General features: G+C 32.5%; 47 protein-coding genes and 2 pseudogenes. 19 read left to right on the top strand and 30 right to left on the bottom strand.

Going from position 1 to position 53,278, the window contains the following annotated elements:
* Nucleotides 1-177: 177 nt before the first annotated feature.
* Together FUA24_RS09335 and FUA24_RS09330 are read right to left on the bottom strand one after the other, a co-directional pair.
* Complete coding sequence (locus tag FUA24_RS09335; RefSeq protein ID WP_148541652.1) at nt 178-498, bottom strand: GIY-YIG nuclease family protein; 321 nt, start codon at nt 496-498, stop codon at nt 178-180.
* Between the two features lie 188 nt (nt 499-686).
* Nucleotides 687-1,397, bottom strand: a pseudogene (locus FUA24_RS09330) (YifB family Mg chelatase-like AAA ATPase); the annotation flags it as partial.
* 99 nt (nt 1,398-1,496) lie between these two features.
* Here FUA24_RS09330 and FUA24_RS09325 point away from each other — a divergent pair.
* Nucleotides 1,497-1,775 (top strand): hypothetical protein, encoded by a 279-nt coding sequence (locus tag FUA24_RS09325; protein WP_148541650.1) that lies wholly within the window; start codon nt 1,497-1,499, stop codon nt 1,773-1,775.
* Between the two features lie 293 nt (nt 1,776-2,068).
* Here FUA24_RS09325 and FUA24_RS09320 read toward each other — a convergent pair whose 3' ends face one another.
* Nucleotides 2,069-6,019: a DEAD/DEAH box helicase family protein gene (locus FUA24_RS09320; protein WP_148541648.1), complete on the bottom strand. Its 3,951-nt coding sequence runs from the start codon at nt 6,017-6,019 to the stop codon at nt 2,069-2,071.
* A gap of 209 nt (nt 6,020-6,228) precedes the next feature.
* Nucleotides 6,229-7,278 (bottom strand): hypothetical protein, encoded by a 1,050-nt coding sequence (locus FUA24_RS09315; RefSeq protein ID WP_148541646.1) that lies wholly within the window; start codon nt 7,276-7,278, stop codon nt 6,229-6,231.
* Nucleotides 7,279-7,804: 526 nt separating this feature from the next.
* On the opposite strand from FUA24_RS09315, the gene FUA24_RS09310 reads away from it, so the two are divergent.
* The 6 genes from FUA24_RS09310 to FUA24_RS09285 all read left to right on the top strand — a co-directional run bounded on the left by FUA24_RS09310 (nt 7,805) and on the right by FUA24_RS09285 (nt 12,886).
* Nucleotides 7,805-8,353: a tyrosine-type recombinase/integrase gene (locus FUA24_RS09310; protein ID WP_187388231.1), complete on the top strand. Its 549-nt coding sequence runs from the start codon at nt 7,805-7,807 to the stop codon at nt 8,351-8,353.
* Between the two features lie 228 nt (nt 8,354-8,581).
* Nucleotides 8,582-9,403, top strand: a complete 822-nt coding sequence (locus FUA24_RS09305) for a Shedu anti-phage system protein SduA domain-containing protein (RefSeq protein ID WP_148541642.1) — start codon at nt 8,582-8,584, stop codon at nt 9,401-9,403.
* A gap of 97 nt (nt 9,404-9,500) precedes the next feature.
* Nucleotides 9,501-10,781, top strand: a complete 1,281-nt coding sequence (locus tag FUA24_RS09300; RefSeq protein ID WP_148541640.1) for an NERD domain-containing protein — start codon at nt 9,501-9,503, stop codon at nt 10,779-10,781.
* Between the two features lie 151 nt (nt 10,782-10,932).
* Nucleotides 10,933-11,976, top strand: coding sequence for a hypothetical protein (locus tag FUA24_RS09295; protein WP_148541638.1), 1,044 nt, complete (start codon nt 10,933-10,935; stop codon nt 11,974-11,976).
* Nucleotides 11,976-12,389 carry an STAS-like domain-containing protein gene (locus FUA24_RS09290; RefSeq protein ID WP_148541636.1) on the top strand — a complete coding sequence of 138 codons (414 nt, stop codon included), beginning with the start codon at nt 11,976-11,978 and terminating at the stop codon, nt 12,387-12,389. The genes FUA24_RS09295 and FUA24_RS09290 overlap by 1 nt, the downstream gene beginning before the upstream one ends.
* 2 nt (nt 12,390-12,391) lie before the next feature.
* Nucleotides 12,392-12,886: a hypothetical protein gene (locus tag FUA24_RS09285; protein ID WP_148541634.1), complete on the top strand. Its 495-nt coding sequence runs from the start codon at nt 12,392-12,394 to the stop codon at nt 12,884-12,886.
* Between the two features lie 112 nt (nt 12,887-12,998).
* Here the strand turns inward: FUA24_RS09285 and FUA24_RS09280 are convergent, their stop codons facing one another.
* Nucleotides 12,999-13,217: a helix-turn-helix domain-containing protein gene (locus FUA24_RS09280; protein WP_148541632.1), complete on the bottom strand. Its 219-nt coding sequence runs from the start codon at nt 13,215-13,217 to the stop codon at nt 12,999-13,001.
* 83 nt (nt 13,218-13,300) lie between these two features.
* Here FUA24_RS09280 and FUA24_RS09275 point away from each other — a divergent pair, with 83 nt between their 5' ends.
* Nucleotides 13,301-14,647, top strand: a complete 1,347-nt coding sequence (locus tag FUA24_RS09275) for a hypothetical protein (RefSeq protein ID WP_148541630.1) — start codon at nt 13,301-13,303, stop codon at nt 14,645-14,647.
* 120 nt (nt 14,648-14,767) lie between these two features.
* Here FUA24_RS09275 and FUA24_RS09270 read toward each other — a convergent pair whose 3' ends face one another.
* Complete coding sequence (locus FUA24_RS09270) at nt 14,768-16,459, bottom strand: recombinase family protein (RefSeq protein WP_148541628.1); 1,692 nt, start codon at nt 16,457-16,459, stop codon at nt 14,768-14,770.
* A gap of 325 nt (nt 16,460-16,784) precedes the next feature.
* On the opposite strand from FUA24_RS09270, the gene FUA24_RS09265 reads away from it, so the two are divergent.
* The 6 genes from FUA24_RS09265 (at nt 16,785) to FUA24_RS09240 (ending at nt 20,911) form a co-directional block, all read left to right on the top strand.
* Nucleotides 16,785-17,279, top strand: a complete 495-nt coding sequence (locus FUA24_RS09265) for a hypothetical protein (RefSeq protein ID WP_148541627.1) — start codon at nt 16,785-16,787, stop codon at nt 17,277-17,279.
* A 267-nt stretch (nt 17,280-17,546) separates the two neighbouring features.
* Nucleotides 17,547-17,765 (top strand): hypothetical protein, encoded by a 219-nt coding sequence (locus FUA24_RS09260; protein ID WP_148541625.1) that lies wholly within the window; start codon nt 17,547-17,549, stop codon nt 17,763-17,765.
* Between the two features lie 4 nt (nt 17,766-17,769).
* Nucleotides 17,770-18,339, top strand: a complete 570-nt coding sequence (locus FUA24_RS09255) for a hypothetical protein (RefSeq protein ID WP_148541623.1) — start codon at nt 17,770-17,772, stop codon at nt 18,337-18,339.
* A gap of 135 nt (nt 18,340-18,474) precedes the next feature.
* Complete coding sequence (locus tag FUA24_RS09250; protein WP_148541621.1) at nt 18,475-18,744, top strand: tyrosine-type recombinase/integrase; 270 nt, start codon at nt 18,475-18,477, stop codon at nt 18,742-18,744.
* Nucleotides 18,745-19,271: 527 nt separating this feature from the next.
* Nucleotides 19,272-20,117, top strand: a complete 846-nt coding sequence (locus tag FUA24_RS09245; protein ID WP_148541619.1) for a DUF4382 domain-containing protein — start codon at nt 19,272-19,274, stop codon at nt 20,115-20,117.
* Between the two features lie 188 nt (nt 20,118-20,305).
* Nucleotides 20,306-20,911 carry a hypothetical protein gene (locus tag FUA24_RS09240; RefSeq protein ID WP_148541617.1) on the top strand — a complete coding sequence of 202 codons (606 nt, stop codon included), beginning with the start codon at nt 20,306-20,308 and terminating at the stop codon, nt 20,909-20,911.
* Nucleotides 20,912-21,019: 108 nt separating this feature from the next.
* Here the strand turns inward: FUA24_RS09240 and FUA24_RS09235 are convergent.
* The 12 genes and pseudogenes from FUA24_RS09235 to FUA24_RS09180 all read right to left on the bottom strand — a co-directional run.
* A pseudogene (locus tag FUA24_RS09235) lies at nt 21,020-21,868 on the bottom strand (YifB family Mg chelatase-like AAA ATPase); the annotation flags it as partial.
* Nucleotides 21,869-21,942: 74 nt separating this feature from the next.
* Nucleotides 21,943-23,085 carry a tetratricopeptide repeat protein gene (locus tag FUA24_RS09230; RefSeq protein ID WP_148541615.1) on the bottom strand — a complete coding sequence of 381 codons (1,143 nt, stop codon included), beginning with the start codon at nt 23,083-23,085 and terminating at the stop codon, nt 21,943-21,945.
* A gap of 130 nt (nt 23,086-23,215) precedes the next feature.
* A complete protein-coding gene (locus FUA24_RS09225) occupies nt 23,216-25,363 on the bottom strand; it encodes an OmpA family protein (RefSeq protein ID WP_148541613.1) in 2,148 nt (715 codons plus the stop codon).
* An 11-nt stretch (nt 25,364-25,374) separates the two neighbouring features.
* Nucleotides 25,375-26,313: a PorP/SprF family type IX secretion system membrane protein gene (locus FUA24_RS09220; RefSeq protein ID WP_148541611.1), complete on the bottom strand. Its 939-nt coding sequence runs from the start codon at nt 26,311-26,313 to the stop codon at nt 25,375-25,377.
* 23 nt (nt 26,314-26,336) lie between these two features.
* Nucleotides 26,337-30,341, bottom strand: coding sequence for a gliding motility-associated C-terminal domain-containing protein (locus FUA24_RS09215; protein WP_148541609.1), 4,005 nt, complete (start codon nt 30,339-30,341; stop codon nt 26,337-26,339).
* 231 nt (nt 30,342-30,572) lie between these two features.
* Nucleotides 30,573-31,580, bottom strand: a complete 1,008-nt coding sequence (locus FUA24_RS09210) for a transglutaminase domain-containing protein (RefSeq protein ID WP_148541607.1) — start codon at nt 31,578-31,580, stop codon at nt 30,573-30,575.
* Between the two features lie 12 nt (nt 31,581-31,592).
* Complete coding sequence (locus FUA24_RS09205; RefSeq protein ID WP_148541605.1) at nt 31,593-32,234, bottom strand: carboxypeptidase-like regulatory domain-containing protein; 642 nt, start codon at nt 32,232-32,234, stop codon at nt 31,593-31,595.
* 185 nt (nt 32,235-32,419) lie between these two features.
* Nucleotides 32,420-33,685, bottom strand: a complete 1,266-nt coding sequence (locus FUA24_RS09200) for a hypothetical protein (RefSeq protein ID WP_148541603.1) — start codon at nt 33,683-33,685, stop codon at nt 32,420-32,422.
* 142 nt (nt 33,686-33,827) lie between these two features.
* Nucleotides 33,828-34,655: an ABC transporter ATP-binding protein gene (locus FUA24_RS09195; protein WP_148541601.1), complete on the bottom strand. Its 828-nt coding sequence runs from the start codon at nt 34,653-34,655 to the stop codon at nt 33,828-33,830.
* An 8-nt stretch (nt 34,656-34,663) separates the two neighbouring features.
* Nucleotides 34,664-35,506 carry an ABC transporter ATP-binding protein gene (locus FUA24_RS09190; protein ID WP_148541599.1) on the bottom strand — a complete coding sequence of 281 codons (843 nt, stop codon included), beginning with the start codon at nt 35,504-35,506 and terminating at the stop codon, nt 34,664-34,666.
* Between the two features lie 27 nt (nt 35,507-35,533).
* Nucleotides 35,534-36,640: an ABC transporter permease gene (locus FUA24_RS09185; RefSeq protein WP_148541597.1), complete on the bottom strand. Its 1,107-nt coding sequence runs from the start codon at nt 36,638-36,640 to the stop codon at nt 35,534-35,536.
* A 130-nt stretch (nt 36,641-36,770) separates the two neighbouring features.
* Nucleotides 36,771-38,153, bottom strand: coding sequence for a CmpA/NrtA family ABC transporter substrate-binding protein (locus FUA24_RS09180; RefSeq protein WP_148541595.1), 1,383 nt, complete (start codon nt 38,151-38,153; stop codon nt 36,771-36,773).
* A gap of 428 nt (nt 38,154-38,581) precedes the next feature.
* On the opposite strand from FUA24_RS09180, the gene FUA24_RS09175 reads away from it, so the two are divergent.
* The 3 genes from FUA24_RS09175 (at nt 38,582) to FUA24_RS09165 (ending at nt 40,264) form a co-directional block, all read left to right on the top strand.
* The gene (locus FUA24_RS09175) at nt 38,582-39,151 is read left to right on the top strand and encodes a Crp/Fnr family transcriptional regulator (protein WP_187388230.1); all 570 of its coding nucleotides are present in this window, start codon (nt 38,582-38,584) and stop codon (nt 39,149-39,151) included.
* Between the two features lie 93 nt (nt 39,152-39,244).
* Nucleotides 39,245-39,565, top strand: a complete 321-nt coding sequence (locus tag FUA24_RS09170; protein ID WP_222861342.1) for a YdhR family protein — start codon at nt 39,245-39,247, stop codon at nt 39,563-39,565.
* 27 nt (nt 39,566-39,592) lie between these two features.
* The gene (locus tag FUA24_RS09165; RefSeq protein WP_148541591.1) at nt 39,593-40,264 is read left to right on the top strand and encodes a type 1 glutamine amidotransferase domain-containing protein; all 672 of its coding nucleotides are present in this window, start codon (nt 39,593-39,595) and stop codon (nt 40,262-40,264) included.
* 305 nt (nt 40,265-40,569) lie between these two features.
* Here the strand turns inward: FUA24_RS09165 and FUA24_RS09160 are convergent, their stop codons facing one another.
* The 12 genes from FUA24_RS09160 to FUA24_RS09105 all read right to left on the bottom strand — a co-directional run bounded on the left by FUA24_RS09160 (nt 40,570) and on the right by FUA24_RS09105 (nt 51,480).
* Complete coding sequence (locus FUA24_RS09160) at nt 40,570-41,280, bottom strand: cytochrome c3 family protein (RefSeq protein ID WP_148541589.1); 711 nt, start codon at nt 41,278-41,280, stop codon at nt 40,570-40,572.
* A 16-nt stretch (nt 41,281-41,296) separates the two neighbouring features.
* Nucleotides 41,297-42,325 (bottom strand): ferredoxin--NADP reductase, encoded by a 1,029-nt coding sequence (locus FUA24_RS09155; RefSeq protein ID WP_148541587.1) that lies wholly within the window; start codon nt 42,323-42,325, stop codon nt 41,297-41,299.
* A 6-nt stretch (nt 42,326-42,331) separates the two neighbouring features.
* Nucleotides 42,332-42,814 carry a hypothetical protein gene (locus FUA24_RS09150; protein ID WP_148541585.1) on the bottom strand — a complete coding sequence of 161 codons (483 nt, stop codon included), beginning with the start codon at nt 42,812-42,814 and terminating at the stop codon, nt 42,332-42,334.
* A 116-nt stretch (nt 42,815-42,930) separates the two neighbouring features.
* The gene (locus FUA24_RS09145) at nt 42,931-43,749 is read right to left on the bottom strand and encodes a c-type heme family protein (RefSeq protein WP_148541583.1); all 819 of its coding nucleotides are present in this window, start codon (nt 43,747-43,749) and stop codon (nt 42,931-42,933) included.
* A gap of 20 nt (nt 43,750-43,769) precedes the next feature.
* Complete coding sequence (locus FUA24_RS09140; protein ID WP_148541581.1) at nt 43,770-44,183, bottom strand: globin family protein; 414 nt, start codon at nt 44,181-44,183, stop codon at nt 43,770-43,772.
* A 213-nt stretch (nt 44,184-44,396) separates the two neighbouring features.
* Nucleotides 44,397-45,209 (bottom strand): Crp/Fnr family transcriptional regulator, encoded by an 813-nt coding sequence (locus tag FUA24_RS09135; RefSeq protein ID WP_246147006.1) that lies wholly within the window; start codon nt 45,207-45,209, stop codon nt 44,397-44,399.
* 83 nt (nt 45,210-45,292) lie between these two features.
* Entirely contained in the window at nt 45,293-46,510 is a 1,218-nt protein-coding gene (gene dsrP, locus FUA24_RS09130) for a sulfate reduction electron transfer complex DsrMKJOP subunit DsrP (protein ID WP_148541579.1), read from the bottom strand.
* A 15-nt stretch (nt 46,511-46,525) separates the two neighbouring features.
* Entirely contained in the window at nt 46,526-47,599 is a 1,074-nt protein-coding gene (locus FUA24_RS09125) for a 4Fe-4S dicluster domain-containing protein (protein ID WP_148541577.1), read from the bottom strand.
* Between the two features lie 2 nt (nt 47,600-47,601).
* Nucleotides 47,602-48,225, bottom strand: coding sequence for a multiheme c-type cytochrome (locus FUA24_RS09120; RefSeq protein WP_148541575.1), 624 nt, complete (start codon nt 48,223-48,225; stop codon nt 47,602-47,604).
* Complete coding sequence (locus FUA24_RS09115) at nt 48,215-48,910, bottom strand: nitrate reductase cytochrome c-type subunit (protein WP_148541573.1); 696 nt, start codon at nt 48,908-48,910, stop codon at nt 48,215-48,217. The genes FUA24_RS09120 and FUA24_RS09115 overlap by 11 nt, the downstream gene beginning before the upstream one ends.
* Before the next feature lie 3 nt (nt 48,911-48,913).
* Nucleotides 48,914-51,238: a molybdopterin-dependent oxidoreductase gene (locus tag FUA24_RS09110; protein WP_148541571.1), complete on the bottom strand. Its 2,325-nt coding sequence runs from the start codon at nt 51,236-51,238 to the stop codon at nt 48,914-48,916.
* A 2-nt stretch (nt 51,239-51,240) separates the two neighbouring features.
* A complete protein-coding gene (locus FUA24_RS09105; RefSeq protein ID WP_148541569.1) occupies nt 51,241-51,480 on the bottom strand; it encodes a hypothetical protein in 240 nt (79 codons plus the stop codon).
* A 168-nt stretch (nt 51,481-51,648) separates the two neighbouring features.
* Between FUA24_RS09105 and FUA24_RS09100 the strand changes: the two genes are divergently transcribed.
* Together FUA24_RS09100 and FUA24_RS09095 are read left to right on the top strand one after the other, a co-directional pair.
* Nucleotides 51,649-52,827, top strand: a complete 1,179-nt coding sequence (locus tag FUA24_RS09100) for a molybdopterin molybdotransferase MoeA (RefSeq protein ID WP_148541568.1) — start codon at nt 51,649-51,651, stop codon at nt 52,825-52,827.
* A 10-nt stretch (nt 52,828-52,837) separates the two neighbouring features.
* A complete protein-coding gene (locus FUA24_RS09095; RefSeq protein ID WP_148541566.1) occupies nt 52,838-53,176 on the top strand; it encodes a winged helix-turn-helix domain-containing protein in 339 nt (112 codons plus the stop codon).
* Nucleotides 53,177-53,278: the final 102 nt, after the last annotated feature.

Genomic DNA, 53,278 nt, shown 5'->3' with positions numbered 1-53,278 from the left:
GTCATCTATACCTCCTGTTACTCCTATGTATAATACCCCTTTTGGTTTATTAGTTATAATATAGACCCAATAATTATGATAAACGTGTTTAGACATTTTAGCTTTTACTTTATTTTAGATGCTGAAACGAGTTCAGCATGACAAAGCAGGGAGAATAAACAAAAAGCATAGCCCTTGTCACCCTGAACTTGTTTCAGGGTGACAAGGTTTCCAAAGATTTTCCCAATTGGGATTAAGGCTTTCAATTAAATTAATTTTCCAATCTCTACGCCAATTTTTCAACTGTTTTTCTCTTTTAATTGCATCTTCAATAAATTGAAACTCCTCAAAATAGACCAATTTCTTCAATTTGTATTTCGCTGAAAAAACACTTCCTGTTCCTTCAACATGTCTTTCCATTCTGTCATCTATACCTCCTGTTACTCCTATGTATAATACCCCTTGTGGTTTATTAGTTATGATATAGACCCAATAATTATGATAAACGCGTTTAGACATTTTAGCTTTTATTTTATTTAGATGCTGAAACGAGTTCAGCATGACAAAGCAGGGAGAATAAACAAAAAGCATAGCCCTTGTCACCCTGAACTCGTTTCGGGGTCTATAGGTTTCTAAAGATTTTCCCAACTCTTCAAAGTTTGCAACTGATAAGAATCCCAATAAACCCCTTGTTTTTCAATAGCTTATCATCCCAACCACCCTTCTCTATCCAAACTTCTATATTGAATGGCTTCACTAATATGATTCCCATTCACATATTCCGATGCTTCCAAATCCGCTATAGTTCTAGCCACTTTTAAAATACGGTCATAAGCTCTGGCGGAGAGATTTAAACGTTCCATAGCGGTCTTTAATAACTGTTTAGAGGCTTCATCAAGCACACAATACTTCCTGATTTGCTTAGTGTTCATCTGAGCATTATAATGCACCTTTTCATTGTCCATAAAACGCTGACTTTGTATTTCTCTTGCTGCTGTAACACGTTTTCTTATGTTTACAGAAGATTCACCTTTTCTGTCATCCGAGAGCTTATCAAAAGGCACAGGTGTCACTTCAATGTGAATATCTATACGATCTAATAAAGGACCAGAAATTTTACTTAAATAGCGCTGCATTTCAGCAGGACTTGAAGTGACAGGAGAATCGGGATCATTAAAATACCCTCCTGGACTTGGGTTCATACTGGCTACCAACATAAAAGATGAGGGGTAAGTCACTGTGAACTTAGCTCTAGAAATAGTGACCTCTCTATCTTCTAAGGGTTGCCGCATTACCTCTAAAACATCACGTTTGAATTCTGGCAACTCATCTAAAAACAGTACACCATTGTGAGAAAGAGATATTTCTCCTGGTTGCGGATAGCTTCCTCCTCCAACTAATGCAACATTAGTTAAAGTACATATTGTAAACATAAACAGAAGTGTTTACATCATTTACCATAACATCCGTTAAAGTACTTAATGTTAACATTCTTTTGAGACAAATAATACCTAAAAATGAAAACATCACACCTTTTCACAATGGCTGAAAAAATAGAATTTCTAAAACTTAGAAATCTTATCAATTCGGACTACGTGCGTAAACAACCTACAGAAGAAGTAATCAACTTATCTTATGATTTTATCTCACTGGATATTCGGTTGCTTCATTTAATTGCCAAAGAAAAACAATTGTTTTTAATATATCAAAACAATCGTTCAATTAATAATTGGACGAAATTCATTGAGTGGAATTCTATGTGTAAGAAATGCTTAACCTATACTAACGATAAATAAAACCTTCAATTTGTCTTTATGCTGTATTTTGTTAGTACTATTCTTTTGAGACGGTTTAGACAATAAGCACCTATATATGTAGACTTAACTAAAGAAAACCACTGAAAACGAATTACGAAAAACAGTCAATCAGATATGAGTTTATCTTTGTCCAATTGACTGTTTGCTATCTATTTGGTTGAACACATAATATTTCCAATATTGAATTACTATGGACAACATTTCAGAATAAGTTTATCTCCTTATCAAAAGTTATTGTAATAGCGTCATACTTTGGATGTTGCCTACGCCGTTTAGGAGAGAGAGAAAGGAAACTGGGGTTCCTTCTTATCAACGTCGTTTCCAATAATTATCCTTTCAAAAATCGCATCTTTTTCCATTTTTTTTATCACCTCACTATTGTCAAATTCAAATAGTTTTCTATAACCAATTTTCACATTATCCTTTATAAACCTTTTATTAAAGACCATATCGAGGAATTTGCGATTCAAATTATATATTTCTTCCTTTCTCTTATTAGAAGAAACTTCACCCTCACCCAACTCCTCAATGGCTAAATTTATAAAACTCTCCATTTCCTTTACCATTTTAATATATTCCATATAATCAATGATTACTGTATTTTCATAAGGGCTCACATATTTATACATAATTTCGAATAAAGTTCTTGAGTGCAGTGAAATTCCGTAATCATTATTATTGGTTACCAATTTTGTTAATTCTTGATATCTTACCAATTCAGCCTGATTAATGAGACCATTTTTTCTTTTATAATGATCGATAATTTTTAAAACCGTTTCCTTACTATAAAGTTTTCTCATTTTTAAAGTAAAGTCAATGGCCCAATCCTTAACCAACTTATGCTTTTTATGATAGTAAATAATAAATTGCGCTCTATCTTCCCTATTATTATATCCCAAATAAAACTCGCTTATTTCTCCATTACTAACAATAGGTTCTTGTTGTTCTTGAAATAGCAGATTTTCTTCTCTAAGAACTCTGTAAACTTCATTATCACTATAAAATTCAACAGATTTGATAAAAGATATTGACTTATTTAAACGAAACTCTCTTTTTTTATCGGCCATTATCTCTTCAAATCCATTAATGATTTCCCCTGAATACTCGTCGACAAATTCAAAATCAATTTGATAATTATAATTTTTCTCCATAACAGTTTTTATGTAAAATAAACTTTTGGCTATTCTTTTATACTGTTGTTCAAATTGTTCTATTTCAAAAGCAGATTTAACATATTGAATATTTCCTCTGCTATCTGTAACATAGTACTTAGAAATAAGGTCACCCAAAATAGCATTGTACGACTTTCTTGATTTTATTGCATTGCCTAATTTTGCGATTATCCTTCCATCTTTTATCAAATTTTTCATTTCATCATTGTATGAATATTCAATATTATCTCTATTAACAATATTAGGTTTTACACATTCTTCATCATCAAATAAATCGAAATAAACCCTACAGTTTATATCTGTATTCCTTAATCTATTGTTAAACTGTTCAATCGCCTCTGCCGTAAAATCATTTGAGAAAATTACTGTGAAGTCATCGGTATCCTTAATATCAATACCAACAGATAAATAATCCGTACAAAATAACAAATCAATATCACTTGTAGTTGCCTTAGAATTAATGTCTTGAACAACGGTATCATCTTGATTTGCCTTTTTATAATATTTAAAATTCACCTTCCTACCCAATATACTTTCTACACAGGCAGCCGCAACTCCGACATAACTTTCACCCTTATTGGTAGGATGAATCACCTTGCCTCCATTTTTGATTGTATTGGCAATTTCAATGAAAATCCCAATATTCTTTGTTTTATTTGTCTTAGACAAGATGAATTTGACATTCTTTTCATAAGGATGATTTTTCAAAACCTTTATATAATTTAAAATCTTATAAAACCCAAAATAATGTACCTCTGCTGTCAACGTTCCCGACATTAAAATTATGTTGGTCTTTGATTCCATAATATTCTTATCGAGAAAGGACATCAAGCTATTAACCGACAAGACTGAAGCCAAGCCCTTCCTCTCCACACTTAAATCGTCTAATAAGTAAGTTCTTATATTTTCTAATATTCTGGAAACGACTTGTAATCGATAAGTCGATGTAAATAACAGATGCGATTCATCAACTACGATATAATCAAAAATTTTATACTTTGATTTTGGTAGTTGAGAAAATTTATCGAAAGTTAAAATAACAGACTTGCCCTTTTTAATGTCATTTATGGATTTAGAACCACAATAAATTTCAAATATTTCATTCATCTTTTCATCTGTTGAAATTTTAGATTCAATAGTTGAAATAAAAGGCATCACTAAACATACTGCTTTATTCTTTGCCAGATATTTAAAAAGCTCTGTTTTACCTGTATTTGGAGCAGATTCAATTATATTAATTTTATACTCCCTCAAACAACCCAAAATTTCATGCATTCTCATTCCTAAAAATTCTTTGTCCCCAAGTTGGATATTATGATTCGAAAGAGGCAAATTGAAATCATAATTCGAATTGTTTAATGTAAACTTTAACTCCGATATTACGTTTTTCACCAACTCCTTTCTCGATTCTTCGTCAAAGGATATTCTAACTCCTATTTCTTTTAACATATTAACAGTATAAAAGTCAGCCTCCTTATTATTAACTAATGCCGACCTGATGTAAGAATCAATAGTACTCTTTGTATTGGTTTTGGCTGTTTGCAAAATATGGTGGCACAAATTCCTAGCAATATCAGTATCTCCAAATGCATGCATTATCGTGTTACACACCCGCCATCTAGTATTGTACTTTTGCCCTTTATCTAAGGTATTCATATCAATTTCAGAAACATCTTTTAAATTCAACGATTCGTCAACTATTAATTTCATTTCACTGCTGGTCCTTTCGAAATTAATATTTTCTGTATCCTCTCTTGAATTTTCGTAAAACCATGATTGGTATTGCTCCAATATTTTGGGGTTTAAAATCCAATCTTCTGGCTCAGCTTCATTATCAGGTGGCAAATGATAAAATATGACAGGATACAGGTCGATAAAATTTCTTGACCATTTTGCATCACCATCATGGTTTATATAAATTCCTTGTGTCAATGTGGCCATTGCCCTATCTATAATTTTACCTTTATTATGGCCTTTTTTATTATACACGTCAACTTGTGTATATTTATCCAAGATATAAGCAATTGCCGCATGCTTTTGAATATATGACATCCTAAACCAATATTTTTGATTTCTCATATTGGCTTCTTCTTCCTTGAACAAGTGATGCATCCTAGAAACTTTAGTGTAAACATGTAGCCCTTGCTTTGAGGATGACAATGTTATCCCAATCAGCCAAGGATAATGCTTTAATTTCTTAAATAATATATCCCTGATTTGAGAGCCATCCGCATAATCGTCCAAATATGATTTACAATTTTTCAAATCAACATCAAAAACCTGAAGACCTGACCAATATAAATATGATTCTTCACCAATTATTCTATTACCCGTTGTATTGGGCAATAACAATGGACGCTTATTCTTCTCATTTAAATTTGTATTGGGATTCTGTAATATTTCAATTACCTCCCCTAAACTATAATCTCTGTTCTGATGTTCATAATAAGGCTTCCTGTCCTTCTCGGAACTAGCATCTTGTTTTCCCTCACGTTCTCTACTAGATTGTAAAATAGTAACCTTATTTGTTAGCGATAAATCATCCAAATACAATTTTAGCATTGGATTCTCCAAATCTTCTTGGTTTTGGGTATAAAGTATCTTAAAAATATTGCTACGGCATTCCATTATCTCTGATACCGCTTCAAATGTATCTCCCGCTATTCTTAAATTATCAATTTTTTGCTTTAGAGACTTTAATAATTCATCAGAACCTTTTTTATCATTAATATTCCTTTGGTCAAGGTAATCTTTGGATTCAATGGAATATTTGTTTCTTATTTCTTTATAGTGGAATAAATAACGCTCAAGAACCAATTCAAAATTTTCTTGTTCCGATAAGGACCATTCATATAAATCTTTGACATCCAACTTAAAAGGATTATCAATGTGAATAGAATTTTCCTCAATTAAAATATCCGCTCCAGTTTTTAAGGAAAAGTGCATGTCTTGTCGCTCTAAATCTTTTAATTGTATCTGATGGTTTTCCCACTTGTTATAAAGTGATAAAGCGCTTGGTTGTTTTTGGAACCTTTTTTTTGTGTCTTTCATGATTAATTTTTTTAAATTATTTCTACAAACTCTTTGCAGATTCCTCAGCATTTAACAATGACAAAGAAATTTTTAAAAAAATTTTATCCTGTAAAACAACAAAACAATTTTAACCACTGAATATCAATACCTTACATCTTAAAACTTTAATCCAAACAATCAAAAAATATTAGTATTTTGAATAATTCGACAATAATTTTTGACTACAATTAAAATTTAATATCAGGATATGCTTTAGAAAACTTCTTCTTGTTTTTTTCTATTAATGCTTCAAAAAGATCTTCTAAATTATTTAAGGCGCGAAGGACAGATTCTCCTTTAAGATTATATGGTTCAGATATCAATTTAATCTTCGTGTTTTCTATAAAAGTCTTGTAACCAATATTATCTAACCAATCCTTAAACATTCTAGGATGATACTGCTCATCTCTCGAATTCATCATTTGGACGTCATCGTCCTTTTTTAATAAATCATCAATTAAATCTACGCTCTTAATGAAGTCAATATTAGTATTAAATAATTCTTCTGATAGATACGCAAAATGGTATTCATTTAAGGTATCACTATTCCATTTTTCGGTTAGTTCTTTATCTGCACTCAAAAGTTTTTTGGTTTGAGGTTCTAAAATTTCCAATAAATACATATTAATGGAATCCTTTATAAAATCTTCAGTAATAGAATCCATTTTGTGTCTTTCTTTTTTACTTTCCAAAAGGAGTGCTTCACTTATTTTCTTTTTACATTTAGGAATATCTTTTAAGTTATTAGCAAAATAAGTTGCAGGTAGTTTTGCTATCACATTTCTAAAACACCAATCAATCCATTTAATTGATTTTCTGTACATAATAACTGTATCCTTTGTCATATTAGTAATGTGATCTTCATCAAAATAATCAGTAATTGATGCACAACTTGGTTTAATGTCTGTAGCGTCTATATTTTTCCAGTCGTCAAAGCATAATTCTTCAGCGTTTTTGACATAAAAATAATCACTAGATACCTGTACAGATTTCAAACAATATTTTGCCCATTCTCTATCATTAAACTTTATGGATTTCTCATCAATTGTGCTTGAACCTGATATTTTTTCTAAAATGCCTTTTAGCTTAAGTATTGGGTTTCTGGAAACAATACCCTTATATTTTTTACATGCCAATTTACGTGACATTCCATTTTGCAAATCATTAATTAGACTGGGGGTTTTTCTTTTATATTTTTCTAAAAATTCTAGGTCATATTTGCATATTTTTTGTTTCATATTATATGTTTTTAGGATATATAGTAAACAGCTTAAAATTTCAACTTTTTAAATTCCTAAATTTGACAATTTTTAAACTTTACAATTTAAACAAGGAGAAGAAATAATAAATATAATTCAATAAAACAGTGTTTTTGAATAGATTATTTACATTATTATTAACAGAAACAATAATTATTGATTTTTATTTATTTAATAAAGAAGAGCAAATATTATTTATATAAAATAATTAATTAGTTTAAGAATATCTGACAACATATTTCAACCACATCCTTCCCTAAATTATTTACTTACAATAATAAGGTATTATTCAAAATAAATTAAAAGCTCCAGTAATGCCATTAATTCAGATACATTATAGGATTAAATATGTTTCTTTTGATTAATGATGAAAATGTTCATTTATATATTTTAATGAACATTATTATACAGCATAATCCTTAAATAACAAATCAATAAAATAAAAGTTCATTAATGATTTTCAGACACATAAATGATTATTAAATTTATAAAACTGGAAATACTTATGAAGGCAATAGGTTCTACTTATATTGATTTTGAAAAAGCAAATTATAAAGGACAACATCTAATTAAAAGTGGTGAAAATCCAAATTTTGGTTTACTTATTATTTGCGGCTGTAATTTTGGTTTACGAATTGGGGATTTACTTAAACTAAATTGGAATGATTTGAAGGGAGATGAATTCGATATTATAGAAAAGAAAACCGGTAAAAAACGAACAATTCAAATCAATGATAACGTCAAACAAGCAATTACTTATTTTAAAGATTCATTAATCTATGAAAAAGAAGGCTTCCCCTTCGTTTCTCAAAAGGGTACTATCTATTCAATTCAACAAGTAAATAGGCTAATTAAGAAAGAATTTGGAGTAAAAAGAAAATCCTCACATAGTCTTAGAAAGTCTTTTGGAAGAAGGGTCTGGGATACCAATGGTCGTACTGACCAAGCGCTACTTTATTTATCTGAAATATTTAACCATAGTAATACTAATGTAACGAGGAGATATCTTGGGATAAGAGAAGAAGAAATTAGAGATATTTATATGCGTTTATAATAATTTCGGAATCTCAAATCCCATTTCTATCTAATTGCAAAATTCAAAACTATCCCAAAGCAAACTTTTTCATTACTTAAAAAGGTTATTATATTTGTAGGAATATTGACTATTTCGACATGATATTTTTAGAAGCATCAATTGAAATTTCAATTGATTGGTACCGTTGTATATAGATTAGTAAGAGTATGATTCTTGTAATCCCTAAAAAACAATTCTTAATACAAAATGCTATACAAAAGAAATTATTTAGAGTTAAGTCCTAAAGAAAAATCCGAGCTGGAAACTGCTGAAAATTATCTATTAAATGCTAAGTCAAAAAACGAAATTGGAATTTCTCCATTAGCACTATTCAAATATCACGAATTACTTCCAACAGCAAGTTATTTTTACAAATCTCTATTTCCAAATAATTACATACATTTTAATTATAAAATGCAGAATAATGATATTATTAAAGACTTTGGAGATTTTAAAAGTATAGTGAAAAATAAAAATTCCAATGAGAGGGATGTTTTGAACTTTATTAAAAAATCAGAAAGCTATTTTATCCTAGAAAGTTTATTTTTTAGATATGAATTTGGACATCATGATGCTTATTTATTTAGGGAATTTGCTCTCCCGCCAAATCATCTAGTAGATTTTTTATTGGTTGGAAAAAGTTCAGGAGGTTATCAGTTTATATTTATTGAATTTGAAAGCCCTAATAAAGATGTTACCCTTAAGGACGGTAGTCTTGGTATTGGCTTTAGAAAAGGAATAAAACAAATAGAAGATTGGGATTTATGGATTGATTCCAACTTCTTTAGCTTAAAACAAGTATTTAAAAAATATAAGAATCCAAATAAAGAATTGCCCTCAGAATTTTACGAATTAGACAAAACCAGAATTCATTACTTGGTAATTGCGGGACAAAGAACTGACTTCAATGAAAACACCTACCGCTTAAAAAGAAAAGGAATTAATAACATTAAAATAAAACACTATGACAATTTGATTGATGAAGTTAACTTTTACCTTGAAACAAATTTAAAGGAAAGAAGAAATTGAACAGAAAAATCATTTCTAATATTAGAAAAATAAAGAAATATAATCGCTGCTCATCCCGTATTAGCTCTAAGTAATTTTCAACAAAAATGTAAAAAAAATGGACAGTAACCCAAAAGGAAATCAAGGAGAATTATTTGTAAATACAATTGCAGAGAATATCTTTCTTGAATATTGGTGTTATCCAAATCCAAGGGATGAAAAAGGAGATAAAAAAGAAATTTGTGATTTATTAATTACCTTCAGAAATACTTTAATTATAATCTCTGTAAAGAATTATGATTTTAAAGATAACTATGAAAGATATTTTAACAATACTGTTGAAAAAGCTTTAAAACAGATTCAAGGAGCTGAAAAAAAACTATTTGGAGATAGAGATATTTACATAAAGCACCGAAAAAAAGAAATTGAACTATTTGATAAAAAATGCTATTCAAAAGTATTTAGAATAATTGTAAACCTTGGTCGTGGTCTAAAATTCTATCACCCATCTAGTTATACTAAATCAGGAAATCACGTTACTATAATGGATGGCACTGCTTGGTTTGCAATAACCAATGAAATGAACACTATCAAAGATTTAACAAAATACCTATCAGCCAGAGAAAGACTATTCAATAAGAAATCGGTTGTAATGTTATTTTGTAGTGATGACGAATACGATAAAAATACTCATCAAAAGTTTTTAGAAAGAATGACTAGTTCTCAGAAAAATACCGAAAAACACATTTACATTTCGGGAAGTGAATTAGACCTACTAGCTTCCTATATAAATAATTCGAATAGTTATCCTGAAAATTTAATAAATGACAATTATGACAATGTTTTTTTTGATATTGATGGGACTTGGAAAAATTTTGTTTCAGATTCAACATTTTTAGGGAAAAAGAAAAAGGATAAGCAAAGTTTTTTTATTGATAAATTTATAATAAACGAAATCGGATATAGAAAAGAATTAAAAGTTTTAGGTGAAAAATTAATGTCCTTGAACAGATTTGAAAGAAGAATTGTTTCAAACTACTTTTTTTCTTTTTATGAAAAGTATAAAATAGGCTTCGAAAAGCAATTTGCTCGAGCCTTTACAGATGTTTCTGATTATGGATTTGTTTTCGTTAAATACCCTAGAGAATTGAAAGGGGAAACCCTTGATAAGGTTTTGATGTTAGCTGTCGAAAGTTTTGCTGTACATACGGAATATTTAAGGCAGGATTTAATACTAATTGCGTACTACGGCGATTTCAAAGGATTAAGATATAACAACTTCGAGTTATTAAAAAAATATACTGACCAAGAGGAAAAAGAAATAATGGCAGACGCAAAATCTCTTGGTTGGTTTTCAGAGTCTTTCAATTATAGAAAAATTAACGAAAAGGAATATTAGAACATTATCTAGACTTATTAATAATTATTTACCGTTTTTGCCCAATTTCAAAGAACTTTTCTTACTTTTAAATCATGATTTCTATGTTGGATAATATTTTAGTTTAGGAAATCATTTCCAAACCATTTCGTTCTATTACTCTACCTACTAAATGAAGAAAAATTTTAAAAAGCCAAAATTTAAAAAATGGCACGATAAACGTTCTAAAAAAATTGGAAGAAAGCCCAAAAGAAATAGACATTATGACCCTAATAAATTTCCAATATATAAGAATTCGAGGATTGAGTTTATTAGAGCTGAGCCAGTAATTGCTCCAAGTAACATTTGCTTACTTTCTGAGACATATAATTCTCTTGAGTTTTACAAAGAATTAAGACGAGAAAGAAATATCTCAAAAATAGGCAGAACTTGTTTTGTGCAAATAGATATTTCTCAAGTTGAGGAGTTTGATTATAGTTCAATTTGTGTCTTAATTGCAATTATCCGAGATTTAAAATCAAAAGGGGTTTACCTGAGAGGTAATTATCCCGATAATACGGAATGTAAAAATAGAATTATAGAGTCCGGAATACTGACTTTTATGTTTGACAACAATGGAAAGCCCTTTAAAAAATCTGAAAAATCAGATTTGTTATTTATTGAAAAAGGGTCTAAAATATTAACAAGGGAAGACAATATTAGAATTAGTAAAACAGTTAGTAATGTTGTTAGGCATCTTACTGGAAATGAAAAACATTTACCTAAATTAAGAACTATACTTTTAGAAATTTGTGGTAACTCAATTGAATGGGCTGAAACATATAACAAACAATGGTTATTCGGTGTAAAATATGATGATGGTAAGGCAATATTTACTATTACAGATGTGGGCAAAGGAATACTTAAAACATTAAACAAAAAATTCAAACATAAACTTAGAGATACTTTTTTAATGAAGAAAGATGATGAAATATTACAAGGTGCTTTCATTAAAAAATATGGGTCTAGTTCAAGAAAAGTAAATAGAAATAAAGGGCTACCTTCTATTAAGAATGGTAGTGACATAGGAATAATCCAAAACCTTAAAGTTGTAACTAATAATGTGATACTACATTATGACAAAGAGTTTAAATCTGAAGTTTTAAATAAACATGAGTTTCGTGGTACTTTATACAGGTGGGAAGTTACCGCAGATACAATATTAAAAGCAAGCTAATGGAAAACTTAATATACATCAAAGAATTCTCCGAGTATCCTGGATTAAGGCATTGTTCAATAAGCGATGATTCAGGTGAAGAATATTACCATTCTATATTAAATACAACTTTCAAAGATTGTTATGAGAAAGGTCTAAAATTAGTAGTAAATCTAGATTTTACCGCTGGCTATGCGCCATCGTTTCTTGATGAAGCTTTTGGAAATCTCATTTATGATTTTGGAGTAGATACTGTTCAAAAGTTTTTGGAAATAGTATCTGAACAAGAACCAGATTTGAAAGAAATGATTCTAACAGAAACATTTGCCCAATGGGAAGAAAGGAGAAAAAATGATGATGAACCTAAAAAGACCAAAGAACATCAAAATTGGTTTAGGTTAAAAGATGGGGAATTAATAACTAAAAGCAATTAATAATGTGCTGCCCAGACTCTAATTTTATTGAATTAAGTGACATAATTGCTATTGTTGGTGTAATAGTAAATTCACTTCTTGCTATATGGATAGTAAAAACTTTACAAAACAACCTTACCAATAAAAGATATTTAAAAGATCATGTAATTGAAGAAATAAAGGATTTACGAAATGAGTATAAAAAGTTTTTGAACGAATTATATCAAGGCAGACTAAAACCAAAACAAATTCTTCCTTGGTTCAAATTAATGAATATTAAAACTCAAGATGTAATGGAAATTATTAATCAAAAATATGGGTTAGATAAAGAGTCATTAAAAAGTTATCAAATAGAATTGAGGAATATGGTGACTGAACAAGAAGAATTTAGTGAAAACTTTAAGCAGAATAAATGTTTTACTTTAAAAGAAAGTTCTTTGAGGGATTTGCTATTATTTCAACAGAATAACAATTCAAAATTTAACCAATTAATTATTGATATTAACGATAAAAAATAATTCTTTTACGATACATTCTTTTTTAGTTAGAATACGTTAATAATATTAGGTATTAACTCAAACACCTTATTTTTAAATTGTTTAACTCCAAGATAAAGAAAACTTAAAAGTTCTAAAACTCTTCAAAAAGTTGTGATAAAGAGAGGTTAAAATATTTCGATATTTTTATCAAAGTAGTATAATTTATATCTCTCTTTCCTTGTTCTATTCTAGCAAAGTGAATTCCAGTATCATTATATGAATCTTGTTGGCTTACTCCTTTAATTTTTCGTAATTCTTTAATACGTGAGGCCAATTTTGATAATGCTTCTTCTTTGGAAAGGTTTTCCATGACAGCAAGGTCATGCCTTTTTTACTTTTCAACAATGACACTTATGTCATTTTTTTATATATTTATTTTCTAAAAAAATATTCATGAATACAATAAAATCAGCACTATTAATCACTTTAGCTTTATCATTGCAACAATCTATCTCACAAACAAGTAGTTACCAATTCGCTAAAGAAACAACATTGTCCAAATTAGACCCATATTATAAACGGTTTTACTATGTATACTCCGCTAAACATATTGAAATAGAATTTCCGATTTATGATACAATTGAAAAGCCATCTGAAAAATATAAGGCTCTAAGAAATAACCTAGCAAAAGTTCAAAGAGATAGTACTAACTACGTTACACAGATTAACAAGCATAAAAAGATTAACTCTATTTGTGAATACATTAGCGTCTATTTAAACTCTAAGTCTAGCTTTAAGTTTAAAAAGTACCACTTAATCGAAGCACAAAAAATAGCTAACGAATATAATATTGATAAATTAATATATGCTGACAAAACTTTTAATGAAGAAAACAGAAAATCTTTTAACTCTATTAAAGGGAAACTAGATGATTATTTAATTGGCATTAGTTATGAAATATCAACTCAATTCCCAATCGAAGAAGATGATAAAATTTTCAAACATTTAAAAGGAATACGTTATCAATTAAAAACCACAAATAAAACAACAAAACAAATAATTGAAACAGGGACTGAAAAACGCCGTATTCTCATTACTGGAGATAGAATTAAAGATTTTGAAAATATATCAGGACTCTATGATAATATAGGAGAATTTCATGTTTTAGATGCAAACATAAACGGTTTTGTAAAAGGACAACTAATTAATAAAGATAGTATCATCAACAAATCGGAAATAAAGAGTACACGGATTTATGGACCAATATACCCCGTGCTTAAAAATCGTGAAACAAATGAATATTTCTACACGGATTACGATTTCCTGAGAGAATTTGGAGTGAACAATGTAATGAGGGAGTATGTTGAACTTCTGAAAAGAAATGGATTTCCCTCTAGATTTGATGGTGACATTCTTTACATAAAGACTTCAAAAGGAGAAGTCAGAGCAACCTACGATATCTATGAGCAAGTCAAGAAGAATAATTTTAACTATATAAATGAAATCTCTCGTTCAATCATTCGATTCAAGCAACTTGTAAAACAATCAAAACCTTTAATTGATAAATTGGCAAGTCACTACAATGCTCATAAAAACTTCACAATGACCACCAGCAGATTGACAACATGGAAAAATGATGCAAAAAAAGGACAAGAAATATTAAACCAAATAAAAAGTCTTAAGGGTAATGAAGAAGAAATAAGTGATTATTTTTTAAGAAAAATTGACAATACCACGGCCGAAATTTATATTGAATTTTTAGAAGTACTCAATGGTACTAAGGTTGTATTAGGCATGTAAAAAGAGTACCCCTCTGATTAATCAGAATATATCAGAGATATCAGAGGGGTTTTATAATATATTAATTATAATATGCTCTTCATTATACCAGACACCTTCTAAGATACCTTCTTATAAACGCTAATTATTAAGTCCATTATTTTCATAATATTCAATCCTTTCCTTATCCATATTTCTTTTCCACTCTTTACTTTTATACAATACCCTCATTGTTTCCAATGAATTTATATATGGAACTCTTTTGTAATAATTCATTACAAAGTTCTGTGGCTTTAATGGTAAGTTGAATATTATTCTAATATTGTACAACTTCAATTCATCATCACTAGTTATTTTTATTTGCTTAACGTATTGTTTAATTATTGCGGATTTATCCTCAAAACTGGTTGCAGGCTGTATGATAGGTTTCGGCAAATCATATCTTATATGTTCCAATATTTCAGGAGGGGATTTAAAGGCTTTGCTATGAATTTCTAATTGTTCTATTAATTGATTTGAATTATCAAATGTACCTCTTTGTTCTTTCAGCCGATAAATAAGAACTCCTGCTTCATCAATACTTTTTTCAACTCTTTCCTTTTCCTTTGCAACATCTTTTTCTGATAAAACCCCCTTCATAACCAATTGAATTGCTCTAGTTTTCTCTTGCTCCAAACTTTTGATTAAAGATAATTGCTTCGTTATCTTATCCTCAATCTCATTCAATAATTTAGAATCTCTATCAAAGTATTCTCTAACTAGTTTCAATAATTCTCCATCAATAAAAAACATGTTCCAAATGAAGCCTTCTAAAACATCAATATTTATAGACCTCGTTTTACAACCGCATAAATTATATCTTCTCCCACTGCAAGTATAGTAGTTATCTTTTTTATTGATTCTAGTTCTTCCGTACATATTTCTTCCTCCACTACATTCAACTAATCCCTTTAGTAAGTATTTGTGAGTAACTGATTTCCCCGAATTATTACGGTTCTTTTTTAGGTTATCATTTACTTTTTTCCAATACCACTTTTCAAAAATAGCATCAACCTTATACTCATTACCACCAAATACTCTCACACCATAATAAACCTTGTTTTTAATTATGTCATGAACTGTTTTTCCTGACCATTTAATTTCACTCTTTTTCTTCATGGTAACTTTATTTGTGTACCGATTTTTAATCTTTAGAGTACCACCATGTTTCATTTTATTATACCTAGTAGGAACTCCTTCCTCGTTTAATATCTCTGCTATTTTTATTCCACCAATACCACTTAATGACATTCGATAGATTCGTTCAACAACCTCTCTTTCTTCTTCATCAATAATCATTTTTTTATTTTCATCTCTACAATACCCATAAGGCATGATTCCATGTGCAATACCTTTTGATGCATTGCTTTTTAAAACCTTTTTAGTTTGATCTGATTGTGTTTGAGCCTCAAAAGCATGAATACTACTTAAGATTGACCCAACTAAAGATTGTTTAGGGTCCCTAAAATCAATTAGTTTATCATCGAAATAAACTTTGACATCATGCTTCAAAATTTCCGATATAAAACCATGATACGTTTTTCCATTCCTTGCTAACCTATTTTGATTTCTCATCCAGATATGGGTAATTTTACCTGCTCTAACATCTGAAACTAAATCTAATAAGACTGGCCTATCTTCTATCTTAAGTGTACCCGACACACCTTCCCCTTCATTGTATATTTTGTAATTAAACCCTTCAGATTGAGCAAAAGAAATGCCTTCTTTGATTTGATGTTTAATTGAATTTGAAGTTTCATCTTCTCTACTGAGTCTTGTATAAATTCCTAACATATTTCCTTTTTATTTAAAAGATTAATAAAATTAAATACAGATTTTTTATCTGTAAAAAGGAATACAACTATCTTCGGTAAATTTTTAAAATGATTTTTTTTACTTTCGGATTTTTCCAGTAATAGAGGGTGTTACGAATGACTTCATAAGTTGATTAGCACTTTAAACAACAAAAAAACAAACTCACCAATCATTTTAATTAAATTAGGAATTACTCAAATTCTCATATAGTCATGTACGAATTTTAGCAAATAAAAATTATCTTAGTAATGATAGACTCAGTATAATAATAAGTTAATTAAACTTGATAAAATGAAAAATTACTATGGAGGAAAGAACACCTGAACAAAAACGGGAAATTGAAAAGATTTATTCTGAACTAAACAAATACTGGTTTTTAGATTATAAAACAAAAGAAATAAGGAGAAGACTTCCTGAAAATTGGAAACAAAAACTTGGTAATTTCTTTTGGAAAAAGAGAAATACCGTGGAGGAATTGTTTTGGTGGGTTGATAGGTACTTTGCAAATAATATGGAGGCAACAATAGTTGAAGCTTTTCCCATAAAATGTGATGGAATGGAAATTAAAGGATTCCCAATGAAATACAAACTATCATCAGGCTACAAAATCCCCAAAAAAGAATTAAAGTATTTAAAAAATGGGCCGTTAGCAAACGAGGCTTTGAATGAAATATTAGTAACGCATTCAATCGGTTGGAACAAAATTGTTCTAATATTTAAACAATATGGATGGATTGTTACAACAATGGTGGCTACAGCTACAATAATTGGTCGGTTAATAGATTTAATAAAATCTTAACAACTTTTTTAGCAAAAATATATGTTAACATATGTTAAGTAATTTGGTTTAATTATTAATTAAATTGCTCTTTACCCAACGTTTTTGGTGTTTCTCTTAAAAGGTTAGGATTAATAGCTATGTCCCTAACATATTAATGTTAGACATTCTTTAAAGAGAATATATTAGGAGGCTTTTGAAGCCTCCTTTTTTAGATAGAAAGCATATAAGTGACTAAAACTATAAAATAGTGTCTTATAATTATTGATAACCAAAATTTCACCCGTTATGTTCAAAAAAAGTATCATCGTTTTAGCACTATTATTTGCACTAAGTTGTGGAGATAAAAAAGAAAAAAAAACTATTACCAATGAAATAGAGGCTAAAGAGTTAAAACAAGAGATAGACTCTATAGAGAGGATAACTGAGCAAATAAACAATACTGAAGAAAGTATTGAAGCATCAATAGTAAAGTTAGATAATTTATTAAATGAAATAGAAGACTAATATTATGAAAAATTCAATTAAAACCATATTTACAATAGCACTAATTTTCAGTTTTGTTGTTGTGGGTTTTGCTCAAAAACCAGAACATGCAGGTAAAAAGGACAAGACCGAAAAGAAAATAAAGAAAAAGAAGAAAAAGGTACAAGAAAAGACTGAGGAAGAAATTGAAGAAACAAAGCAAAAGAAACAGAAAGCTGAGAAAAAACTAAAAAAAGTGAAAGAAGAAAAGCTTGAAGAATTTGAAGAAAAAGGCAATTCCTATGGGAAGGACAAATATGGATTAGAAGGAAAAGCCTATGGTCAAGAACGTGCTAGACAAGCTAAGCTTAAAAAAGAAGAAAAGGAAAAGGAACTAGAAGATACTGTTGTAAGAGGGGAATCCAAAGCCAGTAAAGCTAGAGAACGTGTAAAGGAAGTTAAGGCAAGCCTAAAAGGCAAGAAAAAGGCTGGTGAGATAACGGAAGAAGAGTACAAAGAAAAAATGGAAAAATTAGAGGCTATAGAAAAGGAAGCAGATAATTTAGAAGAGAAAGTTAAAAAAGGTAAGAAGCTTAGAAAAGCTAAGGGTGATTAATGCAGAATGATGTTGACTAATTAAAGGTTAATCAGTTAATGGTTGACCTTTTTTCAAATAAAGTGCATTTCATCGAAAAATTAACGGCAAAACTTAAAAAGTAGCAAAGGTAAATAAATCAAGTCTTATAAGTGGATGGTATTTCCTAGAATAAGTAATCAGAAATATAACTCATATCTAAAAGAGATTGGAGCTATTGTCGGTATAGATAAAAAATTTACAACACATATGGCAAGGAGGATATTTGCTTCAACCGTTCTATTATACAATAATGTACCCATGGAAATTGTTAGTGAGTTTTTGGGGTATTCAAACATCAAAATAACTCAGGATAGCCATGGCAAAGTAGTAGCGAGGAGGATTAGTTTGGAGATTAATAGACTGAAAACAACTACATGTGATTAAAAAGAAGCCCATTTGAACAATTATTTGGGTGGTTGGTAGAATACTATGGATTATATCAATTGACTTAGCTATGTTTGGAATACCATAACATAAGTAGGTTAAGTTTATGGTAGATTTGGGGCAAAAAAGGTGAACTTCTGTTTGCCTTTTTTATTGTACTATATTTAAGTAACCTTAACAAATGTTAAGTAAAAATTAAAGAATATTCTTTAATTTAGTTATGTGACAACAATGTTAAGTTACATCTCTTAAATTCTATAAAGAGGGATTATTACCTTTATTTATAAATGATTTTAGGATTATAAAAATTCTCAAAAAGATTAATAGCTACCCTAACGACATAAGTTAGACTTATTCTTTTATACGAGAATATTAAAGGAGGCAAAAGCCTCCTTTTTCTTTCTTAAATTTTTATAAAGATGCATTTCAGCGAAAAGTAACGGCAAAATCTAAGAAAGAGTAGCTAACAATAAACCAAATACTATGTACAGAACGTATTTTAGTAAATATATCTTAAAAAGAAAGTTATGAATATTAAGTATTTAAAATCGGTATTGGGAACAGTAATGACTATTATGGTATTACTATTAATGGTTAATTGTGATGATAGTGACAGTAATAACAAAACTGAGACAGCAAGAGTTCAATTAAAACTGGTAGATGAGCCAGGGGATTATGAAGAAGTAAATATTGAAATAATAGACATTCAATATCAATCTAATGAGGATGACGAAGTAGGTTGGGAAAGCTTTACGCCAGAAGGGGGCTATCCAATAAATGTTGACATCACAGAACTTATAGCAGGTAATAGTTTATTATTAACAGATGAAGTAGTACCAGTAGGTATACTGAAACAACTAAGACTAGTTTTAAGTGATAATAACACTTTGAAGATTGAAGGAGAAGAAGAACTAATCCCATTGGATACTCCAAGTGCGCAGCAATCTGGTTTAAAACTTAATTTAGATGAAGAATTAGAAGCAGGATTTGTGTATACATTTATTTTAGATTGGAGTGTTCAGGAATCTATTGTAAAAGCTGGTAATTCTGGAAAGTACATACTAAAGCCAGTTATAAAGGTTGATGCAGAAATCAGTTCAGGTTCAATAAGCGGTAAGGTGATTGAACTTATAGAAGAAGTTGAAACACCAATTGCAAATCAAACTGTTGAAGTTTATACCACCGATGACGTATTGGTTAAAGATACCTTGACAGATGATAATGGAGATTTTATGATTCAAGGTCTTGAAGAAGGAATCTATATTGTAAAGATTACCAAAGAAGGATATGTAAATTATGTCTCAGATGAAATTACTGTTGAAGTTGGTAATGTGGAAGCAGTTGAAACAATTACGCTTGAATTGGATATTTAGAGAACAATTAATTATATTAATAAGAAAGACCCGTTCTATATTTTAGAATGGGTTTTTTAGTGGAATTTCACAACACAAAGTAATAATAAACTTTCATTTTATTGAAAATCATGTAATTCAGCGAAAATATTTTACCAATAATCTATTGTTGGCTATATTTGAGATGTTAACCTACTTAATGATATGTTATGAAAAATATAGCAAAAGCCTCTTTTTTGAGTTTGGGACTTCTTTTATTAGGATGTAACCTAGAAAGCATAGAAGAAACAGATTCCCATTTATTAACTGAGAAGAAATCCTCTAATAAGAAAGAAAGTTTTGAAGTAACAGAAAGTAATGGTTCCACTGATGATAATTCAGGAGAACATTGCCATACCGTTAATTTGATTGCAGGACAGCATCATGAAATTGGAACGGTTACTATTGATGTTGAAGGCGATATTTTGACAGTAACATACACAACCGATGGAGACTGGGTGTTAAATGCTACACATTTACACATTACCAATTGCGAGGAAGATAGCTTCCCTCTAACTGGAGCAAACAATCCTAAAATTGGACATTTCGAATATGCCAGCGAACATGAAGATGGAACAACTCAAGTTTCCTATACAATCGACATAGGTGAAATTACTGGAGAACTATGTTTTGCTGCACATGCCGAAGTAGATGGTCCTTCTGAGGAAACTGCTTGGGCAGAGGGAGAAGATTTTGGGGGTAATAGTTGGGCAATGTATTTTGAAGCCGACTTAACAGATTGTGATGGTGGGGATACTCCTCCACCCGCTTTTTAATTTTAATATGAAAAAAATATAATAGAATTATAGGTAAATAATTACAGTAAGATTATTATTCCTTAACCAAATTTATTATATTTATTAATATTAGTTCATGTTTACATCTAGTACTGTAACATTAGAAATTGTATGATGCGGACTCCTAAATGGTCTTTGTGATAATAAGCCTGCATCTTTTACTCTACCAACAACCGAATGTATCTTGGTTGTTTCCAATGCCTCATGTAAGGTCATGGGTGGTAAAATACTTGGTAAACGTTTTGCTAACATGGTTTTACCCGCTCCTGGAGGACCAATTAAAATAATATTATGACCTCCTGCAGCTGCAATTTCCATGCAACGTTTAATCCCTTCTTGTCCTTTTACATCGGCAAAATCGTGCTCAGGAAAATCCAGATTTCTTTCGAATTCTTTTCGGGTATCAATAATAGTTTGCTCTAATGCTTCTCCTTTATCAAAGTAGCTGATGACCTGTTTAATATTATCAATACCGTATACTTCTAAATCATTTACTATAGCTGCCTCTTTTGCATTCTGATTTGGTAAAATAAACCCTTTGAACCCCTCTTCTCTGGCTTTAATGGCAATTGGCAAAGCTCCTTTTATGGGTTGCAAACTTCCATCTAAAGATAGCTCGCCCATTATAAGGTATCTATCTAAGTTTTCGGCTGTTATTTGTTTGGAAGCAGCCAAAATACCGATGGCTAAGGTTAAATCGTATGCAGAACCTTCTTTACGCAAATCGGCTGGAGCCATATTAATAGTTATCTTCTTTCCTGGAATTTTATAGCCGTTATTCTGAAGTGCGGCAGCTATTCTATAATTACTTTCTTTAATGGCATTGTCTGGTAATCCAACCAAATGATAGCCAATACCTGAATCAACATTTACCTCTACGGTAATAGTGGTAGCTTCAACACCAAACACGGCGCTACCAAATATTTTTTTAAGCATATTCTTTCTTTAATGCTTAAATGTAAGAAAAGTAGTTTAATACATTCCTACTATAACTACATAAATTAAAATTCTTAAGGGGCTATAAGTCCTTTTCCTCCACAATCTCCACAGCGTACCCAGCCATCATCACATGAATAGGCACTGCATTTGTAAAGTCTAGCGCTATGTTCATAGGTGCCCACTTTTCCGTATCCATCACATTTTTTGCAATTTTCTCCCCCCTTCCCCCAACAACTATAACATTTCTTGTATCCTATTTTACTTAAAACTTTTCTTGCCTTTTCATTACTCTTACTAACACCAATTCCGTTTAAATAAAGGTCAGCTAAAACTTCACCGACTTCCAAATTAGTTGGCTGCTGATCGTAAGATTTTTTTATCCAATAAAATGCTTCATTAGATTTTCCTTTTTCCAAATTTAATTTACCAAAATGATATTGCCCTACCTTATGATCTTGTTTTGCTGCTTTACCATACCAGAAAAAGGCTTGTTCTTTCCTATCCGAAACACTAATTTCACCAAATAGATACATTTCTCCAACAAATACTTGAGCTTCCGAATCTCCTTTCTCAGCACTCTTAAGCCCCCAATATAAAGCACTTTCATAATTTTTAGCAGTACCAATTCCTTCCCTATAAAGGCAACCTAACATATATTGAGCATCTGAATAACTTTGTTTTGCACTTTTTTCGCACCAATAAAACGCTAACTCCTTACTTCTCAAATCCTTTACAGCATTAGTCATATACAAAATGCATAGTCTATATTGAGCATACTTATTACCCTGATTTGCACTTTTTAAATACCAATTATACGCCTGGGAATAGCTTTTTTCCAGATTTCCTCTTCCAAAATTATGCATATAACCAAACCAATACTGGGCCTTAGGGTTTCCTTTAATAGCGCTACTTTTAAACCATTTAATTGCTTTAATTTCATCCTCTTCAACTCCATCAGAAAAAAAATAAGCATACCCCAAATTAAATTCCCCATCTGCATTTCCTTGCGCTGCACTTTTTTTATACCAAAATACAGACGCTTTCAAATCAACTTCAGCCCCTTCATCTCCATTATAATAATAGTTACCAATGAGGTTTTGCGCTATTGGATCTCCTGCCTTTGCCTTTTGAAGTGTTTGGTTAAACAAATCTGTTTGAGAACAGATATTTAGGTTAATCAATACCGTAAGAAGTACGGTCATTTTAATTCCCATATTATAAACCTTTGAAATTCAACATCATTGTTTCTTTCAAAGATAAAAATGAAAATAAATATTTACAGAATAAATACGATTATTAACATTAAAATAATACATATTAATTAATCTCTACCATATCTCCGGTTTAGTTGTACAACCTAGTAATCACAAACTCAGAACGCCTATTGGTTTCATGTTGTTCTTCACTACAAGCATCTTCAGTTTCACATTTTTGAATTGGCTGAGATTCTCCATAACCAATAGCAATTATACGGTTGGCACTAATACCCTGCGAAACTAAATATTCCTTAGTGGAAGTCGCTCTTTTTTGAGATAACTCCTTATTGTAAGCTTTATGTCCTCTAATATCTGTATGAGAACCTATCTCAATTGTCATTTCCGGATATTTTTTCATTAAATTAATGACCGGCTTAAGAACTCTTTTAACATCTCTTCGGATGTACCAAAGTTTATAATCAAAGTTAATATCGCCAGTTTCAATTACAACTTTTTCTTTACGTTTAACAATATTAGGCTCCGATGCAATAACTTGCTCTTTTTTCTTTATTTTATCAGCTTCTTCCTTTAGCCTCTGTCTTTCTGCAGATTCTCTTTCTTTTTCCTTACGTTCTTGTTGTTTTTGTAATTCTTTTTCTTTTGCTGCTTGTGCTTTTCTTTCTATTGAAGCCAATGATACTAACTCTAGTGAAGCATCATTCTTTTCACCTCTACTACCTCCAATAATTAATTTACGTTGAGCGTCTTTGTATCCGTCTGCTTTCGCTTTTACTAAAAGTGTTATTTCACATGTAATATCATTTTTAAACTTACCATCTAGTTTTGTAGCGTGTTCGGCTATAAGTTTATTCGAATTATCATCTAATAAAGCTACCGTTACTTGTGCATTTACAATTGGTCTTTTAGTTTCTTTGTCAATAATATTTCCAACAATATATTGCTTACAATCTTCAATAATTAAAGGCTTGGTTTCTTTAAAACTATAAATGTCATCACTTCCTTTTCCACCTTTTCTATTAGAAGCCATAAATCCTGTTTTTGACGCATCCTCTAAATAAAAAGAGAAATCGTCATGACCAGAGTTAATTGGTAACCCTAAGTTATCAGGTTCTTGAAAACTGTTTCCTTTTAATTGAGACCGAAAGATATCTAAACCACCAAAACCATAATGTCCGTTCGATGAAAAATACAAATCGCCATTTTTTGAAATAAAAGGGAACTGCTCTCTGTGTTTAGTATTAATTTCAGAACCTAAATTAATAGGGATTCCGTAGGTTCCATCTTCATTTATATCCACATAAAATAGATCGAAAGATCCTAAAGTCCCGAGCATGTCAGATGCAAAATATAAGCGTTTACCATCTGGACTCATAGCAGGATGTTCAACAGAAAAATTATCACCGTTAAAAGGTAATGGTTGCACATTAGTCCATTTACCATCTACTAAATCCGCACTATAAATCTTAAGGTGTGTAACTAATGCATCATCTTTTACTTCTTTACTTTCATAATAGTTATTTCTTGTAAAATACAGTTTGTTTTGGTTTTTACTAAAAGCCACAGTACCCTCATGAAGTTTCGTATTTATTTCTGCGGAAATAGATTTGGAACCTTCTAAAAAGCTATGTAAACTGTCTTTATGAATTTTATAAATATCTAAAAAAGGCTGTGCATTCCAGCCGTATGAACGCTTTAAAATAGTATTACCTAAAACACCTTCTTTTTTAGGTGCTGCATACACCAAGAAGTCATTGAAATTCACCATACCAAATTCTGAATACTCGGTATTTACTGGTGAATTTTCTAGCTTATATCTGCTTCCAATAGCAACTATGTTTTCATGTTTTTTAATGGCCTTAGTTAGTTCATTTAGGCCTTCAGTATCATTATTAGATTCTAAATACTCTTTTAATACACTATTGGCATCATTGTATTTACCAGATGCTTTTAGGGCTTGTACATATTTAAAAATATTTTGGTAAGTCTTTTTACTTTCTCTTTTGTTTACCAAATACCCGTATAATCTTGCGGATGCTTTTAAATCACCAGTATTGTAATAGCATGTTGCCAAATTTTCAACCACTTGTATATCTCGACCTTTTCTGTGTACTTTTTCGTAAAACGGAATAGCCTCAGCATAAAGTGCCCGATTAAAATACAGATTAGCCTTTCTTAAATCTGTGTCGTATATTTTCTTAGGTGATGACGTTGTTTCTTTCTGCGCAAATCCAGAAAACACCATCATAAAAGTTAGTATAGAAAGTATTTTTTTCATCTGTAATATTTTTAAAAGAACCTTGGAGATTTTTTATACCCTCCTTTTGCATTTAATAATGACAAGTCTAACAGTAGTACAATTTCATGAGAACCATTGTTGTAACCAGAGAATTGAGATACTGTTCTATCATAAGCATAGGCTACTTTAAATGTTGGTGTTATTCTAAAACCTAGAATACCACTAATGGCATCATCATATCTATAAGAAAGTCCAGCTTCAATTCTTTCATTCAATAAAGCGTTTATAGATACATCTGCATTAATTGGCGCTCCCTTTACACCACGTAACATAAAAGAAGGCTTCAATTTTAGATTGTCATTAAGATTAAAAACGTAACCTCCAATTAGGTATAAATGAATTTCCTCTGTTCCAAGCGTGTTTGCGGTAGAAACATCATCTAATTGGGTAGATTTTAAAAGGTTCGGTGTTGATAATCCCACATAATATTGATCTGTAGAATAATATGCTCCAATACCAATAGTTGGATAAATTTGATTCACATTATTTTGAAACACCTCATCGTTAGAATCTACAAGCCTTCCTTTAAATGCAGAATCGTATAAGGTAAATCCAGCTTTTAAACCAAAGGAAATATTCTTGTTATCGCCTAAATTTAAGCGATAGGCAAAATCTGCGTTTATATTATTTTCATTAAGTTTTATGACGTCCTCACCAATTTCGTCCGAGGTAAACGTAATTCCCATTTCAATCTTGTTGCTGAAGGGCGTATGCGCAAAAAACGACATTGTAATCGGCCCTCCTGTGGCACCTGCCCATTGTTTTCTATAATCTGCACCTAAATTTAAGATACCCAAATCACCAGTGGTATAGGCGGGATTTATTACACTCATGTTATAGGTATATTGGGTGAATTGCGGATCTTGTTGCGCATTAGATATTTGCCACACAACGGTAACAAACAGAAATATTAAAGTTAATTTTCTCATTTTTATTTGTATTGTGTGAATCATTATCTTTTTAAATATACTTGACCTTGACTAGGTTCTTTACCAGATCTGTTAAACTTTAGTACATAGAAATACACGCCAGTTGGCAATACATCTCCTCCAAAAGTACCAGACTGATTACTTTTACCATTCCAGAAACCCGTTGCTGTATTTCCCTTAAATACTAAACGTCCATATCTATTAAAAATCTGAATTTCATAATCAGGAAATACAAATTCTATATTTAGTAATTCGAAGGTATCATTAACATTATCTCCATTTGGAGAGAAGGCATCGGGAATAAATAATTCATCTTCAGAACAAACAGTAAGATCAACTAAAATATCAACGGTACTACTTTCACATGAAATAGTTACTCCATCAATGGTTACTGTATTTCTAAATGACACTGAATAGGTGCTTCCATTCTGAAGTACTTCGTCTTCATCTAGTTCATCTCCATTAGAATTATACCAAACTAATTCATGATTTAAAGGAATTACAAAACGGTCATTATCATTTTCATCTTCTAATAAGTCTTCAATAGTTTTTTCTTCAATACCGCATAAGTTGGCTGTTAAAGAGCTTGGTACAGGAGTTTCAACTCCAACTACAGACATGGTTATGTCTAAAGTCTCACTAACACAATCCCCCATTTGTATTTGAGCTGTATATATACGTGCATCTTCTATAGTTTGTGTTCCGGATAACTGATTATCATTTTCATCAAACCAAAGTACTATCTCGCTTCCGGAATAAGCATCATTTAGTGTTGGTTCATTTACCTCACAAAATATAGCATTGAAATCTGAAATTGATATTGTTGGATTTTCAATTGTAAATGCTACCAAAGTTCTATCTGAGCTCTCACACCCCATAACTATTGTTTGTGAGGCATAAATACTACCAGCATAAGATGCTAACTCTAAGTTACCGTCTAAAATGGTTAAGGTAGATTCATCTTCATATAAATTAACATTTGCTGATGTTTGGTTTTCAAGTGCATTAAGTAAATCTTGTACAGTAGGGTTATTACCTAAACAAAATGTTAAAGGAGTTAGCGTTGGGCTTGGAGCCTCATTTACAACTGTAAAAGGCACTTCTATAATATCACTAAGACAAGTTCCTGATATGGTCTGTTGCACATAAATAGGACTTGTTAAACCATCTAATGTAGTATTAGAGGCTATTGAAGTTGTACCGGCTTCATCGGAATAAAAACTAAGTACACCTTGTCTAGAAATTGAAGATTCTTCAAAACTCAAATCTTCTAATGTTGGAATACCATTGAGTGTACAAAACTCATTTGTTAGAGGCATAGGGTTCCTGGCTGTACTTGTTAAAGTATAAGTTACTCTTACTCGATCACTTTCACATCCAGCAGCTATGGTTTGAGACACCCAATACTCATTAGCATCATCTAGAGGTAACGATGTACTTGTATAAGCATCACCTGCTTGACCAGTATACCATTGTATTGTTGCTGTTGGATCTACCTCTACTAGTAAATCACTAATTGTTGGAGTTGCGTCTTCACAAAACTCGTTCTCTAAAGGTATTGGCGTAACCGCTTTATTAACAAAAGTAATATTGGCTCTTGTTCTTGTTTGAGCTATACAACCACCTGAAATAGTTACCTCTGCCCAATACGCATTATTAGCATCAATAATATCGGTATTGTTATAGGCAGTTCCACTAGTTTCTGCATTAAACCATGTAATATTTTGACCCGATGTATCCAGATCTTCCACAGTATTTTGAACAACACTACAAAACTCATTGGCATTTAATACTGGTGCCGATACCTCTGTTACCACGCTAACGTTAAAATTTTCTGTTCCCAAGCTACATTGTGTGTTTTCATCTGTGAACACCGCCGTAAACGCTTCACTTTGTGTTATTTCATAAGAATCTGATAGTACTTGTCCCGAAGCATTTTCTACAGTGATATTGACGTTAGAGCCTGCAAAAATTGACAAATCTCCTAGTGTGACTGCACCGTTTACTAAACATACCTGAAAGTTAGATTGGATGAGTTGAACAGGATCTGGCGGACCAATTCTGAATACCATACGCGCATCAAATATATGTTCTGCTCCCACCTGCATAAGTCCTATAGTTATACCTTGAGTAGTATAACTATCTATTTCTGTTTGACTTAACCCTCTACATGGTGTATTATCATCTTGAACACTTCTAATAACAAACACGTAATCTCCATCTGGTAAAGCACTTACATCGTTAGAATTTATAACATCTATATCTATACCATTACTCTGCGTGTTATTTGTTAACGAAGTATTGTTATCTCTTTCTGAGAATTGGTCTGGTTCGCTTCCTAATTGATATATATCAAAAGTTACAGCACTATAATTTACAAACTGTCCAGACGGGCTATCAAATCCAAATTCTAAACTTGAAGCATCACACCTATTATCCGGTAAAATATTAAATACAGGGTTTGGTGGTGCTGGTATTAAATTTAGCGTTGTACTTCTAACAAGATCTCCACAATGAACAAAATTATTCGTGTCAAAAAACACTAATTGATTACTACCTTGTGTAAACCTATCCACTGAAACAATAGCTACAGCATTACCATTAGAAAAGGTTACATCTTCTGTGTAATTAGTTCCATTAATTGAATAGGCAACAGATTGCATCCCATTGGTAGGATTAAAACTAGCATCAATGGTGTTTGTAAAGGTTATTAAAATATCGTCTAATTCACAACCAGAGGTAGAAGACACGGTAATTGTAGGCTCTAAATATGCATTGTATGTTTGAGATGGTACATTAACAATAGAGGTACATTGCATACCATTACAAGTTGGCCCTCCAGTGATATCTGTAATTTCTAGCGTTAACGTTTCGCTATCTACTAAACTTGGTGAAATACTAAATTGAGCAACGCCATTTATAAACGTAACATCTGAAGATGACAAAGAAACTGAACCCAGACTATTTCCCGTAATTGTATAAAAAAGGTTGTAACTTCCATTATTTAAAAGTGTATTATCATAAGTAAGTGTAACTGCCCCATCACAAGTAATAGCTAAGCTCCCATCTAAATTTAGTTGCTCTTCTATACATACCGTAAACATGGTGCTCTGTGGATCACAAATTGGATGACTAGGTAATACCTCATAAGCAAAACTATAAGTTCCTGGACCAAAGTTATTATAGATGTTTTCAATATTAATTTCAAAGTCTGTTCCGCTAGAAATTTCTCCCGTAGAAGGAATATTAACATCGGTCCATTCACCATTAGGATCTTCTCCTTGCAACTGATCGAATAAATTTATTGCTGTGAGACCGGACATATCGTCTGTCTCACAAATATTAATATTTTGAGGTAATCCCGGATTTGGTGCTCTTCTTACTTCTACATCAATAACTGCAAATCTTTCAGGACAAGTATCTACAGCGGGAACCGTATAAATAAAAGTATAAACCCCAATTGGTACATTATTAAAATTGAAAAATTCATTGTTTAAAACACCAAGTTGTAAGTTCCCAGAATCTTCTGTCCAAGTACCTCCTATATCAGGTCTAATATCATTATTAGCAACATCTAAAAAGATGAACAAGTCTATAATGTTAGATGAGTCATCATCACCCACTTTTAAAACTTGACAAACATTGTTTGCTCCCGGATTTTGATTACTTTCTCCTGGGTATCCGCCTAAATTAATGGTTATGGTAGAAGTACTTGCATCACAAGCGGAGTTGCTATAGGTAAACAAATGTTCTCCAAACCTATTAATTTCCCAAAGGTTTAATTCTCCTGTAACTTCATTAAGTGCATCAGAATCAAAATTACTATTGGCAATCCATACGCCTCCAGCCGTTTCTCCTGTAAGTAAATCAAAAAGATTAATGGTTTGCAAACCAGGGTTAGTTTCCTTATCACAATAAGTGATTTCTGTGCCAGTTCCTGCACACTGTGCCTTAGCTAAAGAAAACTTTAATAAAAAGACGCTAACTACTAGCACTTTAAACAAAGTCTTCAAGTAAGTTTTATTCATCTTGAGGTTGGTGTAATAGATTTGTGCAAAGACATTAGTATTTTAATATAGTATACTATTTAGGCTACTTTAAAACTTTAGTAAAAAAATAAAAGAGGTAACTTTGTTAATAATAGCAATAACTCATAAAATACTAATTTGTAACCAAATACAAATCTTAGCACAAAACTTGTTTCAGTTACAAATGTAGGAAATTATTTTTAAAAATTTACCGTTTGTCGATTTTTTTAATCATTTCACCTGAAAAACATGTGTAGAAACCACCTCATTATTAATAACTAGGTGCACATCAAATACCCCTCGTCTTTTAAACAAATACGTGAATTTTAAAAGTTCTTTTGAAGCGTCGTAGGTATAATTAAATACTTTTTTTTCACTAGAATTAACAATATGTAACCCAATCTTATTTAAAGTAGCTTGTCTTGGTACCCTATATTCTAAAGCAATTTCTTCACCTTTTAGAATTTCCGATTCCATTCTACTTGGGCTTATAGGTAACACTCCGTATTTAAAACTACTACCATACACTAATGGTCCATTTAAAAACTCAGGGATTGTTGGTTTCTTATTTTCTAGTAGTAACCATTTTTTATCTAAAGGATAATGACTTTTGGCAAATAACTCTGGCTCAGAAAAAAAATACCCATCATTATATTGCCACACAAAATGCCCGTCATCAATATTAAAATAACCACTAGCCCAAGTAGGATCTGCGAAGTACCATTTATTATTAAGTTTAACCACATTCCAAGAATGGTTAGGTACAGTTAACTCCCCAATATTTGAGGTAACGTTCCTTCCATAACCATGTATCATTTTGCAATCTAAACCTGCTAAAATGGCCATTTCTTTAAGTAGATAAGCATACCCCGTGCAGATAGTTCTTTTTTGTCTAATTAATTTCCTTAGGGCTTTCTCTCTAAATTTTACATTCCATTCATAGAGCGCTGTACTATCATTTTCGTATTTTTTGCGCATTCTTAAATTTTGAAGCTGATTACCGTAATCGCTTTCAATATTCGTGCACACCCAAACATAAATGGCCCTAAACTTTTCTACATCTGTATGTAACTTAGACGTGAGTTTATACACCAGAATAGGCATATTTTTTAAGGATTCGCCTTTGTGACTTTTCGCTATATTATCTGCCTTTTCAAAACTAATATGCTCAAAATCGGAAATTTGTCCGAAATGTTGAAAACAAATTAGAACACAAAAGAATAGAAGATAGTGCCTCATTAAAAATGGCTACTATTTTTTACGCTTAGACTTATAAACCTTGTTACTATTTACAGCACCCATAAGTTCTACCAGTTCTGCATCTAAAGTAACATCTAAAACAGTCTGATTGGCTTTTACCTTTTTACGAATAGGCGTATACCCTAAGTAGCTAAAGATTAACACATCTCCCTCTTTTAATTTTTGAGGAAACTTGTATTTACCTTCAAAATCTGTAGTAGCCCCAATTTTAGTTCCCTTTAAAACTATACTTACTCCAGGTAAAGGCAGGTTTTCATGATCCAATACGGTACCGGCTAGTAATCCATCTTGAGCTTGCTGTTCTATTGGTGTACTTTTGGATTGTTGTGCATTAACCGACTGAAATGCGAATAAGGATAACATTGCTAACCCAAAAACTTTTAGATATTGAAACTTAGATTTTGGTTGTTTTATTGAGGATTGAGAATAGGTTTTCATTTGAGATGTTTTAAAAATTCCACACGTATTTGTTTGATTGTCTTCAAAGAACTTTATTAGCTCCGTAGCCGTCATATTTCTAAAATCTATAACCTCTTTTTTACAAATGTTACAGAAGCCACCTTTTTCAGTTTTATCAAATTTATTGAAATTTTCTGAACAAGGACTGTTAATTTTTAAATTAAGTTGTTGCATAGTATTGATTTTTAATTGTTTCTCTAAATTATGCAACACTCGCAAGACATAAAACCGTGTTTGAGTGAATGCCCTTTTTGAATGAGTGAATTAGCCAAAACATAAAAAGTCCCGCTTTACAGCAGGACTTTTTGATACGAAAATAGTCATGATAAACCTGATATAATCAGATTATATTTTCAATATTATTGCTTAGCAGCAGTGTTTAAAAATTTAGGCTTGATAATTAACATTGCCCATGCCCAGTTTTGAGTACCCTTAGCTTCTGGGTTACCTGCTGGGTTAGGAAAATCATCATTTTCAAAGAACTGAGAATAACCAGCTACTAATTTATATCCGTTAAATGCTTTAGCAATTACTAAATCTATTTCTTCTCCTAAAGCGTTTTTAGCTCTAGACTCTTCTTTAAATGTATGTCCTTTAACTGTTAAGTTATATCCACCTCCTAGTTTAAAACTAGCACCTAAGTTTATGTCTACTAAACCACTACCGATAGCATGGTTACCAACATAAAATCTATCCATTAAACCATTGAACTTATGGTTTGTACCATATAATGGGAAGAAAGCAGCAGAATCATCTTTAGTTCCTGAAATAATTTCAGCTCCAGCTAAAAGCGATGTTTTCTCTCCTACTTTTAAAGTAGCATCTAAACTAAGTAATGACGCTCCTTTTACTTCTACATCATTAACTCTTTGTCCGTCTTGGATATAAGCGTTAGCAGCTAAACCAAGTTTTCCTAAGCTAGCTTTTGCATGGATACCTGCAGTAATTAAAGTAGATTTGTTTTCTGAACCTGCTTGGAACGTTGTTCCTAAAATTAAACCACTTAAGCTAACTTTTCCAAACTTTTTGTTTGCATGAACAAAGGCTAACTCTTTATAAGTAAATAAAGTTGCTCTGTTAAAAATTGGTCCACCACTACCACTATTAGTGTTTAAAGAGTAACCAGCATCAAGAGCAAACCCATTATCTTTAAGTCTTAATAAACCAACATCATGTGTTCTAGCTTGTTGCGCCCAACCTAAACCTCCTAAGATTCTTTGATCATCATAAGATAAAGGCTGTCTACCAATTTTAAAACTCCATTTATCAGAAAGTTTTAAATCTGCCCAAGCTTCTTGAATTCTAAAGTTCCCGTTACCAGAAGCTGCAATCTGTGTTCTATCACCAAAGTTAAATACTTCTTGCACTCCTAGGTATAATGTATATCCTTCTGCAACATATTTACTATTTAACGCAACTCTTACTGAAGTATTAACGAAAGCATCTGAACCCTCTCTACCAGATAAGTTACCTGCAGGCGAAGCCGAAGCTGGTTGATATCTATAGTTAAATCCATTATTGAATAGTTCCGCACGAGGTCTAAACTCACCTTCTAAAGTAAACTGTGCTTGTGCAAATTGTACTACTAGTGCAAAAATTGCAATTAATGCGTATTGTTTTTTCATGTTTTCAAATTTTAATTTCAGCATTGAATTAGTTATTTAATTATTGTAGCTACTGTTATGAAATTGTTAGCAAATATAAAGAGACACTTATATCCCTTTTATGATAAAACTCATGTTTATAGCTGCTTTTTTTCCTTTTAAATTAATGTTCTAAGAAATCAATTAAGTGCTTTCTATACTTGTAATAATCCTCGTGTTCTAAAACGGCTTTACGCGTTCTTGGTCTTTCAAAATCTATACTAAGAACATCTCCAATTTTAGCTCTAGGACCGCTGGTCATCATTACCACTCTGTCTGCCAAAAAGATGGCTTCATCAACATCATGTGTAATCATTACAGCTGTAATTTTTTCCTTGTTCCAGATTTCAATTAATATGTCTTGTAATTCTCCTCTGGTAAGAGAATCTAACATTCCAAAAGGCTCATCTAGTAATAATACTTTTGGCTTAATAGCAAAGGCTCTTGCAATACCAACACGTTGTTGCATACCTTGCGATAAATCTGATGCTTTTTTATGAAAAGCATCTTCTAAACCTACCTTTTGCAAGTAGTATTTAGCAATGTCATTTCGTTCTTTTTTTGATGCATGTGGAAATACCTGATTTACTCCTAATAACACATTTTGAAGTGATGTCATCCAAGGCATTAAACTAGGCGCTTGAAAAATTACACCTCTATCTGGTCCAGGACCTTTAATGTGCTTTCCTAAAACCGAAATATTACCACCAGAAATTTCGTTTAATCCAGCAATCATAGATAACATGGTAGTTTTACCACATCCTGAATGCCCAATAATAGTTACGAATTCCTCTTTTCTAATTTGAAGATTTAGGTTTTCTAAAACCACATAATCTCCTTTTGGTGTTGGGTATACTTTCTTTAAATCTTTTAAATCAAGCATTACCTCATTTGATGGAAATATGCCATTGTGTCCAAAATCTGCTTTTTTATCTGCTATAACTGTACTCATAATGCTGTTTATTTAAATCGATTAACAAAATCTTTAGGGGTTAAATCTGGTAAAGCATAAGCTTCTTGTGCTTCAGATTTTCTTTCATTACCTATATCCATTAGGTATTCAATAATGGCATTACGTGTTTGTTTGTAATTTTCATTATCGTTCATTTCTGTTTTGTCCCTAGGTCTTTCAATATCTATTTTAAACTCTGGACCCAAAGTAGCTTTTGGTCCCGGGCGTAACGGAATAATTCTATCCGCCATATATATACCCTCGTCAACATCATTGGTAATCAATAAAGCAGTACGCTTATCTTTTCCCCAAATGTTTAATATTTCATCTTGTAAATTTCCTCTGGTTAAAGCATCTAAAGCTCCTAAAGGTTCATCCATAATGATCATTTCTGGTTTCATAGCTAAAGCTCTTGCCACAGCTACACGTTGTCTCATACCACCAGATAATTCTTTAGGTCTTTTGTTAATTGCAGGTGTTAGACTTACCATCTCCACATAATCTGCAACCATTTCCTTTAACTCAGACTTGCTTTTCTTAGGGAAAGCTTCTTTAACTGCCATAAGTACATTCTGCTCTACAGTTAACCATGGTAATAATGAGTAATTCTGAAAAATAACTCCTCTTTCATGGCTTGTACCCGTAACTGGCTGTCCTTTAAATAAAACTTCTCCTCTAGTTGGTTCTAATAAACCGTTTATTAAGTTTACTAAAGTTGTTTTTCCACTTCCTGTAAATCCAACTATAGCAACAAACTCTCCTTCTTCTATAGAAAGATTAATGTTAGAAAGTACTTCCTCCTCTCCTTCTATATATGTTTTGTGTACGTTATTTAATTCTAAGTATGCCATTTTCGTAATCTTTAATTAGTTATTTACCTATATAGCATCTGTTTTAACAAAAGACACTGAGTTTTGAATAGATAACATTAGTCTATCTAATAAGAAACCAATGATACCAATCACGAACATGGCAACAATTATTTTTGCGTTAGAATCGTTTGCACCATTTTGGAATTCCTCCCATACGAATGTTCCTAAACCAGGACTCTGTGCTAATAATTCAATAGCAATTAATACCATCCAACCTACAGATAAGGTAATTTTTAAACCAGTAAATATTAATGGTAAAGATGATGGTAAGATTACTTTGAATATTTTTTGAAACGTTCCTAACTTTAATACTTTAGCAACATTGATATAGTCTTTATCTACAGATGATACACCCATAGCTGTATTAACTAACGTTGCCCACATAGAACATAAACCAACACTTATAAAGGATATGGTGAAAGAACTATCTTCACTAGAACCAATAAGTACTGTTTTAACAATCATAAAAACTAGTAGGTACCAAACTACTGGAGATACTGGTTTAAATACTTGAATAAACCAGTTAAAAGCACTTTTTAAATTAGGACTTAATCCTATGAATATACCTAACGGTACCGCTATTAAAAATGCTAGTAAGAACCCAGCAAATACTGTTGTTAAACTTCTAAAAATTTGATCAACAAACGATGGTCTTCCTGTATATACTATAGGCGCTAGACCTTCTGCTTCTCTCTGTGCGTTTAAAGCCGCTGTTTTTTCTTTAAAAGCTGCTTTGTCTGCGCTAATGATACCATGATCTTTTAATAGAGAATTAAAAGATGCCCATACTTGTGCAGGTGAAGGCAAAGAATTAGGTTGACAATCAGGGTTTCCAGAAGCTATACATGCTGCTTCCTCATCAGCAGCTGCTTGTCCGCGTTCTTCGAATGCTTTATTAATTTTAAAGTCTGCTTCCTTATTATAAAGTGCTTTAGCTCCCATATGCCATAATCCTAAGAATAATAGAATAGACACTGTAGAGATTGCAAATTTCTTAAGAACTACCTTAAAATCTAATTGCTTTAATTGTGTAGACCATCTTGTTAAAAGAAGATTTACCAATTTAAATTTTCCTAATTTGTTTTCTGAATTTAAACTAACACTTTGCTTCATGACTCTCGCTATTTAGTATTACTTGTTTTATATTTTGTTTTTAGCTGCTTTCGTTTCAGCTCATAATTTTCATTTATTCTGAAACCCTGCCCACACTTTGCAGACAGGAATTCAGAATGACTTGAAAAGATTAATCTTTATTACCGATTTTGAAACTATTGATGTATCCTATTGGATCTTTTGCATCATATGTTGTACCGTCTATGAAATCTGCAGTAGCAGGCTTGTAACCATCTGTTGTTGGTACATCTCCCGCAGGAATTTGACCTTCAGCAACTAATAAATCAGCAGCTTTTTTCCAGATATCTGGTCTGTAGATATCTTTAATTGTAGATGCATACCAATCTGCTGGCTTAGCTTCTGGAATTTGTCCCCAACGTCTCATTTGAGTTAAGAACCAGATACCATCTGAGTAGAAAGGATAGGTTGCATTGTACTTGTAGAATACGTTAAAGTCTGGCATTGAACGCTTATCTCCTTTTTCAAACTCAAACGTACCAGTCATAGAGTTAGCTAATACTGCTTCTGGAGCACCAACATACTGAGACATTGCTAAGATTTTAACAGCTTCTGCTCTGTTTGCTGGATCATCTAACCATTTACCTGCTCTAATTAATGCTTTAGTTACAGCAATTGCAGTGTTTGGATTGTCTTCAACAAATTTCTTTGTCATTACAAATACTTTTTCTGGGTTGTTTTTCCAGATATCGTAGTTTGTTGTTACAGGTACACCAATACCTTTAAATACTGCTTGTTGGTTCCATGGCTCACCCACACAGTAACCGTAAATTGTTCCTGCTTCTAATGTAGCTGGCATTTGTGGTGGAGGCGTAACAGATAATAAAACTTCAGCATCAATTTGTCCTTGTACGTTTTCTGCTGTATACATACCTGGGTGAATTCCAGCAGCAGCTAACCAATATCTAATCTCGTAGTTATGCGTAGATACAGGGAATACCATACCCATTTTAAATGCTTTACCGTTACTTTTATACTCGTCTATTACTGGCTTTAAAGCTTCTGCTTTAATTGGGTGTATTGGCTTACCATCTGCATCTTTTGGTACATTTGGTTTCATTTTAGACCAAACATCATTAGATACAGTAATACCATTACCATTTAAATCCATTGAAAATGGTGTAACTAACTCAGCTTGACGACCAAAACCTGCTCCGGCAGCAATTGGCTGACCCGCTAACATGTGAGATCCGTCTAACTGACCATCAATTACACGGTCTAATACGTTTTTCCAGTTAGATTGTGCTTCTACAGAAACAAATAATCCTTCATCTTCAAAAAAGCCTTTTTCTTTAGCAATCGCTAAAGGTGCCATATCTGTTAATTTGATAAAACCAAAAGTTAACTGTGGCTTCTCAATAGCTAATTGTTTTGTTTTAGAAGCTTCTGTAGCTACTTCTTCTACAGCTTCTTTCTTTTTCTCTTTACCACCACAAGCGAATAATAGTACCGCTACTGGTAGAATGTAGATTGCTTTTTTGATTAGTGTTTTCATTTTTATAATTTTTAGTTATTTACTAAGTATTTATACTTAATTTATATGGCAAATTTATAAGTAACCTAAGTAGTATTTCATGATAGACACCATGCATAAACCACTTTTTACACCACCAAAAAACCTGCCTTTTGGCAGGTTTTAATCCTAAATACCTGATAATCAATTATAAGTATTACTTATTTTATAAAATACGTAGATACGTAAAGGGAAATATTATGTGTTTTAATACGGCTTTTTTAGTTGGATAATGGGCTTTTTTTAGAAATAGAAACTTTAGAAGACCTTTTAATTTCATTTCTTTAGACATGATATCATTGAAAAAAGATAGCGCAATAGAAATCTCTATCAATTTTTATAAATATTGTCATAAAACAACTTTTAATATTGTCAAGAGTTTTAATTTTACTCTTTATAATTCTAACAGAATGTACTCTGAACTCAAAAACTATATAGCTAAACAGGTTACCATTGAAAATGATGAATTAGAAAACATCGTTGAAAAATTTAAACCAATAAAAACTGTACGAAATGAGATGCTTTGTAATATAGGGCAGGTTTGTAATCACTTTTACTTTATAAAAAAAGGATGTCTAAGGCTTTACGAAATTGACAATAAAGGCAACGAAATTACGGGTTATTTTGCTCTTGAAAATAGTATTATCTCTGCTAATACAAGCTTTATGCTTCAGAAGCCTTCCAGAGACTGTTTGGTTTCCCTTGAGCCTTCAGAACTATTGGTAATTAATCGTAATGACTTTTATAAATTAGTAAAATCTTCTAATGCTTTTGCTCACATATATCATCAATTCGTAGAATTTGCCTTTATACATTCTCAAATGCGTATTTATAGTTTTCTAGGTATGGAAGGTATAGATAAGCTAAAATGGGTTATGGAACATGAACCTAAGTTACTTTCAAGAATTTCTAGTAAAGCTATAGCTTCTTATTTGGGCATGACGAATTCAACTTTAAGCAAGTTAAGAGCTAAACTTTAAAAAGATGGTCATATGACAACTTTTATAATCTTTAAGAACTGCAATTTTGTGTTGTTATTGAGCAATTAAGCTCAAACATTAAAAACATACAAAATGAACAAAGAAATTAAAAAAGTATTTGTGTATACAGAATTACAATTTTCAATTCCCTTTGAGAATGTTCCTTGGAAAGAGATGAATCCAAACTTACTTTCAATTAAGGGATTGGTAAGAAAAACATGGTTAAGCGGTGTTGGCTCAAATACAGTAGGTGGATTCTATGAATTTCAATCCCTAGAAAACGCTCAGGATTTTGCTTGGAACATCTTTCCTAAAGAAGCTAGAAATTTTGGAGTAAGCTTTATGACCAAAATTTTTGATGGAGATGTTACAGAACAAGCAAGTAGAGGAATGAACTCTCCTCATTATAATTAAACTATACGCTATTCTAAGTAAATTATAATGAAACATATTTTATTCATTGTTACCAGTAATAGTATTACCGGGACTAGAAAACACAAAACTGGTTATGAGTTCTCAGAAATTGCTGATCCTTATTTCGAATTTATAAAAAATGGAATGACCGTAGATTTTGCCAGTATATTAGGAGGAAAACCTCCTTATGTAGGGTATGATGAAAGTCTAACTAACTCCAAAAACTTCATGGTTTCCAGTGGTTTTAAGAGATTAAATTCTAGTCATGAATTAGATAAAATAGACATTACTGCTTACGATGCTATTTTTTTTCCTGGAGGCTTAGGGCTAATGACGGATATGGTAAGTGATCCTAGAATAAAAAATATTATTCGCTATTGTTACGAAAATAACAAAGTTATAGGCGCCGTTTGCCATGGACCCGCAGCTTTACTAAATGTAACATTGTCTACTGGTCAAAATTTGTTGTACGGCAAAAAAATAAATTGTTTTACAAAAGAGGAAGAAGAAATGGACGGTCATGAGTTAAATGAGATAATTCCTTTTATGCTTTATGAAGAACTTATAAAACAAGGGGCTATTTTTTCATATACCAAACCATTTGAACCATACATTGTAAATGACGGAAACTTGGTAACAGGACAAAATCCGGCCTCAGCGTCTAATGTGGCAATGAAAATGATTAATTTATTATTGTAAAAAATTCAATTTTATTGCTTTTGTTTATCTGAAGAAAAAAAACCAGCCAGAGATGGCTGGTTAAAAAAAGCAAGTGACTAATCTTTGTGAATTGTTTATAAATTCGCTTTTTTTCCCTTTAACAACATTGTTATAATTACTTATCTAAATAAGTATTGTCACTTCGAGTATCACGTGAAAAGCGTGATGTATTGAGAAGCGTTATTTTAGACAAAAATTTATTTGTTTTCGATACACTATTCCACATGGCTTCGGAAGCACTATAACTGACATAAATTTTCTTATTCCTTAATATTATTAATACACTATTTATCTAAAGTTTTTATCCATTCTTCTTGAGATAATGCAGTATATTTTTTATCGGTTCCATAAGGATCTGCACCACCTTCAAAATATTTCTTAACAGCCATTAATGGAATTGTATCCGCCATTTTCTCTGGTACCTCATATCGGTGATTACCATGAAAATCATGACACTGTATACATGTGGTCCATTCTTCTTTTGCTATTAAATCTTCGTGTGAAATATCTAAAGGATCGTTTTCTACCACTAATTCCTGGTGACAGTTCATACAATAATCTGCTGTAGCCAATGACACTCGTTCTTTATCACGATGTTCTGTGTGGCAAGTAATACATGTTGTAGCATCTATAGCTTTTATAGCATCTTTAAATCTGGGCTCTGAGAATCTGTACGTTGGGTGCCTATCATTAGCTCTATCATGACATTCCAAACAATTGTCTACCGTTACATCTTGCGTACCAAAGTCTACACCTTCCTTTCGTGCTCCGAAGGCATGAGATATATTAGATTGTACTTGCTGCATTAAGTTACCTTGGGCATCGGCATGACAGGTAAAACATGATAAATCTTGGTGACCAGTATTCATGGGACCAATAGACACATATTCTTCAGCAGCTTCAAGAGTAAACACATAAAACAACGCGCTACCCACTATTAAACCTATAAGTGCTCCTGTAACTTGTCTTTTTCTTAACGGACTTATTTTAAACATATGTCTTTTGTTTACACTAGATTTCTATAACTACTTTTTCGGTTAACGGATAGGTTATACAAGTTAGCACTGTACCTTCCTCTACTTCCTCATCGGTTAAAAAGTGGCCATCGGTCATTTTTACCTCACCTTCAACGCATTTAGCTTTACAACTTGCACACATACCAGATCTACAAGAGTAAGGTATTACGATATTATCTGACATGGCCTGGTTTAATATAGTTTTGTTTCCTTTAACCTTTATTTGATGTTCTTCGCCATTGTATTTTAAAGTAACATCACTTAATAAATCTTTACCCGTTACTTTTACTTCTGGAGCTTTAAAGACTTCAACCTTTATTTTTGCTCTTCCGATACCACTGTCTTTTAGAATTTCTTTAATTTTTTCCATGTACCCAAACGGCCCGCAAATCATATATACATGATCATCATAAAACAGGTTGTGCTTTAAAATAATCTTGTCTATGAGTTCATGAGATGCTAGCCCTCTGTGGTAATTACCTTCACAGGTTACACATTCCGATACGATATGCTCCACTGCAAATCGTTCTGGGTATAAATCTTGTAGAGTGCTTAATTCTTTATGAAAAATGATGGATTCTATATTTTGGTTGGCATAGATTAATAGCACTTTAGAATCTTTTTCTTCGGTAAGTACAGATTTTAGTATTGAAAACATTGGCGTAATACCACTACCTCCAGCAAATAATACGTACTGTTTAGCTGCCTTTTTTTCTGGTGTAATACAAAAACTTCCTGCTGGATCATCAACCTTTAATTTGTCGCCCACCTTAAGGTTGTCATGCACATAGTTAGAGACTAGCCCGCCTTGCACTCTCTTAATAGTAATTTTTAAATCCTTGTCTGTAAAAGGATTGCTACTAAACGAATATGCTCTCTTGTGTACCTTTTTTTCAATGGGCACATGTATGGTTAAAAACTGTCCTGGTTTATACTTTAACTTTTTAAACAGGTTCCCGTTTTTAAAACAAACACTTACCGCATCTTCGGTTTCTCTAATTATATCTTTAACTACTAAGTTCATACCTTTTTATTTATAATAAAACACCATTACTACATGAAACACCATAAGAATTGTAATGATTAATGACAGAGCTACATGTGCAATCATCCAACCTTTAAATAGGGCGTCACTATTATTTTTAATTACATCTAAATTGAAATACCCTAAAATGGTATTTGCAAAAAATATATATGATAACAATAACAAGTAACCATATCCAAAATGCATAGTGTGTATATAGAAAATCACCGGACTTAAAGCCCCTACCCATTTGTGAATGTTTTGCATGGTAAAAATGTGCTGTCTAAAACGCTTACGAGTTCGTACTACAGATAGTAACCACTGAAACGCAATTACTAATGTTAGCAATAACCCAGACCAACGTTTATACATTTCTTCTTGTTGCAATTGCAGTAACCAGGTCCACTCTAATTTTAGAACCAATTGCAGTATAAATGCAGCAAACAAAATGAGACCGACTACAGTAGATTTATTATTGCTTAAAACCATATTTATTTAATAGATATTTATAATCGATTACAATCTTTAGCTCATTTATGCATAACCAACAATAGAATAATAAATGAGCTAGATTGTAATCTTAACACTAAAGAAAAATACGCTGCTTACTTAGCAGCAACTAATTGCTTCATAGTTTCATATGAAGCTAGTTTTCTAACACTATCTAAGAACACCTCTGCCGTTGGAAGGTAGTTACCCTCAGCTGGCCATTTGTCTCCTATAGTAGGTTTTTCGCTTTCTTTAAAAGCATCAATTTCGTCTAGGTATTCCATATAAATATCTACAGTTCCTTGCGCATAAGAATTTAATACTGCTACTGTTTCTTTATAGGTTAAAGAATCTTTTGGATATTGCCATGTCGTTGCTCCCATAACATCTCCTAATTTCCAATCAGATTTTGCTGTTTGTGGGTGATCATTATGACATGTTACACAAGCGCCCGCGCTTGCTAAATCTGCGAACATTGCAGTATGTAACTTCTGGTCTTCATCGTAAAAGAACTGTGGTTTTTGATCTTTTTTAATTTCATCGAATAACTCTGCTTGCTTGCCTTCAAATTTATTGGCAGCATTAACAGGGTAATCAGATCCTAAATATAGTCCTAATGGCACAGGGCTTTTTCTAATGCTTGTAGCTACACCTCTTAAGAATAGTGCAGGAAGTGGACCAGCTTCAACATCGTCTTTTCTCCAGTCTTCGTCAAATTTCATACCTTGTTTTTTACCTTTACCAACAATAGCTTTTGTATATAACGTTCTGGTAACATCATTTTCTTTTGCTACCATTTCTAGTACTTCCTCAACAGAAAAGGCTTTGTCTTCTCCTGCTGCTGCAGTCTTTTCTTCTGGTACACCACCACATGCGGTTAATACTAATGCAAGTGCTAATACTGTTATAATTTGTAGTTTTTTAAAGTTTTCCATTTTTTCTCTTTTTATTAATTTTAATATGATGCTTTAATCATTACGTCTGCCATAGTTGTGTAAACAGATGCCCAAGCGTTTTTTACATCTGGTGTAAAATCTTCGCCTAAACCTGCTTCTAAAGTTCCTAATAACGCAGCTCCAACAGTTTCGTAGTGCGATGCCTCAACTTTATAATCAACATGACGCTTACCTAAATCTTGTAATACAGGAATTAATGCCTCCAAATTGCTTAAACCAGCAACTGCAGATGCTAGCATAGACATTAGTTTGTTTCCTTGAACTTTCATGGCATCATCACTACTTGGAAATAGTGGTTTTAGCGCTGGGTCTAATTCAAAAAGTTTTGAGTAAAATATTTCAGCCGCTGTAGAGGCAATTGGCTTTACTTTTTCAAAAGAATCTTGTACAAGAGTAATAGTTGATTGTTCCATCTTTAGTGTTATTTTTTGATCTAATACTTACCTGAAAAAACAAATAAGTATTAATACTTAATTATAACACAAATCTAATTCTACTACTTTTAATTAAATATGGGAACACTCAGGGCAAAATATCTTTTTTGTCTTGTTTTATATAAATAGAGCGCAGTACAAAACATGATTTAACACCATGTTTTAAATTGATAAATAAAAGGATATTAGAAACTAGCTATCTAAGAAGTAGTTATGCTCGCTAATTTCTTTTTTAAGAAGTTCAACATCTTGCACGCCTATTTTTTTTCCTTTGGCTGCAATTAATTCTTCTTTTTTTAGTGCTGAAAAAACTCTTATAACTTGTTCTTCAGAAGTACCTGCATAGTCAGCATATTCTTTTCGACTTAATGGTAAATCTAAGAAACCATTTACACTACCAAACTTTCTGTTAATGTATAACAACGTATCAACAACACGTTCTCTAACTGTCATTTGAGATAGAGACTTTACTTTAGACTCACTTCTATTAAGTTCATTGGCGTAGAAAAGCATCATAGCATAAGTAAAATCAGAGTTTTCGCGTAATGCGCTTTGAAGAGAATCTTTAGAAAAATAACAAAGAGATGTGTCTTCTAATGCAATTGCACCAATGGAATAATACTCTTCCGTACCAAAACCACGATGGCCAATAATCTCTCCATTTTTTGCAAATCTTACAATTTGCTCTTTTCCATTAATTCCTGTTCTGAATACTTTTACTTTACCTTGAAGAATGAAAAACAATCCATTTACAGGTGCACCTTCTATAATAAACTGCTGACCTTTTTTACAAAAGATTTCACTTTTATTATTGATAAACCCGCTAACCTCTAAAGACGAAAGATTGTTTTTGACTAAGCACTTTGTATTAGTACAATCATGGCAAGAAATCTTTCCAGAAAGATTCCTCTTAGATTTAAGGTATGGTGCTGTAGCCTGCATATTGTTCTTAGTGTTAGAACAAATATACGTAACAATACTTAGTTTTCTTGTGAGGCCTCTCATTTTTAAGAGGCTCATAAAATTGGATAGTCTTTTTTTTGTAAATAGGAAATTTAATAGGGTTAAATTACCAACTTCACAACGCTTTATTTTTTATAACGTAGTTTTCCTACTTCTATGCCGATAGCTGTTTTTGCCAAAATTGTGAACACAAAAGCTCCAAGTGCCCAAATACCCAAAGTGACCATTATTTCTATGCCTGTGGGCGAATATTCTACAATTTTACCATACGGTCCCGGAATAAATCCTGGAATAATTAATCCGAATCCTTTTTCAATCCATATACCAACAAATAGTATGAAACAAGCAAAATAAAGTACCTTAAAATTATTTCTTAGCTTATGGAAAGTTAATAGTACGGTTGCGATTACATTAAGTGAAATAGCAGTCCAAATCCAAGGTAACAAAGCATCTTTACCATCTAGTCCAAAGAATAAATAATGTGCACTCTCACTATGATGAGTTGGCGCATAAAACTCTTTAAACAGCTCTGAAATTAACATTATTAAGTTTATCTGAGCTGCCACTGTAGCCACCATGGCTATTTTTTTTATGGTCTTGTCTTCTACCTTAAACGTACTCGAAGATCGGATTACTGCTAATACTAAAATTATTAACGCAGGTCCTGCTGCGAAAGCCGAGGCCAAGAAACGGGGCCCTAAAAGCGCGTTGTTCCAAAATGGTCTTGCTTGTAAACCTTGATATAAAAATGCAGTTACCAAGTGAATTGCAATAGCCCAAAATACAGAAATTAATGCTCCAGGAATATAAACTCGTGATTTTGCTTCTTTGCCTTGATAATGCCTAAACAATATGTATAAAGGTATGGTTAGATTTAAGAATAAGTAGCCATTTAACACCAATACATCCCAAGTTAGCATGGAATTGGGGAAGTTAAACACGCCTATTCCTGGAATCATATGCCATAACACGGATGGTCCACCCATATCTGCAATAACAAAAGCCAAACACATTACTAGGGCTGCAACGGCTAACCCCTCGCCAATTAATACTGCCTGTTTAAAATCTATATCATGCAGCACATAGGTTGGCATTACCAAAATAACTGCCGCCGCCGCAACGCCTACTAGAAATGTAAAATTGGATATATATAATCCCCAACTTACTCTATCATTCATGCCAGTTACACTTAGCCCTTCGTTTAATTGAATGGAATAGCAATACATGCCCACCAACATAATGAAAGTTAAGGCTGCCATCCATAAATGGTACTTTTTAGAACCGTGCGTAATAGTATTAAAACTATCTTTTACTAAACTTCTTAAAACTTTAAATCGTCCCATGTAATTAATTCGTTATTAATCCATAAAATACCAGAACTTAGGCTCTGTACCTAGATCTTCTTTTAATCTGAATACCTTTTTATTTTCTAACACCCATCTAATGGTACTGTTAGGATCTAGTAAGTTTCCAAAAATACGTGCTCCTGTGGGACACGCCTCTACACATGCAGGGTTTTGTCCAGCTCTGGAGCGTTGTACGCAGAATGTACATTTTTCCATAACGCCTTTTTTACGAAGACGATTACCTAGGTAATGCTGATTCTTATTTATTTCTTCTTCTGGAACTTCAGGTTTACTCCAGTTAAATCTTCGTCCGTCGTAAGGGCAAGCCGCCATACAATATCTGCATCCTACACACCAATCGTAATCCACAACTACTAACCCATCATCTTCTCTCCAGGTTGCTTGTACAGGACATACATTAACACAAGGTGGGTTATCGCAATGAAAACACTGTGTTCCCATATAAAAATGTCCTTCTGCCGGTACTTCATGGTAATAATTATCATCAGATTCACTAAAATTAAACCCTTTACCATCCTTCATTTCATGAATACGGATGTATTGCATCTGCGAATTTCTATCTTGATTGTTTTCTTCAACACAAGCATTTACACAATCCATATACCCCTGACATTTAGAAATATTGAAAGCGTAACCAAACAACACATTTTCTTCGGAATTTTTAGAAGACATACTAATGGTTTTCCCTGTTCTTAATTGATACGAACGCACCAATCTATCTACAGTAGCTTTCTTCTCTTCATCCGTCATTAGTTTATAATTACCTTTAAACTGTTCTTCCCAGTCTATCTGAGCCTTTTCCTTACTTTCATCACCCGAAAACATGCTACACGAAGTACTTACCGCTCCTGCTCCAACAGCTAAACTTGCTGCTAACTGCTTAAATGCAGAACGTCGGCTCATTTTCACATCAAACACCTGTTCAAAGCCATCTTTTTTTACAACTTCTTCTTGTTTGTGAGAACCACATCCACCAGATTCTTTTCCACAACTACAGTTTTTGGAAGTTCCTTGGTCTTTTCTACCAATATTTAGCGAAAACCATTTTTTATTATCCGTACCCATACCTATTCTCTTTCTATTACTTTTTGTGTATTAAAGCGTGCTGGCCAACGTGACTCAAAATGTGGCTCATGCGGATTATGACAATTTACACATGTCATTGAGGCTCTTGGGGGTGCCCAACCTCCTATTTTTTTGCCATGTGCGCCACCTTTCCAATCTTCAAATTGCTTGGTATGACATTGGTTACAGACATTATAACTTAGATTAAAGTCTATTTGGTTACCCGTTAAACTCTTCAAGTTATCCATATCATTACCGTTATGACATGTTACACAATTCATTGTATTTTCGTTGGCATGATTTAATTTTATGTCCCAATGGGCTTTCTTACCATCTTTACTTTGAAATTGATCTAGTGGCTTTGTATGGCATTCCGTACAAGCATAAGATTTAATTTGGCTCTTCCTTTCTGGAATTAGAAATTTATGCTCGCCTTCAGTAATCTCAATAGTTTTAATATCCTCTAAAAACCTCTCTGAAGAAATAGATGTACCATGATAATGCTTACTTTCTTCTTCTATCTTATCAGTAACACTGTGGTATTTATTTTCACCATGATTGCATGACATTAACATAAATGCAAAGAACGACATGCAAATAACCTTTTGTATTAGTTTATTCTTCATTGGTAGTTGCTCTTTTAAAAGTTCCTCTATCTGCCATTTCTTTGTTATTCAACACATGACACTGTCTGCAGTTGGTACGTTCTGGATGCGTTACACGAATTTCTTTAGGAGCACTTGGTCCAGCATGACATGATAAACAATTTTCGTGCATTTGTATTTGATGCGGAATTACAGGAGGGCTGCTAACTAAAGCATTATTAACTCCAACTTTTGGTGCCCGAACCTCTGCTAAATTACTGCCCTTAAATAAGGTTTGCGTATGTTGTGGTACATGACATTGTCTACAATTGGTCATTTCTGGATGCGGTACTACAGGAGTGTAGGCTTTAAATTTATCTACATAGCCACCATTTTCATGACATTTTAAACAACTATTTCCTCCCAAATGTTTATCATCTTGAACAGGATGCGGAATACTTGGTGGCGCACCATGAAATGCTCTATTTTTATAATAGTCTTTTAATGATCGCTGATGTGTTTCATCAACAGGCATTTCTGCGTAATCTAAAGCAAATTCAGATCTTTTAAACACTCCTGATTCAGATGGCATCATCTGTACCGGATTATCATTCACAATAGGAACATAGGCTTCCTCTTGTCCTGCTTTATAACTTAAATTCCAAATCCATATAAAAGCTATAAACAGAATTACAAATAATGATATGATACCTAATCGCTTACTCATCTGTTATACTTTTTCAACTTTTACAGCACACTTCTTAAAATCTGGCTCTTTTGAAATAGGACAAAAGGCATCAAGCGTTACATCATTTATCAGCATGTTTTCATCAAAGAATGGCACAAAAACTTGTCCCTTAGTAGGTAATCCTCTTTTATTAATTGATGCTGGTAATACACATGAACCCCTTCTAGAAGACACCTTTATCTTTTCACCATCTCTAATTCCTAACGCTTTGGCATCTTCTGGGTGAAACTCAACATAAGCGTGTGGCATAGCTTTATGTAAAACAGGAATTCTTCTAGTCATAGAACCCGTATGCCAGTGTTCTACAACACGCCCCGTATTTAACCAAAATGGATACTCTGCATCTGGAGATTCTGCAGCGGGCTCGTATGGACGTTGCCAAATCACGGCTTTACCATCTGGTTTTCCGTAAAACTCAAAATCTTTTCCGTTGGTACAGGCAGGATCATATTTAGCGTTAAAACGCCACTGTGTAGATTTTCCGTTTACATAAGGCCAAATAGCTCCAGACTCCTTCTTTAACACTTCTAATGGAGCCATTCCATGCTTTGCGCCTTCATGAAACTGAATATATTCATTGTAAATTTCTTCAACGTGATTTTCTTCAGAATAAGGGAATAAATCCCCGTAGCCCATACGTTTAGCAACTTCAATAGTCATCCAAGCATCTGGTGTAGTTTCTCCTGGTCCATCAACCATTTTATCCCAGTGCTGAGTTCTACGTTCTGAGTTTCCGTATAGACCACTTTTTTCAATATGCCATGATGCTGGCAAAATAACATCGGCTACATCTGAAGTTGGTGTTGGAAATACATCAGACACAACCACAAAACATGAGTCTTTCTCCATTCCTGGGCGATAACGACTCGTTTTTGGTAAAGACACCAATGGATTCGTAACCTGAGTCCAAATAAACTTAATATCACCTCGGTCTACCGCTCTAAACATTTCGGTAGTATGATAGGTTGGTTTAGATGGTATACGCTCATAAGGTACCTTCCATATTTTTGCAGCTAAACGCCTGTGTTTTTCATTCATTACCACACCTTTTGGTAACTTATGAGTAAACGTTCCTACTTCTCTTGCTGTTCCACAAGCAGATGGTTGACCTGTTAATGAAAAAGGGCCATTTCCTGGTTGCGAAATCTTACCAGTTAAAAGGTGTATATTATAAACCAAATTGTTCATCCAAGTACCTCTGGTGTGTTGGTTCATCCCCATACACCAATAAGACACCACCTTTTTATTCGGATCTCCGTAAATAGATGCTAAGTACTTAATATCTTTTGCCGATACTTTTGAATATTTAGCTACTTTTTCTGGAGTGTAATCTTTTAAGAACTCTTTATAGGCTTCAAAATCTATTTTTTCGGGCTTATCTGTGAACTTATATTTATCTTCTGTTCCATACCCCATATTTGTAAGTCCTTTGCTGAAGTTACAGTGATTTTCAACAAAAGACTTATTCATCCATCCATTATTTATAATCTCATAACAAATGGCATTGGCCACAGCTAAGTCTGTTTGTGGTTCAAACAAAATGGATCTATTAGACGCTGTACTTGAACGAGATGTTCTTGTCGCAAAATCTATAATTTTTGCACCTCTTCTATTCTTTTGCTCCAACATTCTAGAGAATAACACCGGATGCATCTCTGCCATGTTGTTTCCCCAAGTAATGAAATAATCAGCATGGTCAATATCTTCATAACATCCCATAGGCTCATCTGCGCCAAACGTAGTTAAGAAACCTGCAACGGCACTAGCCATACATAAACGTGCATTACAATCAAGGTTATTAGTACCTATAGCTCCTTTCATTAGTTTAGAAGCTACATAACCTTCTGGAATTGTAGATTGTCCGGAGGTATACATTGCAACCGCGTCTTTTCCGTGCTCCTCAATAGTCGACTTCATTTTACTAGCAACTAAATCTAAAGCTTCATTTAAAGGTGTCTTAACGTAACTACCGTTCTTCTTAACTAGAGCGTGCGTTAGTCTGTCTTTAGCTTGAATACACATGGTCTGATGGTAACCCTTAACGCATAATAACCCTTTATTAACAGAGCAATTAGGATCGCCCTTTACAGCAACAGCCTTTCCGTTTTCTGTACCAACCAAAATACCACATCCTACACCGCAAAATCTACATGGTCCTTTTTTCCAATCAAAATCTCCTTTTGGTAAATTCTTCTCTTGTTCCTCGGCAAACAAAATTCCAGGAAACATACTGGCAGCAGCTGTCATTGCAGACATTATTGCCATTTTTTTAATAAAACTACGTCTGTTAGTTATTGAGTTATACATATTTAGTCTCTTTTTGTTGTATCAAACCCAGAAACCAGTGAAAGCAGTTTTAAACTTTCAATAGCTTCTATTTTCTCTTTTATTTGTTCGTCTTCAATAGTATTGTTGGCTTCGGTTACCACAATTAGCAAGTCTTGATTTTCTGAAGGGATTACTTCGCAACTAGGAATTTGCGAAACAGCGTTTATTAAATCCTCCTTTTGATTGTCTTGAGGATAAGCGAGGTAACTTTTAATAGGCATCCTTTTAATCTTTTAATTCGGATATAAAAGTCCTGTTTTATAGCAGGAAAAAACCTGATAAAAATCAGGTTTAATCTATTTACAATTATTCTAAATAATATTTATGACTTTTCTCATATTCAATAAAACAAGAATCGCTATATTTGCATGGAAATAACGATAAACTCAATGATTACAATACCTGAAGCCATTGCCTCTGTAAAAAACAACACAAATAGACTTGTACAACCAACAACTAAACCGGTTGAAAAAGCCAATGGTTATTATCTTTATGAAGATGTATTATCCCCCATAAATATGCCGCCATTTAGGCAATCTGCAATGGATGGATATGCTTTAAATCTGCATGAGGATTTAAACTATAATTTGATTGATGAAGTAAAAGCTGGTGATGGCCATCAACCAATTTTAAAGCAAGGTGAAGCTGTTAGAATTTTTACCGGGGCTCCTGTTCCAGATACTGCAAATGCCATTATGATGCAGGAAAAGGTATCGGCTAATAATGGTTCTATAAAAATTGAGCACCAGATTAATTTAGAACAAAACATTCGGCCTTTAGGTGAACAAGTAAAGCAAGGCGAAGTGGCCTTAAAAAAAGGTACTAAACTTACTCCTGCTGGCATTGGTTATTTGTTGTCTTTAGGAATTACAGAAGTATCGGTTTATAAAAAACCAACCATAGCTATTGTTACTACTGGAAACGAACTTATTGAACCCGGACAAGAATTAACATACGGCAAAATATACGAAAGTAACTCTAAAATGCTTTTGAGCGCATTATATAGCCTTAAGTTTTATGATGTTACTATTTATAAAGTTGTTGACGATTACAATCAAACAGTTGACATTCTAAAAACCGCAATTAATGCCAATGACTTAGTAATGATTACAGGAGGGATTTCTGTTGGTGACTATGATTTTGTTGGAAGAGCCTTAAATGAAATTCAGGTTAAAGAGGTGTTTTACAAAGTGAAGCAAAAACCAGGTAAGCCATTGTTTTTTGGGAAAAAGGATGACACTTCTGTTTTTGCATTACCAGGTAATCCTGCTGCAGCCTTAAGTTGCTTTTATGTTTATGTATATATCGCTTTGCAAAACATGATGGGTATTGAAACCAATGAGTTAACAAGAATTACAGGAACATCCACATCAAAATTCCTTAAAAGAGGTGATAGACCTCAATTTTTAAAAGCAATTTACACCAACGGTGAAGTAGAACTCATGGAGGGACAAAACTCGTCAATGCTACAGACCTTTGCCCTATCTAATGCCTTGGTATTTATTCCTGAAGAAATTTCTGAAGTCAACGTCGGAGACGAATTAGAAATCATTTTACTACCCGTTTAAGATTTGAGTTATGAGTTATAAAATTAAAAGCAGGATTTGGATTGAAGCAGACAATAATGTATTACTTGGAGAAGGGCGTGTGCACCTATTAAAGGCTATTCAAGAGACAGGTTCATTATCAAAAGCTGCAAAGTCCTTAAATATTTCTTACAAAAAAGCTTGGACACTTTTAGATTCGGTTAACAAGTCGGCAAAAAGCCCAGTTACCATTAACAGTATAGGTGGTAAAGGCGGTGGTGGAGCTGAGTTAACAGAATACGGTCAATCCTTAATAAACGCTTTTGATGAAATTAATAGAAGCTGTTGGGCATTTTTAGATGAGCAACTTCAAAAAATTGAACGTTTATAAATGCTGGAAACCGAAAACATATACATCTTCCTCTTAATACTGCCGGTTGTTTCCTTTTTATACTCAAGTGTAGGTCACGGTGGTGCCAGTGGTTATTTGGCT

The sequence above is a fragment of the Seonamhaeicola marinus genome (assembly GCF_008085455.1).
The sequence above is the reverse complement of the archived record's forward strand: the minus strand, read 5'-3'. Positions and strand labels throughout refer to the sequence as shown.

What these genes read in the sequence shown, in the direction of transcription:
- FUA24_RS09185 (WP_148541597.1), bottom strand. Translation starts at nt 36,640, where the DNA reads ATGAAGCAAAGTGTTAGTTTAAATTCAGAAAACAAATTAGGAAAATTT.
- FUA24_RS09290 (WP_148541636.1), top strand. Translation starts at nt 11,976, where the DNA reads ATGGAAAACTTAATATACATCAAAGAATTCTCCGAGTATCCTGGATTA.
- FUA24_RS09145 (WP_148541583.1), bottom strand. Translation starts at nt 43,749, where the DNA reads ATGGAAAACTTTAAAAAACTACAAATTATAACAGTATTAGCACTTGCA.
- FUA24_RS09260 (WP_148541625.1), top strand. Translation starts at nt 17,547, where the DNA reads ATGTTCAAAAAAAGTATCATCGTTTTAGCACTATTATTTGCACTAAGT.
- FUA24_RS09190 (WP_148541599.1), bottom strand. Translation starts at nt 35,506, where the DNA reads ATGGCATACTTAGAATTAAATAACGTACACAAAACATATATAGAAGGA.
- FUA24_RS09095 (WP_148541566.1), top strand. Translation starts at nt 52,838, where the DNA reads ATGAGTTATAAAATTAAAAGCAGGATTTGGATTGAAGCAGACAATAAT.
- FUA24_RS09325 (WP_148541650.1), top strand. Translation starts at nt 1,497, where the DNA reads ATGAAAACATCACACCTTTTCACAATGGCTGAAAAAATAGAATTTCTA.
- FUA24_RS09175 (WP_187388230.1), top strand. Translation starts at nt 38,582, where the DNA reads ATGTACTCTGAACTCAAAAACTATATAGCTAAACAGGTTACCATTGAA.
- FUA24_RS09165 (WP_148541591.1), top strand. Translation starts at nt 39,593, where the DNA reads ATGAAACATATTTTATTCATTGTTACCAGTAATAGTATTACCGGGACT.
- FUA24_RS09245 (WP_148541619.1), top strand. Translation starts at nt 19,272, where the DNA reads ATGAATATTAAGTATTTAAAATCGGTATTGGGAACAGTAATGACTATT.
- FUA24_RS09100 (WP_148541568.1), top strand. Translation starts at nt 51,649, where the DNA reads ATGATTACAATACCTGAAGCCATTGCCTCTGTAAAAAACAACACAAAT.
- FUA24_RS09305 (WP_148541642.1), top strand. Translation starts at nt 8,582, where the DNA reads ATGCTATACAAAAGAAATTATTTAGAGTTAAGTCCTAAAGAAAAATCC.
- FUA24_RS09210 (WP_148541607.1), bottom strand. Translation starts at nt 31,580, where the DNA reads ATGAGGCACTATCTTCTATTCTTTTGTGTTCTAATTTGTTTTCAACAT.
- FUA24_RS09170 (WP_222861342.1), top strand. Translation starts at nt 39,245, where the DNA reads ATGAACAAAGAAATTAAAAAAGTATTTGTGTATACAGAATTACAATTT.
- FUA24_RS09140 (WP_148541581.1), bottom strand. Translation starts at nt 44,183, where the DNA reads ATGGAACAATCAACTATTACTCTTGTACAAGATTCTTTTGAAAAAGTA.
- FUA24_RS09255 (WP_148541623.1), top strand. Translation starts at nt 17,770, where the DNA reads ATGAAAAATTCAATTAAAACCATATTTACAATAGCACTAATTTTCAGT.
- FUA24_RS09220 (WP_148541611.1), bottom strand. Translation starts at nt 26,313, where the DNA reads ATGAGAAAATTAACTTTAATATTTCTGTTTGTTACCGTTGTGTGGCAA.
- FUA24_RS09275 (WP_148541630.1), top strand. Translation starts at nt 13,301, where the DNA reads ATGAATACAATAAAATCAGCACTATTAATCACTTTAGCTTTATCATTG.
- dsrP (WP_148541579.1), bottom strand. Translation starts at nt 46,510, where the DNA reads ATGGGACGATTTAAAGTTTTAAGAAGTTTAGTAAAAGATAGTTTTAAT.
- FUA24_RS09195 (WP_148541601.1), bottom strand. Translation starts at nt 34,655, where the DNA reads ATGAGTACAGTTATAGCAGATAAAAAAGCAGATTTTGGACACAATGGC.
- FUA24_RS09120 (WP_148541575.1), bottom strand. Translation starts at nt 48,225, where the DNA reads ATGAAGAATAAACTAATACAAAAGGTTATTTGCATGTCGTTCTTTGCA.
- FUA24_RS09105 (WP_148541569.1), bottom strand. Translation starts at nt 51,480, where the DNA reads ATGCCTATTAAAAGTTACCTCGCTTATCCTCAAGACAATCAAAAGGAG.
- FUA24_RS09315 (WP_148541646.1), bottom strand. Translation starts at nt 7,278, where the DNA reads ATGAAACAAAAAATATGCAAATATGACCTAGAATTTTTAGAAAAATAT.
- FUA24_RS09225 (WP_148541613.1), bottom strand. Translation starts at nt 25,363, where the DNA reads ATGAAAAAAATACTTTCTATACTAACTTTTATGATGGTGTTTTCTGGA.
- FUA24_RS09295 (WP_148541638.1), top strand. Translation starts at nt 10,933, where the DNA reads ATGAAGAAAAATTTTAAAAAGCCAAAATTTAAAAAATGGCACGATAAA.
- FUA24_RS09300 (WP_148541640.1), top strand. Translation starts at nt 9,501, where the DNA reads ATGGACAGTAACCCAAAAGGAAATCAAGGAGAATTATTTGTAAATACA.
- FUA24_RS09280 (WP_148541632.1), bottom strand. Translation starts at nt 13,217, where the DNA reads ATGGAAAACCTTTCCAAAGAAGAAGCATTATCAAAATTGGCCTCACGT.
- FUA24_RS09240 (WP_148541617.1), top strand. Translation starts at nt 20,306, where the DNA reads ATGAAAAATATAGCAAAAGCCTCTTTTTTGAGTTTGGGACTTCTTTTA.
- FUA24_RS09270 (WP_148541628.1), bottom strand. Translation starts at nt 16,459, where the DNA reads ATGTTAGGAATTTATACAAGACTCAGTAGAGAAGATGAAACTTCAAAT.
- FUA24_RS09110 (WP_148541571.1), bottom strand. Translation starts at nt 51,238, where the DNA reads ATGTATAACTCAATAACTAACAGACGTAGTTTTATTAAAAAAATGGCA.
- FUA24_RS09215 (WP_148541609.1), bottom strand. Translation starts at nt 30,341, where the DNA reads ATGAATAAAACTTACTTGAAGACTTTGTTTAAAGTGCTAGTAGTTAGC.
- FUA24_RS09230 (WP_148541615.1), bottom strand. Translation starts at nt 23,085, where the DNA reads ATGGGAATTAAAATGACCGTACTTCTTACGGTATTGATTAACCTAAAT.
- FUA24_RS09125 (WP_148541577.1), bottom strand. Translation starts at nt 47,599, where the DNA reads ATGGGTACGGATAATAAAAAATGGTTTTCGCTAAATATTGGTAGAAAA.
- FUA24_RS09205 (WP_148541605.1), bottom strand. Translation starts at nt 32,234, where the DNA reads ATGCAACAACTTAATTTAAAAATTAACAGTCCTTGTTCAGAAAATTTC.
- FUA24_RS09135 (WP_246147006.1), bottom strand. Translation starts at nt 45,209, where the DNA reads ATGAGAGGCCTCACAAGAAAACTAAGTATTGTTACGTATATTTGTTCT.
- FUA24_RS09180 (WP_148541595.1), bottom strand. Translation starts at nt 38,153, where the DNA reads ATGAAAACACTAATCAAAAAAGCAATCTACATTCTACCAGTAGCGGTA.
- FUA24_RS09265 (WP_148541627.1), top strand. Translation starts at nt 16,785, where the DNA reads ATGGAGGAAAGAACACCTGAACAAAAACGGGAAATTGAAAAGATTTAT.
- FUA24_RS09250 (WP_148541621.1), top strand. Translation starts at nt 18,475, where the DNA reads ATGGTATTTCCTAGAATAAGTAATCAGAAATATAACTCATATCTAAAA.
- FUA24_RS09310 (WP_187388231.1), top strand. Translation starts at nt 7,805, where the DNA reads ATGAAGGCAATAGGTTCTACTTATATTGATTTTGAAAAAGCAAATTAT.
- FUA24_RS09150 (WP_148541585.1), bottom strand. Translation starts at nt 42,814, where the DNA reads ATGGTTTTAAGCAATAATAAATCTACTGTAGTCGGTCTCATTTTGTTT.
- FUA24_RS09115 (WP_148541573.1), bottom strand. Translation starts at nt 48,910, where the DNA reads ATGAGTAAGCGATTAGGTATCATATCATTATTTGTAATTCTGTTTATA.
- FUA24_RS09155 (WP_148541587.1), bottom strand. Translation starts at nt 42,325, where the DNA reads ATGAACTTAGTAGTTAAAGATATAATTAGAGAAACCGAAGATGCGGTA.
- FUA24_RS09200 (WP_148541603.1), bottom strand. Translation starts at nt 33,685, where the DNA reads ATGAAAAAACAATACGCATTAATTGCAATTTTTGCACTAGTAGTACAA.
- FUA24_RS09320 (WP_148541648.1), bottom strand. Translation starts at nt 6,019, where the DNA reads ATGAAAGACACAAAAAAAAGGTTCCAAAAACAACCAAGCGCTTTATCA.
- FUA24_RS09335 (WP_148541652.1), bottom strand. Translation starts at nt 498, where the DNA reads ATGTCTAAACGCGTTTATCATAATTATTGGGTCTATATCATAACTAAT.
- FUA24_RS09285 (WP_148541634.1), top strand. Translation starts at nt 12,392, where the DNA reads ATGTGCTGCCCAGACTCTAATTTTATTGAATTAAGTGACATAATTGCT.
- FUA24_RS09160 (WP_148541589.1), bottom strand. Translation starts at nt 41,280, where the DNA reads ATGTTTAAAATAAGTCCGTTAAGAAAAAGACAAGTTACAGGAGCACTT.